The organism is Alloprevotella rava, from assembly GCF_014195585.1.
In the GTDB taxonomy this organism is placed as follows: domain Bacteria; phylum Bacteroidota; class Bacteroidia; order Bacteroidales; family Bacteroidaceae; genus Alloprevotella; species Alloprevotella rava.
Genome location: NZ_JACICA010000002.1, coordinates 57672 through 115342 on the forward strand (window position 1 = coordinate 57672; position 57671 = coordinate 115342).

Annotated in this window: 38 protein-coding genes, 2 tRNA genes and 2 pseudogenes (2 of these 42 cut by a window edge); 12 read left to right on the forward strand and 30 right to left on the reverse strand. The window is 45.8% G+C overall.

The window, feature by feature from the left end; translation table 11 throughout:
* The 7 genes and pseudogenes from FHS60_RS02250 to FHS60_RS02280 form a co-directional block, all read right to left on the reverse strand.
* A protein-coding gene (locus FHS60_RS02250) for a DUF5686 and carboxypeptidase-like regulatory domain-containing protein (protein WP_221189626.1) crosses the window boundary here: on the reverse strand, positions 1–1563 show its 5' portion. 1032 nt of this gene lie to the left of the window's left edge; the window shows 1563 of its 2595 coding nt (coding positions 1–1563); the start codon lies at positions 1561–1563; its stop codon lies off the left edge, out of view.
* Positions 1564–1746: 183 nt separating this feature from the next.
* Positions 1747–3039, reverse strand: a complete 1293-nt coding sequence (locus FHS60_RS02255; RefSeq protein ID WP_183694448.1) for an inositol-3-phosphate synthase — start codon at positions 3037–3039, stop codon at positions 1747–1749.
* A 206-nt stretch (positions 3040–3245) separates the two neighbouring features.
* Positions 3246–3668 (reverse strand): rRNA maturation RNase YbeY, encoded by a 423-nt coding sequence (gene ybeY / locus FHS60_RS02260; protein WP_183694451.1) that lies wholly within the window; start codon positions 3666–3668, stop codon positions 3246–3248.
* 20 nt (positions 3669–3688) lie between these two features.
* Complete coding sequence (gene ruvB / locus FHS60_RS02265) at positions 3689–4729, reverse strand: Holliday junction branch migration DNA helicase RuvB (protein ID WP_183694455.1); 1041 nt, start codon at positions 4727–4729, stop codon at positions 3689–3691.
* A gap of 491 nt (positions 4730–5220) precedes the next feature.
* A pseudogene (locus FHS60_RS02270) lies at positions 5221–6099 on the reverse strand (sulfatase-like hydrolase/transferase); the annotation flags it as partial.
* Positions 6100–6409: 310 nt separating this feature from the next.
* Complete coding sequence (locus FHS60_RS02275) at positions 6410–6607, reverse strand: hypothetical protein (RefSeq protein ID WP_183694458.1); 198 nt, start codon at positions 6605–6607, stop codon at positions 6410–6412.
* Positions 6608–6621: 14 nt separating this feature from the next.
* Positions 6622–10050, reverse strand: coding sequence for a leucine-rich repeat domain-containing protein (locus FHS60_RS02280; RefSeq protein ID WP_183694461.1), 3429 nt, complete (start codon positions 10048–10050; stop codon positions 6622–6624).
* Positions 10051–10674: 624 nt separating this feature from the next.
* Here FHS60_RS02280 and FHS60_RS02285 point away from each other — a divergent pair.
* Positions 10675–11597, forward strand: a pseudogene (locus FHS60_RS02285) (IS982 family transposase).
* Positions 11598–11725: 128 nt separating this feature from the next.
* Here the strand turns inward: FHS60_RS02285 and FHS60_RS02290 are convergent.
* From FHS60_RS02290 to sufC, 5 genes are all read right to left on the reverse strand, one after another.
* Positions 11726–12325, reverse strand: coding sequence for a ribonuclease HII (locus FHS60_RS02290; RefSeq protein WP_183694464.1), 600 nt, complete (start codon positions 12323–12325; stop codon positions 11726–11728).
* A gap of 93 nt (positions 12326–12418) precedes the next feature.
* Positions 12419–12739: a YbjQ family protein gene (locus tag FHS60_RS02295; RefSeq protein WP_009347734.1), complete on the reverse strand. Its 321-nt coding sequence runs from the start codon at positions 12737–12739 to the stop codon at positions 12419–12421.
* A 33-nt stretch (positions 12740–12772) separates the two neighbouring features.
* The gene (locus tag FHS60_RS02300) at positions 12773–13993 is read right to left on the reverse strand and encodes a cysteine desulfurase (RefSeq protein WP_009347735.1); all 1221 of its coding nucleotides are present in this window, start codon (positions 13991–13993) and stop codon (positions 12773–12775) included.
* 113 nt (positions 13994–14106) lie between these two features.
* On the reverse strand, positions 14107–15411 hold the full coding sequence (gene sufD, locus FHS60_RS02305) for a Fe-S cluster assembly protein SufD (RefSeq protein ID WP_009347736.1): 1305 nt from the start codon (positions 15409–15411) through the stop codon (positions 14107–14109).
* Positions 15408–16163 carry a Fe-S cluster assembly ATPase SufC gene (sufC, locus tag FHS60_RS02310; protein ID WP_009347737.1) on the reverse strand — a complete coding sequence of 252 codons (756 nt, stop codon included), beginning with the start codon at positions 16161–16163 and terminating at the stop codon, positions 15408–15410. The genes sufD and sufC overlap by 4 nt, the downstream gene beginning before the upstream one ends.
* 246 nt (positions 16164–16409) lie before the next feature.
* Between sufC and FHS60_RS02315 the strand changes: the two genes are divergently transcribed.
* Positions 16410–19772, forward strand: coding sequence for a discoidin domain-containing protein (locus tag FHS60_RS02315; RefSeq protein ID WP_183694467.1), 3363 nt, complete (start codon positions 16410–16412; stop codon positions 19770–19772).
* A gap of 160 nt (positions 19773–19932) precedes the next feature.
* Here the strand turns inward: FHS60_RS02315 and FHS60_RS02320 are convergent, their stop codons facing one another.
* The 6 genes from FHS60_RS02320 to FHS60_RS02345 all read right to left on the reverse strand — a co-directional run bounded on the left by FHS60_RS02320 (position 19933) and on the right by FHS60_RS02345 (position 30412).
* The gene (locus tag FHS60_RS02320; protein ID WP_183694470.1) at positions 19933–21441 is read right to left on the reverse strand and encodes an arylsulfatase; all 1509 of its coding nucleotides are present in this window, start codon (positions 21439–21441) and stop codon (positions 19933–19935) included.
* A gap of 34 nt (positions 21442–21475) precedes the next feature.
* A complete protein-coding gene (locus tag FHS60_RS02325) occupies positions 21476–23272 on the reverse strand; it encodes a T9SS type A sorting domain-containing protein (RefSeq protein WP_183694473.1) in 1797 nt (598 codons plus the stop codon).
* 245 nt (positions 23273–23517) lie between these two features.
* Positions 23518–23715, reverse strand: a complete 198-nt coding sequence (locus FHS60_RS02330) for a hypothetical protein (protein ID WP_183694476.1) — start codon at positions 23713–23715, stop codon at positions 23518–23520.
* A gap of 14 nt (positions 23716–23729) precedes the next feature.
* Complete coding sequence (locus FHS60_RS02335; protein WP_244957404.1) at positions 23730–27158, reverse strand: leucine-rich repeat domain-containing protein; 3429 nt, start codon at positions 27156–27158, stop codon at positions 23730–23732.
* 484 nt (positions 27159–27642) lie between these two features.
* Entirely contained in the window at positions 27643–29304 is a 1662-nt protein-coding gene (locus tag FHS60_RS02340) for a S41 family peptidase (RefSeq protein WP_183694478.1), read from the reverse strand.
* Positions 29305–29443: 139 nt separating this feature from the next.
* The gene (locus FHS60_RS02345; RefSeq protein ID WP_009347679.1) at positions 29444–30412 is read right to left on the reverse strand and encodes an adenosine kinase; all 969 of its coding nucleotides are present in this window, start codon (positions 30410–30412) and stop codon (positions 29444–29446) included.
* Between the two features lie 97 nt (positions 30413–30509).
* Here FHS60_RS02345 and FHS60_RS02350 point away from each other — a divergent pair.
* The 3 genes from FHS60_RS02350 to FHS60_RS02360 all read left to right on the forward strand — a co-directional run bounded on the left by FHS60_RS02350 (position 30510) and on the right by FHS60_RS02360 (position 31498).
* Positions 30510–30583 (forward strand) — tRNA-Asn (locus FHS60_RS02350).
* A 21-nt stretch (positions 30584–30604) separates the two neighbouring features.
* Positions 30605–30681, forward strand: a tRNA-Asn gene (locus FHS60_RS02355).
* Between the two features lie 52 nt (positions 30682–30733).
* Positions 30734–31498, forward strand: coding sequence for a M15 family metallopeptidase (locus FHS60_RS02360; RefSeq protein ID WP_244957416.1), 765 nt, complete (start codon positions 30734–30736; stop codon positions 31496–31498).
* Between the two features lie 427 nt (positions 31499–31925).
* On the opposite strand, the gene FHS60_RS02365 is transcribed toward FHS60_RS02360, so the two are convergent.
* On the reverse strand, positions 31926–32444 hold the full coding sequence (locus FHS60_RS02365; protein WP_183694481.1) for a GNAT family N-acetyltransferase: 519 nt from the start codon (positions 32442–32444) through the stop codon (positions 31926–31928).
* Positions 32445–32830: 386 nt separating this feature from the next.
* Here FHS60_RS02365 and FHS60_RS02370 point away from each other — a divergent pair, with 386 nt between their 5' ends.
* From FHS60_RS02370 to FHS60_RS02380, 3 genes are all read left to right on the forward strand, one after another.
* Positions 32831–34033, forward strand: a complete 1203-nt coding sequence (locus FHS60_RS02370; protein ID WP_009347676.1) for a hypothetical protein — start codon at positions 32831–32833, stop codon at positions 34031–34033.
* Between the two features lie 401 nt (positions 34034–34434).
* Positions 34435–37632, forward strand: coding sequence for a SusC/RagA family TonB-linked outer membrane protein (locus FHS60_RS02375; protein WP_244957405.1), 3198 nt, complete (start codon positions 34435–34437; stop codon positions 37630–37632).
* An 80-nt stretch (positions 37633–37712) separates the two neighbouring features.
* Complete coding sequence (locus FHS60_RS02380; RefSeq protein ID WP_183694484.1) at positions 37713–39716, forward strand: RagB/SusD family nutrient uptake outer membrane protein; 2004 nt, start codon at positions 37713–37715, stop codon at positions 39714–39716.
* A gap of 845 nt (positions 39717–40561) precedes the next feature.
* Here FHS60_RS02380 and FHS60_RS02385 read toward each other — a convergent pair.
* From FHS60_RS02385 to FHS60_RS02400, 4 genes are all read right to left on the reverse strand, one after another.
* Entirely contained in the window at positions 40562–42136 is a 1575-nt protein-coding gene (locus tag FHS60_RS02385; protein WP_183694487.1) for a S41 family peptidase, read from the reverse strand.
* A complete protein-coding gene (coaD, locus tag FHS60_RS02390) occupies positions 42133–42597 on the reverse strand; it encodes a pantetheine-phosphate adenylyltransferase (protein ID WP_183694490.1) in 465 nt (154 codons plus the stop codon). Before coaD ends, FHS60_RS02385 begins: the two co-directional genes overlap by 4 nt.
* Before the next feature lie 159 nt (positions 42598–42756).
* On the reverse strand, positions 42757–44844 hold the full coding sequence (locus FHS60_RS02395; protein ID WP_183694493.1) for a toprim domain-containing protein: 2088 nt from the start codon (positions 44842–44844) through the stop codon (positions 42757–42759).
* 32 nt (positions 44845–44876) lie between these two features.
* On the reverse strand, positions 44877–46010 hold the full coding sequence (locus FHS60_RS02400; RefSeq protein WP_183694497.1) for an N-acetyltransferase: 1134 nt from the start codon (positions 46008–46010) through the stop codon (positions 44877–44879).
* Positions 46011–46305: 295 nt separating this feature from the next.
* Here FHS60_RS02400 and FHS60_RS02405 point away from each other — a divergent pair, with 295 nt between their 5' ends.
* Both FHS60_RS02405 and FHS60_RS02410 read left to right on the forward strand, forming a co-directional pair.
* Positions 46306–46521 (forward strand): hypothetical protein, encoded by a 216-nt coding sequence (locus FHS60_RS02405; RefSeq protein ID WP_157575302.1) that lies wholly within the window; start codon positions 46306–46308, stop codon positions 46519–46521.
* A 210-nt stretch (positions 46522–46731) separates the two neighbouring features.
* Complete coding sequence (locus tag FHS60_RS02410; RefSeq protein WP_183694500.1) at positions 46732–46959, forward strand: hypothetical protein; 228 nt, start codon at positions 46732–46734, stop codon at positions 46957–46959.
* A 134-nt stretch (positions 46960–47093) separates the two neighbouring features.
* On the opposite strand, the gene FHS60_RS02415 is transcribed toward FHS60_RS02410, so the two are convergent.
* From FHS60_RS02415 to tpx, 4 genes are all read right to left on the reverse strand, one after another.
* Complete coding sequence (locus tag FHS60_RS02415; RefSeq protein ID WP_183695112.1) at positions 47094–48239, reverse strand: cytochrome d ubiquinol oxidase subunit II; 1146 nt, start codon at positions 48237–48239, stop codon at positions 47094–47096.
* The gene (locus FHS60_RS02420; RefSeq protein WP_183694503.1) at positions 48239–49726 is read right to left on the reverse strand and encodes a cytochrome ubiquinol oxidase subunit I; all 1488 of its coding nucleotides are present in this window, start codon (positions 49724–49726) and stop codon (positions 48239–48241) included. The genes FHS60_RS02415 and FHS60_RS02420 overlap by 1 nt, the downstream gene beginning before the upstream one ends.
* Before the next feature lie 26 nt (positions 49727–49752).
* Positions 49753–49965 carry a DUF4492 domain-containing protein gene (locus FHS60_RS02425; protein WP_009347666.1) on the reverse strand — a complete coding sequence of 71 codons (213 nt, stop codon included), beginning with the start codon at positions 49963–49965 and terminating at the stop codon, positions 49753–49755.
* Positions 49966–50257: 292 nt separating this feature from the next.
* Positions 50258–50758 (reverse strand): thiol peroxidase, encoded by a 501-nt coding sequence (tpx, locus tag FHS60_RS02430; protein WP_183694506.1) that lies wholly within the window; start codon positions 50756–50758, stop codon positions 50258–50260.
* A 59-nt stretch (positions 50759–50817) separates the two neighbouring features.
* Here tpx and FHS60_RS02435 point away from each other — a divergent pair, with 59 nt between their 5' ends.
* Positions 50818–51357, forward strand: coding sequence for an NUDIX hydrolase (locus FHS60_RS02435; protein ID WP_183694509.1), 540 nt, complete (start codon positions 50818–50820; stop codon positions 51355–51357).
* Here the strand turns inward: FHS60_RS02435 and FHS60_RS02440 are convergent.
* The 3 genes from FHS60_RS02440 to FHS60_RS02450 all read right to left on the reverse strand — a co-directional run bounded on the left by FHS60_RS02440 (position 51338) and on the right by FHS60_RS02450 (position 55455).
* Complete coding sequence (locus tag FHS60_RS02440; RefSeq protein WP_183695114.1) at positions 51338–52618, reverse strand: M16 family metallopeptidase; 1281 nt, start codon at positions 52616–52618, stop codon at positions 51338–51340. The genes FHS60_RS02435 and FHS60_RS02440 overlap by 20 nt on opposite strands.
* Before the next feature lie 13 nt (positions 52619–52631).
* Entirely contained in the window at positions 52632–54110 is a 1479-nt protein-coding gene (locus tag FHS60_RS02445; RefSeq protein ID WP_183694512.1) for an oligosaccharide flippase family protein, read from the reverse strand.
* A gap of 112 nt (positions 54111–54222) precedes the next feature.
* Positions 54223–55455 (reverse strand): nucleoside recognition domain-containing protein, encoded by a 1233-nt coding sequence (locus tag FHS60_RS02450; RefSeq protein ID WP_183694515.1) that lies wholly within the window; start codon positions 55453–55455, stop codon positions 54223–54225.
* 750 nt (positions 55456–56205) lie between these two features.
* Here FHS60_RS02450 and pnp point away from each other — a divergent pair.
* Positions 56206–57671 carry the 5' portion of a polyribonucleotide nucleotidyltransferase gene (pnp, locus tag FHS60_RS02455; RefSeq protein WP_183694518.1) on the forward strand. 823 nt of this gene lie beyond the right edge of the window, so 1466 of the gene's 2289 nt are visible here — the first part of the coding sequence; its start codon is at positions 56206–56208; the stop codon falls past the right edge of the window.

Below are 57671 nucleotides of genomic sequence, written 5' to 3' on the forward strand. Positions count from 1 at the left end.
CAGGTAGGCCTTTGGTAGGAAGCTATAAGTGATCTCTCCAGATCCCATAATGCGACGGTCCTTAAAGCCGTAAGCTGCATAGCCTTTCAGAAAGAGGTGCTTATTGAGGAAAGCTGTGGTTTGGGCTGAGCCGCGGAGGCGGAAACCATTGACAAAATTCTGGCTAAAAATGGTGTTGATAGGGCCAATATCTACTTTTGAACCTTTCTTTGGGTCGGTGGTGGTTTCCACAAAGTTTTCGATAAATGCCTTTGCCACCCACAACACGGGCTTAAAGCCTTTCACCTGACTCAACTGCGTGACGAGTTGCTCCATCTTCCCCTCCGATTCCGTGAGCGGGTCACTGCGGTATTTGTCCCAAAAGGCATCATCCTTCATCAAGGCATCGGCGGCCAACTGCGTGTCGCCGCGAAACTTAAAAGTCTTTTCGGGAATTGGCTCAAAGGAGAAATTGCTGTACTCTGTCAGACGCTTCACCATAAACTTCTGGAAGAAGTTTACAACTTTTAGTTCAACGAGCATATCATCTCGAACGAGGACTTGTTCCCCTGTGGGCAACTGTTGGAACTGCTGAATGATGCGCATGTTCTCTACATAGTTGACGTCGCTGCGACCAGGAATACCCAGGTCGCACTTGACGACACGGTAAGAGGAGTCAGCGGCAATGAAGAGGGAGCCGCTGAAGCCGAAGTCCTGCGGATTGTTCGGCGTGAAGTTGACATGGATGGTTTTGATAGAGTCTACCATCACTGTATCTACTAAAAAATAGCGGTAGAAAGAGATGGCCGTCTTTGAAGATATAGGACTGGTGAACGGATACTGGAGCAAACGCACGTCGTCTTCATAGATATTCACATCGGTGAAGCAGTCCTGAACGACAGTAGTAAAAATGTCGCCAGTATAAAAGAGATCGTTCAAACCCGTTGAGCGTTTACCTTTGATTATCGTCTTGCCGGAGCGCGGCGATTGCCGGAAGATTTCTTGCGACACCGTTTCGTCGACATTGATAGGCAAGATGAGTTTGCCGGTTTCATTATTGGTTTCTACATGGTCTTTGAGAAAAGGAAACTTCTTGAACTTCCCTTCTTGGAGAACCTTATCCGTGACGTCATTGAAAGCAAAGATGGTTTTGGAATACTTATCGATGCTGTAGAACGGATGCCGCTTGAGGTCGCTCTGCTTCTTGGCAGCGATGACTTTCCGCATGAGGTCGACCGCTGGATTCTTTTTGCGGCTGTAGCGCTGCTTTGTTCCCGTCACCGTAGCCTCTCCAAGCACTCCGTCCTCCCGCGCTTCGAGCTTCACATCGAGGACCTCGCCCGCTTTCACCTTCAGAACGCGCGTTTTGTAGCCCACCAGGGAGAACGTGAGCTTGCTACCGTTGCGCGCCACAGAGTAATGGCCGTTGAAGTTTGTTTGCGTTCCGTGGTTTTTATCGAAGTAGACATTGACAAACGGGAGCTTGTCGCCCGTCTGTGCGTCCGTAACCGTGCCGCTGATAGTCTGCGCCACTGCGGTAAGTACTAAAAACACCAGGAGAAGGAAGATAGAGAATCTTTTCAACTTGCTATTCGTTTATAAAAGAAAGATAGCATTTGACGAACCACGGCTATGCATCAACATCTTTAATGCTATTGGCCCTTGGTGCGTCAAATGCTAAGGTCACATTAGGGAAATTATCGTGTCGTTACTCCCGCGGACGAACACCTCGAAACTGTCTTTGCCTATGAGGGAGAAAAGGCAGGACTAATCTATTTCTTCGTCAGCTTCATACCCACCCATTTCGCGAATGGCGTTCTTTAGCATGACATACTGCTGGAAGAGATGATTGATAGGTACTTCATTCTGCGTGTAATCGTGCATGGGGCTCTTGAGGAAGAAGCTCAAGAAACGTTGCGTGCCAAAGCGGCCAGCGCGCGCAGCTGCATCGGAGAGCAACACGAGGTCGAGAACCAGCGGCGCAGCCAGAATGGAGTCGCGGCAGAGGAAGTTGATTTTGATTTGCATGGGATAGCCCATCCAACCGAAGAGGTCTATATTGTCCCAACCTTCCTTGTTGTCGTTGCGCGGCGGGTAGTAGTTGATGCGCACCTTATGGTAGTAGTCGGTATAAAGGTCGGGCTGCTCTTCAGGTACGAGGATGCTCTCCAGCGTAGAGAGTTTGCTGACCTCCTTGGTATGAAAGTTGGCAGGCTCATCAAGGACGAGACCGTCGCGATTGCCCAAAATGTTGGTAGAGAACCAGCCACTCAAACCCAAGCAGCGTGTGCCAATGATCGGAGCAAAACCTGATTTCACGAGGGTCTGACCTGTCTTGAAGTCTTTACCCGCAATCGGCATCTTTGTTTGTTCGGCCAATTCCCACATGGCAGGAATATCTACCGTAGTATTGGGCGCGCCCATGATAAAGGGGCACTGTTCGGCCAGAGCTGCATAAGCGTAGCACATTGAAGGGGCTATGCGCTGGCGGTCGTCGGCTTTCATGGCAGTTTCGAGGGCTGCCAGCGTGCCGTGAACCGCTGTATCAACGGGCACATATATTTCAGTGGAGGCCGCCCACATCACAACGACACGGCTGCAACCTGTGCGCGCCTTAAAGTCGCGGATGTCTTGACGCAAAGCCTCAACCATTTCCCAGCGCGTGCTGCAATCTTTCACATTTGTTCCATCCAAACGGCTGGCAAAGTTGCGATCGAACGCAGCTTTAAGGGGAACAATGGCCTTGAGCTCTTCTGCAACGGGCTCTATATCGCGTTCGTTCAACACTTGTGCTTGAAGTGCTGATTCGTAGGCGTTTTCGGGATATACGTCCCAACTGCCAAAAACGAGATCGTCAAGACTTGCCAACGAAATGATATCGGAATAGTGGAGGTATTTCTTATTCTCTCCTCGACCCACACGAATCTTGTCGTATTGCGTCATTGAGCCAACGGGCTTTGCCAGGCCTTTGCGCGCCATCAGGACGCCCGTCATAAAAGTTGTGGTTACGGCACCGAGACCGACAACCATTACGCCTAATTTTCCTTCTGCTGGTTTCATACTATAAGACTTATTTTAGAAATGTCTATTATTGGTAACGTGTCACAATAGATATATAACACGGCGTGTAACGATATTGCAAAAGTAGCAAATGTTTTCACATACGTTCAAATACCTCCGTTTTTTAGCACATTTCTGGAAAGAAAGAACAGGATTCTACCCAAAAAGAACAATTTTCATAGGAGATAGCGAAGAAAAGGCGGCTTTTACGCATTGTTTTCCCGCATGGCCAACGCCTTATTTTCGGCAACTTCCATGATTTCGCGCTCACCCGGACCTTTATCGTTGATGCCGCAAAGATGAAGAATACCGTGAATGATGACACGATTGAGTTCCTGCTCATAAGAAACGCCCAATTGCTCAGCATTCGTACGAACCGTGTCGAGAGATATGAAAAGGTCGCCGCTGATCACGTCGTCTTCGTCGTAATCAAAGGTAATAATATCCGTATAATAGTCGTGTTGGAGATATTGACGATTGATCCTCAGGATTTCTTCATCGTCGCAGAAGATATAGGCCACATCGCCCACCTTACGCCCATAAGAAGCAGCCACACGCTTGACCCATGCAGAATTGTCACGGCGTCGGATCTTCGGCATCGCAACGTTGATTGTATTATATGTTATCATCGTTCAAGATATATACATTCTCAAAACAGACTCTGCTCCTGCGGCCCACCGGTGTACATGGAACGGCCCAGATGCAGATAGGCTTGCTCGGTCACTTCGCGCCCACGAGGGGTGCGGCGGATAAAGCCTTCTTTGATGAGGAAAGGCTCGTAAACTTCCTCCACTGTTCCGGCATCCTCGCCAATGGCTGTGGCGATGGTGCTGATACCCACAGGGCCACCCTTGAACTTATCAATGATGGTGAGGAGTATCTTATTGTCGATTTCGTCCAAGCCGTATTTGTCGATGTTAAGAGCTTCGAGGGAGAACTTTGCGATGTCCAAATCTATGCGCCCATTGCCTTTCACTTGCGCAAAGTCGCGTACGCGGCGCAAGAGTGCGTTGGCAATTCGTGGCGTTCCACGACTGCGCCCAGCAATTTCTTCGGCCGCTTCGGCAGTGATAGGAACATTGAGGATAGAGGCGGAACGCTCTATGATACGCTGCAATGTTTCGCTGTCGTAGTATTCAAAATGGAGGTTGATACCGAAGCGAGCGCGCAAGGGAGCTGTCAAAAGACCGCTACGCGTGGTGGCACCAATGAGAGTGAAAGGATTGAGGTCTATCTGAATGCTGCGAGCTGCCGGACCTCGATCTATCATAATATCTATGCGATAGTCCTCCATGGCGGAATAGAGATATTCCTCCACAACAGGTTGCAGGCGATGGATTTCATCTATAAAAAGCACGTCGTTAGGCTCTAAACTGGTGAGCAAACCTGCCAAATCGCCGGGTTTGTCAAGAACGGGGCCGCTGGTGAGCTTGAACCCCACGCCCAACTCATTGGCAATGATATTGGCAAGCGTTGTTTTACCCAATCCGGGAGGACCGTGCAACAGAGAATGGTCGAGAGGTTCGCCGCGGTACTTTGCCGCCTCAACGAACACCTGCAGATTCTCCACCACCTTTTGCTGACCGCTGAAATCATCAAACTGCAGAGGGCGCAGGGCTTTCTCAAACTCTCGCTCCGAGGATGTCGGGGTCATCTGCTCCGACCTGATGTCAAATGTATCTTGTCCCATTATGCCGCAAAGGTACGAAATTCTTGTGATAATCAGTTTTGTTCAATCAGTACAAAAGAATGGGCAGAAACAGGAGAAGTAGAACTAATACCATGGCGTTTATGCTCCACTTTTCATCTGAACTAAAAATCAGAAAACGGCAGCTATTCATCACCACATCAAGGAAAAACACGCCTCATAACACTTTGATTTTAAACACAATAAAGGAGGTCGTAAATATCCTTATTGCGTTTGAAAATACAATAAGGCTGTCAGCTGACATCCTTATTGCGTCAGCTGACACAATAAGGATATTTACGAACGGCTCTATATGTAGTTTTTCGCCCAACTTTTAGGAGAAAAAAGAGGAAGCGGATGGGCAAAATTCCGATAAGGAGCGCAAAAGTTTTGCAGCTTTGCTTTCGCCCTTGTCAGCTCCTTTTTCGGTTTACAAAAAAGGGAGCGACAAAACAAAACTGTCGCTCCCTTGAGGGATTATACTTGGAATGATTTTACTGCGGAAGTGTCACGCGGAAGAGTGGACTATCGGTGTGATCTTGCTTAATAAAAGCTTTCATTTTCTTCACCACTTCGGGATGAGCAGCAGCCACGTCGTGGTCTTCATGCAAATCGTTGGCAAGGTCATAAAGGTGTACCTCGCCGCGATTGACAACCATCTTCCAGTTGCCCATGCGCACACCGAGCATATTGGTTTCGTGGAATTCCCAATAAAGATGGTCGTGTTCTTTCTGCGTTCCCTTGCCCGTCAGCGTGGGATAGATGGAGAGACCATCGAACCAGTCGTTTTTCAGACGTGGGTTGCGATAGCGCTGCTCATAGTTTTCGATGCCTGCCAAGTCGCAGAATGTAGCCATCAAGTCGTAGAAGGCAAACTGGTGGTCGCTGGTGACGCCTTCTCTCACTTGTCCCGGCCAGCTAACGATAAAGGGGATGCGGATACCGCCTTCGTAGGTGCTGCGCTTCAAGCCGCGCAGTTTTGCATCACGATTGAAGAACGTGGGATCTGCCCCGCCCTCTTCGTGAGGACCATTATCGGAGGTGAAAATCACAACGGTGTTTTCCGCCAGGCCTTTTTCTTCGAGTTTCTTCATGATTTCGCCCACCTGCATATCCAGGCGACTGATCATGGCAGCAAACTGCGCGTGAGCAATGTTCGTCGGATTGTAGCGCGAACCTTTATCGCCACCATACTGACGCTCTGCGCAGAAATGTCCCTTATAGGCTTCGAGGATGGAGTCCTCGGGCTGAATCAGTTCAGCGTGCGGAAGCGTGTAGGTAAAGATGCTCAAGAAGGGTTTGTCTTTGCTCTGCTTGTCGAGCCAGTTGAGAGCGTGCTGATGAATAAGGTCGGAAGAATACTGCCGGCATTTGCTGCAGCGCACAATATCAAAGGCAGCCACAACAAAAGAAGTAATAAAGAGGTAATTTTTCTCATGATGGTGTGTTAAGTCGAAACTTGCCTCGCAAAACTACTACTTTTCTACAGATTTTTCATCTTTTTCTCTCTTTTTCGTTCTTATTGTCGCTTTTTTGTGCTCTAAAAAATGAGCAGAAAAAAGAAACTTTTCTTATATCTGATAATAAAAATTGGAGAATGCTACAAAGCATCCTCCAATTTCAGTCATATTTTGTATGTATATAAGTATCCGAAAGGACTTTATAACAGACAATTCTTATTTTTTATTCTTCCCAAAGAGATTTCTTGTCGCCCCAAATGTGCAAACCTCCATCTTCTTCAGTAGGATCTTGCTTTCTGGTATCAATCTCTTCTCCGGGATTATAACCCCCACCTACACCAGGACTGGCAACAAGCATCAAACTTTCAGCAGACCAGGTAATAGAAGTTGTTTTAGGTGCTATATATTGTTTCTTATTCATAGTTTTCTGTGACTTTATTTGATTATTACTTTTGCACCATTGAGGATATAGAGACCTGCCTGCTGCGGCTTGCTGATACGCTGATCTTGCAGATTGTAGTAAACATCAGCAGCGCGATTGGAACTGCCTGTATCAATGCTTTCGATACTCTCAATTCCTGTTGTGGTATCGTCAAAATCGAACACAACTCGTGTGCCTGCGGGCAGAGCGCTGAACTTCATATACGCCTTGTGAATAGGGAAGTTATTGATATTGCTCTCAGCCTTGTGGAAGGTACCGCCCTGCATCACATAAATGGGGTCGGTAGTTGTAGCTGTGAGAGAGGTAATGGGGTTTACAGTTACACCTGTCATAACGTTGTTTGTGACATGGTAGACTTGCTGATCTTGTTCACCAATCGTGTAGTAGAAGTCAGCATCTGTAGCTTCTTTATCGAGTACCTTGAGAAGTACGCCCGTATAAGCAGGAACGTAAGAATAAGAACCTGTGTAACCATCGTTTTTGTCAACACTCGTCATTTGAACGTGCTTAGTGGCTGTACCGTAGTCGCCCTTTCCATCCAAAATCTTAGTGCTGGCTACGAAAGCTGCAACCGCTGAATGGTGCTTCTCATTATAGTAGTCACTGAAGTCTACATCGAACTCACGAGCGAATGTTCCGTACTTGTTCTTGATGGATACCCCCGGAATCTTATAGTCAAGCTGGTCAATGAAGTTGAACTCACTTGTCTTGTAAGCATGTGCGGTAAGATCATATACCTGCTTGTTCCATACCTTCTTGTAAGTTTTAAGGGCAGACTTCTTTACGTAAATCTTAGTTGTCTTGGCAAACTCGTTATAGTTCGTTCCTGTCTCATCCAGCTCAAAGCGGGTTGTACTCAACATCTCATCGGTAGGTGCGCTTTCAATGAAGAATATACTCTGGACAGGATTTGCTGCATCTGAAGTGATGAAAGCATTGGCACCGATATAAGATACATCTTTCTTCACAACAACTTCCTTCACTTTGGCTGTTACGTGCTGGAAAGCATAGTCGCCGATGAGGTTTACGCCGTATTTCTTACCGTTATGTTCAATGCTTGTTGGCAGAACGAAAGTATGGTCTTCACGCTTTGTGCTAAGCATGTTCACACTCTCCTCTGACATCGCAATATATTCCTCTGTGCCGATGGTGAATGATTCCTTGATACCACCTTTGAACTTCTTATAGAAGTCTTCATCTTTATATTTGTTAACCAACTCCTTACGGACATTGATTGTGATATTCTTAAACATGTCACCAGCCTGTGTGCCGTCATCGAATGACATCTCGTTTTGTGCCGTATTGATATTTGCTGCCGGAATCATGTCATCGCAAAGGAAGGTGATAACCTTGAGCTTCTTGCACAGACCGAAAGCACGCTTACCGATGGATTTAACCTTGTTAGGGATGGTCACATTGGTCAGCTTCTCACAGTTGAAGAAAGAGTTTTCGCCAATCGTTTCAATGGATGGAGGAAGCAGTGTGAATTTGCTGTTAGCCTTTCCTGGAGGGAAGAGAATCAGCTCCTTCTTGTCATGTGAAAGCAGATAACCGTCAACGCTTGAATACTTTGTATTTTCCTTTTCAACATTGATGTCGGTCAGGTTCTCACAATACTGGAAAGCCAGCGGGTCAATGTCGGTCGTCGCCTTGGTTACTTCAATCTTTTTCAGATCCTTACACTTACGGAACGCTTCTTTTGCAATCTTCGTCACGTTCTTAGGGATGCTTATGCCATGCAGACCGCAATCGGCGAAAGCTCCTTCTCCAATCTCTGCAATAACGGCTTCCGGGTCAAAGGTTACCGTAGCCAACTTCTTACATCCGCTGAAAGCATTACGCTTGATATTTGTTACAGATTTGGGCATGTTGAATGACTCGAGGCTCTCTGCATTGGCAAAGGCATTTTCTTCAATGGTTTCCAAATCGCAGTTACCTTCAAATTTAAAGGTCTTCAACTTCTTGTTCGTTGTGAATACATTGGGTTTGATTGTCTTCAACTTAGAGTCAGCAGGCATGGTGACTGTCTCTAATTCCTTACACCCATTAAACACGTCGTTAAGCTCAGTGATTGTCGCGGGCAGCGTCACCGTCTTCAGTTTTTCGCAACCCCTGAAAGCTGCTTGCTCCAGTGTTGTCGTAGAAGAAGGCTTTTCAAATGTAACAGTCTCAAGATTTGGCATGTTACGGAATGCAGCTGTACCAACTTTCTCTACAGCTTTAGGGATAGTGATGGATGTTAAGTTGTTGGCTGCCTGAAAGGACTGTGCTGCAATTTCCTTGACTGTTTCAGGAATAGCATAGGTAACTCCGGCCTTGCTGGGTGGATACAAAAAGAGCTTGTCTTTCTCTTTGTTGAAGACAACTCCATCAACAGCAACAAAGTCAGGGTTGTCATCAGCAACCTTGTATTCATTTATCTTATCACATGCTACGATAGCACCTTCTTTCAAACCATCCTTTTTCAATCCTGTGGGTATTGTGATTGTTTGAAGTTTTTTTGCCCCATAGACGGAGTTACTGGTCGTTTTCACAACTTTATTCAAGTCAAGAGAGGTTATGTTGTCAGTATTCATGATACCATACTGACCAATACTTGTAAATTCATCGGGAACTTTATAATCGGTATCTGCTTTTGCTCTTGGGTAGCAGACCAATTCTTTTTTTGTTTTGTCAAAAAGTACACCACCGTCAACCTTGAATGTTGGGTTACTTTCTGCAATTTCAAATTCCAACAAGGTGTTGGTTGTAGCGATAGGAGGATAAACCTGATCAACCTTTTGCAGTCCAGCCGGCAATACGATTTTCTTGAGTTCTGCATGGGCAGGGAATGCACCGCGGTTGATCTCCGTCACATTCGGATCTACGTTGTAAGTGTCACTGCCAATCTTTGTCGCAATAGCTGTCGGAACATTCCACAGTTTTGTCTTGTCGTTTGAATAAAGCACTCCATTAGCATCTGACGAAAAGTGGCTGTTCGCAGGGTCAACAGTGAAGACAGGAACTGTGCGTAAGTCGCCGAAAGCAATGGGGTTTATTTTCTCTACACTTGCCGGAATGTTTATACTGTCCAGCTTTGTTGCCCCACTGAAGCAGTTAATACCTAATTCTTTAATGGTGTTCGGAAGTGTTACGGATGTTACCTTTTTGCTGGTATAGCCACCTTTGGAACCCACTTCTACAACGGTGAAAGTTACGCCCTTATTGTCACCTATTGTTTCAGGGATAACCAACGGACCAGCATTCTTGGTTGACAAGAATCTCAATGTAGGCTGTACGCCAGATGTTCCGTCGGGCTGAATCACCTGATAGTGCGTTTGTTCGTTGTCAAACGAAACTATCTGATCCTTTGTGTATGCCCAAAGGAAATTAGGTATTGCTGTCAAGAGCAATGTCAGCAATAGCAGTTTTAATTTTCTCATACTCATATTTATGTTATTAATATTAATATTAATTCCCATTTGAAATGCGCAGCTTACTCGGTCTGATACTTCTTCTTTAAAAGACCATAATGGGCAACTCTTTGCCTGCATCCCAGCCGTTCTGTCCGAATGCATGGTTTCCTGAAGTCTGTAAGTCGTCAACACTGTGAGCGCAACAGTAGAAAGTGATCAGCTTTTTATAAAGGTGTGTGCAAAGGTGGTAATTATTTCTATAATTGCAAAAAATATCAGCAGAAAGTTTAAATCGTGCGGGAATTTACATCTTTTTTGATAACAATGACTATCATTGAAAGCGTGAATTCAACAAGCAAGTGCAAATTTCAGACCGTTGCAAAAGGACAAATATGTTCAGGCAGCAGAAATACTGCGCCCTATTATCAAGTCAGGCAAGCACCAACTTGCTTCCAATGGCGTCCGCGAAGACCAATCCGCTTTCAATATGCTCCGCACAACTCTTACTAATGATGAATATCTATATACCCCAATTCGGGATAAGCAGTTCTTCTTTTTCCTCAAAAAAAGTTTCAATAAAAGCCTAAAAAGAGGATTGTTTTTTGTATATTTACTGTTGAAAATCAATCATATAACAAAATAACAATCCTCATGAAACTTGTCAGCAAAGTTACGGAAATCTATTGTATTGCAGATGATTTCTGCAAAGAATATAATTTAGAATTGAACAAAACCTCTCTTTCGCTCTCAAATCCCTCTGCCAATAGTCCAAAACATCGCAAGAGAAAAGGACGAATGAGTGATGCTGAAATGATCACAATTCTTATATTGTTTCACAGCAATACATTTCGGAATTTCAAACATTTCTATCTCTTTTATGTTTGCCGAGAACTAAAAAAAGAGTTTCCCAATCTACTCTCCTATACACGCTTCGTTGAACGTATGCCTCGTGTTGCAATCCCCCTCTTGCTTTTTCTCAAACTGGGATTAATGGGAGAATGCACAGGGATAACCTTTATCGATTCCACACGTATTCCAGTGTGCGAAAACAAGAGACAATCCCGTAATCGCGTATTCAAAGGTTATGCCCAGAAGGGGAAAAGTACTATGGCTTCAAACTTCATCTTTTGTGTAATGAACGAGGCGAACTACTCAATTTTGCACTAACCCGAGCCAATGTAGACGACCGTAACCCAAAAGTATTCAACGATTTAACGAAAGATTTATTTGGGAAATTATATGCCGATAAAGGGTATATTCCTCAATCACTGTTTGCTTCATTCTTTGATAGAGGTGTGCACATCGTAACAGGAATACGAACTAATATGAAGAACAGATTAATGGATGTGCATGATAAAATCATGCTTCGCAAGAGAAGTATCATAGAGACTATCAATGATATGTTGAAGAACGTTGCACAGATAGTTCACACACGCCATAGAAGTATCTCTAATTTTATCGTTAATCTTTTAGCTGGTATTGCTGCGTATGCTTTCTACGACACCAAACCTTCCATCAATATGGAGTTTGAGAGGGAAGAAAAGCAGGGTGTAAAACAGCTCACTTTATTCTAATCTATAATTTGCGTGAAACAATTACACTTCGGTTTTAGGTCAAGGCCGAAAGGATGCGTGTGCGGTTTAAGAAACTCATGAAAGAGCGTTTCTTAAACCGAATTGGGGTGGCGTAGTGTATGCGGAGGTTAGAAGAGCGTGGGTTCGTCCTCGGGAAGGAGCTTGTAGCTTCGGCGGTGGTAGGGAGAGCAACCATGGCGGCGAATACCCTCGCGATGTAGGGCTGTGGGGTAGCCGGCATTGTGGTCCCAACCATAGAAGGGATACTCTTTGTGAAGTTTCTGCATATAGTCGTCGCGGTAAGTTTTGGCCAAGATAGAGGCGGCTGCAATCGACTCATATTTCCCATCGCCTTTGACGATAGTTTGATGCGGCGTAGTGCCGTAGGGGAAAAATTTGTTGCCGTCGACAATGATAAATTCAGGACGTACCTGTAGTTGATCCAAGGCGCGGTGCATAGCCAGAATAGAAGCCTGGAGGATGTTGATACGGTCGATTTCCTGCGGAGTGACAATGCCGATTGCCCAGGCTATAGCGTCGCGCTCTATTTCTTCACGCAAGCGGTAGCGCTTGTGGGCGGAGAGCTGCTTAGAGTCGTTGAGTCCTTCGTTGTGGTAGTCCTCGGGGAGAATGACTGCCGCGGCATAAACGCTACCCGCCAGACAGCCACGACCAGCTTCATCGCAACCGGCCTCGAGAGGATATGTGCTGAAATGAGAAGCAAGCATGGATTTTGTTTTTCAAAAGAAACCGCGAGCCAAGAGGGCGCGAACGCATCGTGCCTGGTTGGTCGCGGGTGATCTGTGGATAAGAAAAGGAAATTATTCTACGCGTACGGCAGTGCCAGAGCATACCACCATCAGCATAGAACCCTGAGCACCTACGGTTTCGTAGTCGAGGTCGATGCCTACAACAGCGTTAGCTCCCATTGCGGCAGCGCGTTCGCGGATTTCTTGTAGTGCTGTTTCTTTGCCTTCCTTGAGCACCTCTTCGTAGGAGCCTGCGCGACCACCGAAGAAATCGCGTAAGCCGGCGAAGAAATCGCGCACGACATTTGCGCCGATAATGGTTTCTGAGGTTACGATACCTAAATACTGCTGGATAGTGTGTCCTTCAATCGTTGGAGTTGTAGTGAGTAACATAATAGTATGCTGTGTTGTGCAGCAGGGCTGCGGTTAAAACATTTTTCTTACTCTTTCGATGCCCGCTATGAGTGTATCTACTTCGGACTGTGTGCTATAGAGGGCGAAACTGGCGCGGCACATTCCTTCCACGCCATAGTGTTCCATGACGGGTTGTGCGCAGTGGTGTCCCGTTCGGATAGCGATACCGAGGCGGTCGAGTAGGGTGCCGAGGTCGAGCGGGTGGATGTCGCCTACGTTGAAAGCTACAACGGCATCTTTTCTCTCGCTGGTGCCGTAGAGATGCATACCTTCAATCTGGCTCATTTGCTGCATAGCATAGCGAGTGAGGGCTTGTTCGTGAGTATGAATCTTGTCCATGCCGATAGAGTCGACATAGTCGAGCGCAACGGCCAAGGCGTGCGAGCCTACATAGTCGGGCGTACCCGCTTCAAATTTGTAAGGGAGTTTCTCGTAAGTGGTGTGTTCGAACGTTACGCGACTAATCATTTCTCCACCGCCTTGATAGGGCGGCATTTGCTCCAATAGCGATTCGCGACCGTAGAGAACGCCAATGCCGGTAGGGCCGTAGACTTTGTGACCACTAAAGGCGAGGAAATCGCAATTGAGATCTTGAACATCCACCTTGAAATGGGGAACACTCTGTGCGCCATCTACGAGGATATGTGCCCCATGGGCGTGCGCGATGCAGCCCATCTCTTTGATAGGATTGACCGTGCCGAGCACGTTGCTAACATGAGCCACGCAAACAAGGCGCGTGCGTTCGGTGAAGAGCTTTTCATAGTTCTCTATCTCAATCTCGCCTTTCTCGTTGAAAGGGATAACTTTGATTCGACAGCCTTTTCGCTCACACAGCATTTGCCATGGCACGATATTGGAGTGGTGTTCCATTTCGCTAATGAGGATTTCGTCGCCTTCTTTCAGGAATGCCTCGCCGTAGGAACTGGCCATGAGATTGAGACTTTCGGTTGTGCCGCGCGTAAAGAGGATTTCTGATGTGGAACAGGCGTTGATGAACTGACGAACGCGCTCACGGGCGTTTTCGTGGAGCTCGGTTGCTTTCTGGGAAAGGTAGTGTACGCCGCGGTGAACATTGGCGTTCACGCTCTGATACTCCTCTGAAATTGCATCAATGACACACTGAGGCTTTTGCGTAGTGGCCGCATTGTCCAGATAAATAAGTGGGCGATTGTAAACCTTTCGGGAGAGAATAGGAAAGTCGACCCGAACTTTTGAATCAAGATATGTATTCATTTCTTTAATGTGCTAATGTGGAACTGTGTTAATGTGTTAATGTGCTAATGCGCTAATGTTGTAGCCCGTTGGTCCATTAGTACATTGTTGTATTAGCACATTAGCACATAGGTTTAATTACAAAAGTTCTGCATCTTGCAACCGTCGCAATGACGCAATTCTCCGCGGAAACGAAGTTCAACCAAATGAGAGAGGCGTTCCTGTAAAGGTTCGAGCGTGACGTGTTGAAGAACATCGTTGATGAAAGCATGTTGGAGAAGTAGGCGAGCTTCCGGTTCGGGAATACCACGCTGGCGCATATAGAAAAGTGCGTTTTCATCGAGCTTTCCAACCGTAGAACCGTGATTACATTTTACATCATCTGCGTAGATTTCCAGCATGGGTTGTGCATAAGCACGGGCGTCCGGACTGACACAAAGGTTGGAGTTGGTCTCCTGAGAAGCCGTTTTTTGTGCACCTGCCTGAACAAGAACTTTTCCTGCAAAAGCACCAACGCTTTTGTCGTCAAGTACGTATTTGTAGAGTAAGTCGCTAGTACACTCTTCGGCGTTGTGGTCGATGAGGATATTATTGTCGACGTGCTCTTGTGCGTTCGCTATGACTGCGCCATAAGCATTGATAGCGGCGTGACGCCCAACGAGGTGAACGTCCATCATGTTGCGCGTGATGCCGTTATGGAGAGTCATGCCGTTGAAGGTTACTTCGCTCCGCTCCTGCTGCTCTATGTACATATTGCTCAGATGCGTATGCGTGTCGGCCGTTTCTTCTAAAGCATAGAGATGCAGCTTTGAATTTTTTCCTGCAAAGATTTCAACGACTTGCGTTGTGAGACTGCGTTGTTCTGTAGGGCTTTCGTCGCAGAAGAGAATCGTACCTTCTGCTCCCTCTTCTACTACAATGAGTACACGGCGGTTTGACATGAAGTCGATAGTGGCCGCACTGATATTGACAATTTGCAGTGGGCGTTCCAACTTCTTACCAGCAGGGATATGAATCAAAATCCCATCTTGTGCCAGCATTGTGTTGAGTTCTGATACTGCATCGCGTTGCTGAGTGGCTAAGCGATTGTAGTAGGGCTTGATGAACTCAGCATTCTCATGGAAAGAAAGTGTTGCGGGAACCACGGTGTCGTTGACCACATAAGCCACGTCGGCATTCATCTTAGGAAGGCTGCAACGATAAGCCTTGTATGGATCAACACTTAGCGGAATTCGCTTGAGATTCAGACCATAATTAGGCGTTAAAGCCTTTTCTAAGTCGGTGTATTTGTAGCGCTCCACTTTCTGTGTAGGTAGTCCGTGTTGCTGCAAGTTGTCGAACGCTGCTTGTCTTTCGGCATTCATGGTGGAGCAGGAACCATCCTCGATCACAGTACGCTGCGAAGCGAATAAGTCCAGATATTGTTGAATGGCACTCATTGTTTTTCTGCTTCTTCAATAATCCATTCGAACCCTTTCTCCTCGATGTCGTAACCCAGTTGGGCACTGCCGCTACGCACCACTCGCCCGTTGACGAGAACGTGAACGAAATCAGGTTTGAGATAGTCGAGCATACGCTGGTAGTGGGTGATGACCATGGCGCTCGTCTTTTCCGTGCGGAGTTGATTAAAGCCCTCCGCCACGATGCGTAATGCGTCAACGTCGAGTCCTGAGTCAGTCTCATCGAGAATACTGAAAGTGGGTTCGAGCACTGCCATTTGGAAAATCTCGTTGCGTTTGCGTTCACCACCGCTAAAGCCCTCGTTGACCCCACGCCCCATGAAGTGAGCGTCTAATCCAACGAGCTTGCGTTTCTCACGCAATAGTTTCAGAAAATCACTTGCGCTCATAGGTTCTTGACCGAAGTATGTGCGCTTTGCATTAACAGCGGCACGCATGAAGTTGGTCATAGAAACCCCAGGAATTTCTGTGGGAGCTTGGAAAGACATAAATATACCCTCATGGGCGCGGTCTTCTGGCTTCATAGCTAAAAGGTCCTTACCATTGAAGCTGATGCTGCCCTCTGTGACCTCGTATTTAGGGTTGCCCACCAATACGTTCGACAAGGTTGACTTACCTGAACCGTTCGGGCCCATAAGAACGTGGACTTCACCATCATTGATAGTCAAATCAACCCCCTTTAGAATTGCTTTTCCCTCCACTTTAGCGTGGAGATTTTTTATTTCGAGCATGAATTATTTTATATAGATGTATATTATATGCAAAAATAGAGATAAAAAACTGTACGACAAAATACGAGCCAAAGGCCTCTGTTACAATCAGAAAGTAAAATGGGCAGGAAAATAAAGTAAAAAACGCGAAGAATGTGAATAATAGTTGCATAATGAAAAAACTATCTTTATATTTGCCACGGGACTTATTGAAAAATAGAGAGTCTCTAAACAGAATACTACTAACAATATCTAACACTTATCCCTATGAAACATTTCTATTCTAGGACTGCAATGTTGCTAGCAATGTTTTTTGCCTGCATTGTGGTTAGTGCTCAGACCGTTTATTCGGCTGTAGGGTTTGGCGAGGGCAATTATCTCAAGACGATAACGCCCGGCCAGAAGATCTGCTTACAAGCAGCCCGTTCTTCTTCTCTTTGCGTGCTGGATACGGCGCTTACGGAGAACTTGAAAACCTCTATCACCGATGGTGGTGTTTGGGAGTTTCAAGTTGCCAACGAGTCTACAAACCAGTACTATCTATTCAATCCTGCCAGTGGTAAGTATTTATCCGTTGGCTCGAATGCTGAAGGTTACGCCATTTTAGTTATGAAAGCTTCGCAGCGTAATGCGGAAGCATTTTATGTGAGAACTTCTGAAAACTACGCCAATGCTGCCGCAGTTCCAGCTGATGCAGATTGGGGCACAGTTACTTTTGATTCTTATCCAGGTGCTCTTGTTTTTACCTTCTCTGATTGGGGTGCTCCCACTAAAGACACTCATTATCAGTTGAATGGTTATGCGGGGAAAACTCCGGGCTTCACTAATCAATGTCAGGGAAACTGTTGGTATGCTTATGCTGTAGAAGAGGTTCAAGGGCTTGAAAAACTCGCCTCTATCTTCAATCAGTATTTCCCTACAGGTAGTAATGAAGAGTTTATCGCAGGTACTGAGCCGGGCAATATCCCGCAGGATAAGTTTGATGCTTTACAAGAAATTTTTGAGCGTGCACAGCAACTCATCAATGAAACAAGCACAGATGTAGAAGCCTGCAACAACGCTTGTGTTGAGATTGAAAAAGCTTATAAAGAAGCAAAAGAAAGCATCATTCCTTTTACGGAAGGCTACTATTTCTTTGTTAATCATGCAGGTGAAGCTACAGGCATGTTTGAAGACAATGATCAGGTTCGTTTCAATAAAGCCTCTTGGACTCGTCCCGAGCATCCGACGGCTGATGATATGGCGTATATTTGGAAACTTGTTCCTGCCAGTGAAACGCCAAATCAGTTCTACATTCAGAACTATCTGACCAACAACTATGTAGGATTCCTCAATGCGTATGGAAGAGTTATTCCTACGACGGCTGAAAAGCAGCAAGTTTATACCATTTCCAACTTCCCTGGAGTGAAGGACTACTTTGCACTTCAGGCAAACGATGTGGATATGCTGCTTCATGCAAATACGAGTGGTGCAAATACGGTTGTTTATTGGGACAATACTCATCAGAATTCGGCTTGGCATCTCTATCCGATTTCCCAAGAAGATGTTAATGCACTTCAGTCAGCTCTGGATCAACAGAAAGCCAAGAAACGCTTGGCGGAACTCTTTGATGAAGCTAATGACTACTACCAGAAAGGTTTAACTTATACATCGGCCGCAACACCAGGCGATTATCCCGCAACAGTTGACGGTTTGGTGACAAAAGCTTCTCAGCTTTCTACCAATGCTCAAGAGCCTTCTGAAGGTCCTATCGCAAATCTTGTTGATGGCGACTTGAAGACTTTTTTCCATACTTCATGGAGTGTTTCTTTGCCCGATGTTCCGTATCATTGCTTGAATGCCGATCTTGAAAAGGCAGTAGGAGCCATCACTTTGAAGTATGCTAAGCGCTACAATACAACTACAAATGGTCTGCCCTATAAAGTTCGCATCTTTGCCTCCAACGACTCTGTTAATTGGGTAAGTCAGAACATAACAACGTTCGCCTTTACCGATTCTGTTACGATCGATGGTTCAAAGGTTGAAAAGTATGTAGGCCGTACTTCTCTTGCTTTCAATAATGGTGAAAACTTCCGTTATGTTCGTTTGCAAGTGGAGCAAAATAGAGGAAATTCCCATGCTAGCGGTAATCTCTACTTCTATCTTGGCGAACTTCGTATTTATGAGGCGACTTACGATAAGGATCATTCATTGGCTGAAAGCGTAGATCCAACGATACGTAAGAACTTTGTGGATCAGCTCGCTGCTGCTTCTGCTATTATTGCCGCAGGCAATGCGACACAAGCCGATGTTGATGCGTTCCAAGCTGCTTATGACGCTTACAAGGCCGTTTATCCAGATCCAGCAACTTTGAAGGCAGAGATTGCAAAGCAGCAGGCTATTATTGATGCAGCAGTTGAAGGCGAGAATTTTGGTGATTACGCTGGAGGTGCTAAGGCAGCTTTCCAGACAGCTTTGGATGCTGTATCGTCACATGTTGCTGATTTCACAACGATTGAGCAGTTGAACAATGCTAAGGCTCAAGTGGCTAACGCTGCAAAGGCTTTTGATGCAGCTCTTCATAAACCAGCTACGGGCGACATTGTTTTCCTTCGCGCTAACTCCGATAATGCTTCTGTCAACAAACAGTATGTTTACTCTGCGGGTAATAATTCTCATGCAACGCTGCGTTGGGGTGGCTATTCCTCTGAAACTGGCGACGATGCTAATCTGAACAACCGCCTTAGCTATATGTGGTTGGTAACAGTCAATGAGGATGGTTCGTTCACGTTCAAGAACATCGGTACTGGTCTCAATATGGCAGGTCGTACTAAGAAAGCTACCAATAACGACAATAGCCTTTATCTGGCAGCCCCAGGTTCAGACACTCCCGTCAATCTCTTGTTAGAGGGTGCGCCAAAGGCTTCCAGTTTCCAGATGAACTTAGGTGCTGGCACGTATTTGCGCTTCTACACACGTGGCGATTTGGTTTATACGGATAACGGTACGAATGTAGACTCTTATTTCACTATCGAAAAGGCCACTGCTTGGGGTGAAAGTTCTTATGTAGACTTTACAGCTCAGAGACCGACACCTTGCACACTGCCCTATGAGATAGAGGCTTCCGTCGGTGATGAAGGTACGCTCTATAAAGTAGCAGGTCTTTATACGGAAGGTGAGACAACGACGCTCGAACTCACGGCTTACGCTAGCACCGAAAAAATTCCAGCAGGTACGCCGTTTATTGTAGTGGTCAATGAAGGTCTGGATGGTCTCAGCTTCTTCCCGACGGCAACATCTCTTTCTGAAATGACCTATGGTTTTGAGTGTCATCCTGTCAATGGTCTTTGCGGTACGCTCGAAAAAACCACATTGAAGGCTGGTCAGGGCTTGTTTAATAAGGGCAAGGTGGTTGTTGCAACCGATGAGGATGTTCTGGGTGGCAACTCTGGTTATCTTGACTTCACAGTTCCTGTCTTGACTGCCAAGGCTGAATATTCTGTTCCTGTTGAAGGCTTCAACGTTACGGGCATTACGCAAACTGTTGTTCCTCAGCAGAACGCTGCCATCTATGATCTCCAAGGCCGTCGCGTGCTAAAGGCACAGAAGGGTCTCTACATCATCAATGGTAAGAAAGTGGTGGTGAAGTAATTTAAGATAGAATTATTCCACTTATAAATATATCCCCGGAAGTTGGCAGTTGCTCAACTTCCGGGGATATTTCGCCCTTGTCAGCTCCTTTTTCGGTTTACAAAAAAGGGAGCGACAAACAAAACTGTCGCTCCCTTGAGGGATTATACTTGGAATGAATTTACTGCGGAAGTGTCACGCGGAAGAGCTGACTGTCGGTGTGATCTTGCTTAATAAAAGCTTTCATTTTCTTCACCACTTCGGGATGAGCAGCAGCCACGTCATGGTCTTCATGCAAATCGTTGGCAAGGTCATAGAGGTGTACCTCGCCGCGATTGACAACCATTTTCCAATTGCCCATGCGCACACCGAGCATATTGGTTTCGTGGAATTCCCAATAGAGATGGTCGTGCTCTTTCTGCGTTCCCTTGCCCGTCAGCGTGGGATAGATGGAAATACCATCGAACCAGTCGTTTTTCAGACGTGGGTTGCGATAGCGCTGCTCATAGTTTTCGATGCCTGCCAAGTCGCAGAATGTAGCCATCAAGTCGTAGAATGCAAACTGGTGGTCACTGGTGACGCCTTCTCTCACTTGTCCCGGCCAGCTAACGATGAAGGGGATACGGATACCGCCTTCGTAAGTGCTGCGTTTCAAGCCGCGCAGTTTTGCATCACGATTGAAGAACGTGGGATCTGCCCCGCCCTCTTCGTGAGGACCATTATCGGAGGTGAAAATCACAACGGTGTTTTCCGCCAGGCCTTTTTCTTCGAGTTTCTTCATGATTTCGCCCACCTGCATATCCAGACGACTGATCATGGCAGCAAACTGCGCGTGAGCAATGTTCGTCGGATTGTAGCGCGAACCTTTGTCGCCGCCATACTGACGCTCTGCACAGAAATGTCCCTTATAGGCTTCGAGTATGGAGTCCTCGGGCTGAATCAGTTCGGCGTGCGGAAGCGTGTAGGTAAAGATGCCCAAGAAGGGTTTGTCCTTGCTCTGCTTGTCGAGCCAGTTGAGGGCATGCTGATGAATAAGGTCGGAAGAATACTGCTGGCGGTTGACATAGTCGTCGCCAAACATGGCGTGCTGGATGTTCTGATCCAAAACAACGCGTTTCACGGCCTTATCGCCCGCCGAACGGCTATAGGCGTTAAGGAAGTTGGGATAGTAGAGATGCGCTTGAAACTGGCAGATGTAGCCATAGAACTCATCAATGCCGCGCTTATCGGGGGTGGAAACAGAACCTTCATAGCCACCAGCCCACTTACCGAACATACCCGTGGTATAGCCATTATCTTTAAAAATTTCGGGAATGATAACGTGGGCGGTGTCGTAAGGCTCTTGTCCAACAAGGGCGTAGTCGGTATTGTTACCATACTTCATGGTGTTGTTGTTAGACCAATATTCCTTGTTGCCTCTCACGTGGGTGTGTCCCGTATGCTGACCCGTCATGAAACTGGCGCGGGAGGGAGCTGAAACGGGGCTACCAGCGTAGGCCTGCGTGAAGCGCATTCCCTGCTGAGCAAGGCGATCGATATTGGGAGTAGAAATGAGCTGCTGACCGTAGCAACTCAAGTCGCCATAACCCATGTCGTCGCACATGATATAAATGATGTTGGGGCGCTGCTGTGCTCCTGCGGCCAAAGCGGCCAATGTGGATGCGCCAAAGAGGAGATATCGTGGTTGCATTGTATGTTGGTTTTACGATTTATAGTATCAGAATTTATTTCACTACAATTTTTGAGGACGCTTTGTCTTGTGTGGCATCAACAAGAACAATGTAGCTACCAGCGGGGAGGTGGCTGATATTCAGCGTGTGTCCTTTGCCCTGTGCGGCGAGTTGTCCCGTTGTGGAGTAGATGCTGATGGTCTTCACGCCTTGAGCAGGTTCTACTGTGACACATTGGTTTTGCGCCGTGATAGTGATGAGCGATTTCTGTGTCGTTGCGGTATTGATGCCCGTTGAGATGCTGGTGTTCGGCGAGAAGTAAGCCGTGAGCAAAACGTTGTGGTCGAGCGCGAACGTATATGTGGCGTCGAGCGAAACAACATTATTGTTCTCTTTCCAGCAAAGAAAGCGCGCATTGCCCAACGGAGTGGCTTTGGCGGTGAGTCCATCAAGAGTGGCCGTGCCGCGCTGGCTGTCGTTGGTAGTCACGCTGGCAGTAAAGGTTTGTCCCTCTTCTGGAACTATGTTGAGAATAAAGTCGAGCGTTTGTCCCGTTACTTCCTCGTCGGCTTCCGTCAGTCCGTTGCTGGTGAAACGTATGCGCATACGACTTTTGCCTGTAGCAGCATTAGCAGGAATAAGGATGTTTGCTTCCATCTCTTGAGCAGCAGTGAGCTTTTGTGCTGTTTCAAAAACACCGTCGCGGTTCCAATCGAAATAAACATAAACGGAGTCGCCAGCTTGTGGGGCATCTTTCAGCGCCAGTGCAAGCGTGGCAGTGCGTCCCTTTACGAGGGTTGCTTTAGAAGCGGTATAAATCGTGTACCAGGTATTGGGCTTCGTGTTGGGCGCAATGATTTGTCGGCCGCTCGCCACTTGCGCCGGATAAGTGAGCGGGGTAAGCACGCCCGCACCTTTGAGAGAGGCAGAGAGGACATAGTTGGCCGTTAGCGCACCGCAGGGGAAATCATAGATCTGTGTCCGACGAGCAAATTCGCTGCGTGCTCCAACAAACGTGACAAGCGAGTCGCCATCGATAGTAAGCGTTGTTTGCGGCGTTGCAACGGAGGTAAAGTAGTAGCCCGCAGGTTTACCAGCACACACCTTATAATGGGAGTTTGTTCCCAACACTTTATCGGCAGCTACATTCACAAGCTGATATCCGCCCGTGCTGTTGCCCGTTCCAACAAAATACCACTGTGCGGAATTTTCCATATTCTTACCCCAACTTAGCGAACCATCGGCAGCCATAGTAAGGTAGAGTCCGTGAGTGTTTTTCAACAGATATTTACGAGCTGGTTTCCCCACAACAGCAGAGGGCACAAAGGGGCGCAACTCATAGAGATTCTCGGTTTCAGTAGTCCTCCACCAGGAATTACCATTGGAAGCGCCAGCTTTCCAAACGATGACATTGGAACTTGCTCCGTCCTTGTTCAGCCCGTTAGGCGAAGCACTCGTATTGGCATAGTCGGCGCAGTCCGTACTGGTGAGGCGGCAGAAATTTCCGTTTGTGCCGATATAGTACTCCACAGGAGTGCTGCTCGTTTTCATTATCGATGCTCTCGATTGCGCAACATTGCAACTGGCGATGTAGTTGCCCGAAGCTGAGTTGCGAATGTAATAGCAGTTGGCCTTACTGGTTGGGATAAACTGCCAGAAGATGCGCTTCGTCACGTCGTAAGAAGTCACAACAAGCGTACCGTCCGATTCTTCGCTAATATAACTCGAACTATTGTTCTTCATAGCAATGGTGTAGAACTTGTCGGTACTGAAACTGCCGGCATTTGCTGCAGCGCACAATATCAAAGGCAGCCACAACAAAAGAAGTAATAAAGAGGTAATTTTTCTCATGATGGTGTGTTAAGTCGAAACTTGCCTCGCAAAACTACTACTTTTCTACAGATTTTTCATCTTTTTCTCTCTTTTTCGTTCTTATTGTCGCTTTTTTGTGCTCTAAAAAAATGAGCAGAAAAAAGAAACTTTTCTTATAGATAATAAAAATTGGAGAATGCTACAAAGCATCCTCCAATTTCAGTCATATTTTGTATGTATATATAAGTATCCGAAAGGACTTTATAACAGACAATTCTTATTTTTTATTCTTCCCAGAGAGAATTCTGTTTGTCCCAGATGTGTAAACCTCTATCCTCTTCACGAGGGTCTTGTTTTCTGGTGTCGATATCTTCACCAGGATTGTAGCCTCCACCCACACCAGGGCTGGCAACAAGCATCAAACTTTCAGCAGACCAGGTAATAGAAGTTGTTTTAGGTGCTATATATTGTTTTTTATTCATAGTTTTCTGTGACTTTATTTGATTATTACTTTCGCACCATTGAGGATGTAGAGACCTGCCTGCTGCGGTTTGCTGATACGCTGGCCTTGCAGATTGTAGTAAACATCAGCAGCGCGATTTGAGTTTCCTGTCTCAATGCTTTCGATACTCTCAATTCCTGTTGTGGTATCGTCAAAATCGAAGACAACTCGTGTGCCTGCGGGCAGAGCGCTGAACTTCATATACGCCTTGTGGATGGGGAAGTTATTGATATTGCTCTCAGCCTTGTGGAAGGTACCGCCCTGCATCACATAAATGGGGTCGGTAGTTGTAGCTGTGAGAGAGGTAATGGGGTTTACAGTTACACCTGTCATAACGTTGTTTGTGACATGGTAGACTTGCTGATCTTGTTCACCAATCGTGTAGTAGAAGTCAGCATCTGTAGCTTCCTTATCAAGAACCTTGAGAAGTACGCCCGTATAAGCAGGAACGTAAGAATAAGAAGCTGTGTAACCACCCTTTTTGTCAACACTCGTCATTTGAACGTGCTTAGTGGCTGTACCGTAGTCGCCCTTTCCATCCAAAATCTTAGTGCTGGCTACGAAAGCTGCAACCGCTGAATGGTGATTCTCATTGTAGTAGTCGCTGAAGTCTACATCGAACTCACGAGCGAATGTACCGTACTTCTTGCTAATTTTGACATCCTTGATTTTGAACTCAAGCTGTGAGGTGAAATCGTAAGGACTCTTTTCTTCGCTATCAGTAGCAATTTTATAGACTTTCTTCGCCCACTTTTCTTGGTAGACAGGGAGAGCCGTTTTCTTAACATAGATAGTTGTAGTTTTTGCAAACTCATTGTAGTTCTTACCCGTATCATCGAGATCGAAGCGAGTCGTACTCAACATTTGATTAGTGGGATTGCTCTCAATGAAGAAAACACTCTTTATGATACTTGTTGTGTCTGTGCGGTTGGTGATGAAAGCTTGAGCACCAATGTATTCCACATCTTTCTTTACTACCACTTCCTTTATGCCAGAGGTGACGTGCTGGAAAGCATAGTCGCCAATCATGCTCACTTTGTAGTTTTTGCCTCCATGAGGTATTTCCGTAGGTAGGACAAAGGTTTCGTCAGTGCGCGTTGTCTTGAGCATGTCCACAGCACAATCAGAGACTGCAATATATTCCTCTGTATCCTTTACAAATGAAGGACTGATAGACTTAAACTTACCATTATAGAAAGGATCGCTATTGTAGTCGGAGAGTTTTTCCTGACGCACATGAATGTCGATCTTATCCATCAAATTCGGTGCCTCATTACCATCATCAAAAGATCTTTCGCTAGGATTTTGGTTGATATTGGCTGGATCAATTTTATTATCACAGAGGAATGTGATAGTATTCAGATTAGAGCAACCACCAAAAGCACGCTTACCGATAGAAGTTACCAAGTTAGGGATAGTCACGTTCTTCAGTTCTTGACAGTTATAGAAAGCATAGTCACCAATTGCTGTAATAGAAGGAGGCAGCAATGTAAAATGCTCGTTAGCCTTGCCAGGAGGGAAGATTTTCAATGTCTCTTTATCCTTAGATAAAAGATAACCATCAACGCTGGAATATTCAGTATTCTTCTTGCTCACATTGATAGCTGTGAGGTTTGAGCAGGATTTGAAAGCCTCAGGACTGATTGATGTAGTCTTCTCTGAGACATTCACAACAGTTAGAGCCTGACAGTTGTTAAAAGCCTCGCGCTCGATCGTCTGCACATTGCTAGGTACAGTAAAATTCTGCAAACCACAGTTGGAAAAAGCACCTGCACCGATAGTTTGAATATCTGCATTAGGATCAAACTCTACTGTAGCTAATTTTCCACATCCGTTAAACGCATTCAGTTCGATGCTTGTTACCGTCTTGGGAACGATGAATGACTCGAAATTCGGTAGGTTTGCAAAAGCATTCTTTTTGATAGTTTTCAATTCGCAAGAGCCCAAGAAGTTTACATGCTTCAAATTATCTAATTTTTTGGAGAAAGCATCTTCTTCAATAGTTTGCAGTTTAGAACCATTAGGTACGTTGATTGTTTCTAACATTTTGCAATTTACAAAAGCTTTGCCAATCGCGGTGATAGAAGAGGGCAAAGTAACCTCCCTCAATTTATGGCACTCCCAGAATACATAATTATCTATTTTCTTCATATTAGACTGTTCGAGAAACGTAACTGTTTCAAGATTCGTTTGACGAAAAGCCTGTTCATTTATGTACTCAACACTAGCAGGAATCACCAAAGAGACGATTTTTCTTGCCCCCATAAAAGACTTTACAGAAATAGTCTTAACAGTAGCTGGAATTGTGTAAGAAGTTTCGGGTTTTGCAAGTGGATAAAAATAAAGAATCTGTTTATCTGCAGAGAAAAGCACACCTTCCTCAGCATAAAAATCAGTATTACCATCTGCAACCTCGTAAGCTTCAAGGCTTTGACAATTCTCAAAAGCACCTTCTACTAAGCCTTCTCTTTTGAGATCTTTTGGAAGCTTTATTGTTGTTAGTTTATTAAGGCTGACAAGAGCAGAGATATTGATTTTTGTTACTTGATTCAAATCTATCGTGGTCATATTCTGGTTGCTAACAATGCCGTAAGAAGCGATTTCTTTTACACCATCAGGAACCTTATAGTCTGCCACGTTCTTCGCATACGGATAAAAAACCAACTTATTGAGCCCTTTAGTGAAGAGAACATCGTCTTTTACCTCATAGTTAGGATTACCCCCTGGAGCTATTTCAAAAGCTTCCAAAAGGGGCTGTCTTGCAGCAATAGAAGGACTTCCTTCGTCTACCTTGGCGAGATTTTTAGGAAGAACTATTCTCTGCAATCCCTCAAGCTTATTGAATGCCAAAAAAGTAATATGCTTTACATTCTCATCAACCACATAGGTTGTTTGCCCTGTTTCCGTTAAAAGAGTTGAAGGAATGGCACGAAGTTCTTCCTTACCTCTTGTGTACAATATACCCTCTGTTGTAGACTCAAAGGCAGGATTATCTCCATCCACTATACACTGAGGATTATACGCCAAAGTTGCCCAGACTCTTGTATCAATCTCTGTTACACTCTTAGGAATGGAAACTTTCGTAATCTTTGATCCGTCAAAACTAGATGCGCCGATTTTTGTCACAGTCTCTGGAATTATTACAGATGTAACATTAGGACTAGTTGTCACACCTGTATGAGCTCCTACCTCTGTAACAATAAAAGAAGTACCTTGTCCATTGTTGAATGTACCTGGAATAGTCAGCTCACCTGACACAGAAGCCTCAGTACCCACAAATTTTAACTGGTGTACACCTGTTACCGTTAGAACCTCGTATTTCAGATTATTGATCGTAATAATCTCAGACACGGTATAGGCCCAAAGACTTTTAGGTATCACCATGAGAAGTAATACCAAAAAGAAGGTTTTCAATTTTACCATATTAATCGTTTTTTGTTTAAAATACTGTTTTTTCTTTTCTCTTAGAACTCACTCACAAATTATACTTTTTTAGGATAAAGAGTTTCTTGCTGCAAATGTATGCAGATATTTTTGAAAATCAAAATAATCTTTTCTTTTGATAGAGAAAAAGAATGAAAAGTTTTCTTTTTACTTAAAAAAATAAAGAAAAACACACCAAATTATAACTAGACATTTTTCTTTCAGTACAATAAATAATAGGCAGTTTATTGACTTTACTAAAACAAATCAGCTTAGAATAAAAAGTAAAAAAACAGGAATACCAAAACCAATAGAATTCACAGAAGCAACAGAGAGAAATACAGGAAAAGAGTCCTACAAGAGGCAAACAAATACATATCCCACATACCTTACTTTTTTTATCTTCAGTCAAATAAAAAAGAAGAGCCAGATAGTGCAGAGAAAATATGTCTGAATATGAACAAAAAAGTTGAAATTAGGAAAATTAGTATTTCTTCGGAGCGAGCAACTGATGATAGTGCGCATCATCGCAGAGGACTTTAAGGGCAAGTTTGAAATCCTTATCATTGCGCAGGTTGTATTCGGCCACACCTTTTTGGTAGTAGTAGCGCGTCACGAGTTCGGACTCGACAAGCGACTTAATGTCTTTGCGCCAATAGTCGAAATCGTAGGCGAAATTATGGGAGAGCTTTTTCTCCAGCGCATTCAGCTCATCTTTAGCCATTCGTTCGTAGCCTTCTGCTGCTGCAATACTGCGCAGAATATTAAGCGCGGCTTTCGACTGTGTATCGTAAGTGAAATTCTCCTTTTTCAAGAATTGTTGAAAGTCGTTGTATTCCTGATCAGAAAGGGAAAAAGTACTGGGACGCGCAATGGAGCGATGATGATTCTGGTAGTTGGAGCAATAGTTGCGCAGAGCATCGCTCGAAGAGAGATAGGTGAAGAGCGAGGGCAAGGAGTCGGGCACGGTTACAATATCGGGCGTAATGCCTCCCCCATCGCGAACGGGGCGTCCGTTGGCGGTATGAAACACTTTAGAAAGCGAGTCGGGCAGGTGTTGCGGTTGGCCGTTTTTATAATTGTATGCCTGAATGCAACGCCCCGAAGGGATGTAATATTTGCTCGTGGTGAGTTTGAGAATTGTCTTATAGGGTAATTGTCGCGGCTGCTGCACTAAGCCTTTCCCATATGTGCGCTGACCGATGATGACGGCACGGTCGTAATCCTGCAAAGCCCCGCTGGTAATTTCGGCCGAAGAAGCTGTACCGTTGTCTGTCAGAACAACCATGGGCATCGTTAAATCGGCTGGTTCGTTCTTTGTTTTGAAAATAGAGTTTACCTCCTTCAACTTTCCTTTCATACGTACCACTTCTTTTCCGCGAGGCACAAAGAGCCCCACTACATTTACGGCCTGATCTAACAGTCCGCCGCCATTTCCGCGCAGGTCGAGGATGAAACGCCGCATACCTTTTTGCTTCAGCGCCGCAAAGGCCATCTGAAGTTCGTGGGTTGTTTGCTCGGTGAAGCCTGTGAGCAAGGCATACCCAACAGAATCGTTTACCATCGTATAGAACTGAACGCTGAGCATCGTTATGGTGCGCCGCGTTAGTCGGAATGTGAGCGGTTTTTCCACGCCATAGCGTTTCACTTTCAATTCGAAGTGGGTACCTGCATCACCGCGCAACGATTCGCTAACACGGTTAGAGTATTCGCTTTCTTTGCCTTTTTCGGCCTCGCCATAATCCTTTCCGTTGATGGAAAGAAGGATGTCGCCAGAGCGTAGACCAGCCAGAGCGGCAGGCATACCCTCGTAGGGTTCTTCAATGATGCAGCGACGCGCTTTTTTGAGAAAAGAAATGACAGATCCGATACCTGCATACTTCCCCGTAGTGAGTTGTTTGAGCTCTTGCGTCTTGTTCTCAGCATAGTACTGCGTATAAGGGTCAAGCTGATTGAGCATATAGAGCAGCGCGTTGTTGATATTTTTCTCCGCACTCAGTGTGTCCACATAATAAGTGTCCAATTCCTTATAAAGGGAATTGAAGATGTCGAGATTCTTAGAAATCTCAAAATTATGGTCGGAATTGCTTTGCGCCGCGCCTTCAATCGTGAAGACAAGTGCAAAAAGAAAAAGCAGCTTTTTCATGTTGAAAATGTTGATAAGAAGAAGGAACAGAAAAGAAAGAGAAGAAAAGGAGGGAAAGAATGCAAAGACAGTCTTCCGCAAGAGAGCAGGAAGCAATAATAGAGAAATCAGCGCTTGCTTTGTACTCTTTTTCGTTATCTCATTTCATTGTCTCACTGATTTCGGCCCACACATCGCTGGGAAGGGTTGTGCCAACCACCTGGATAACCTTGCTCGCCAAGAAAGCTCCTCTCTGAAGACAGGCTTCCAAAGATTCATCACGACTCAAACCATAGAGGAAACCAGCGGCAAAATAATCGCCAGCACCCGTGGTATCTACTACTTTGCTCACTCTCTCTGCGATCGCGCGAGCTACTTCCTCTCCGCGTTTCACCAAAGCTCCCTCTGCGCCTACCTTGACAATGGCTATTTCGCATTTTTCGGCCAACACATTGAGGGCCTCAACGGGATCGGACTTACCGGTAAAGGATTTAGCTTCATCTTCGTTGGCAAAAATAATGTCGACTTTCTGAAGCAGTTGTTCGAAGAAGGGACGATCATCCGCCACTATATTATAGCTACCAAAGTCGAGACCAATCTTTAAGCCTTTCGACTTGGCAATATCTGCTGCGCGCATCACCATTTCGTGGTTCTGTACAAGATAGCCTTCAATATAGAAAATGTCAGCATTGTCGAACCATTCCTCCAACAAGTCATCAGCCGTCAGCGTGGCAGCTGCGCCCAAATAGTCGTTGAAGGTGCGCTGCCCGTCGGGGGTAATAAAAGCAGAACAAACGCCCGTGGGGAGATCGCCAATAAGGAAATGAGGAATACCGCCATTCTGCAAGAAATTGTCCTTATAGAATTCGCCATAGAGGTCATCGCCCACTTTCCCGATAAATTCGGGTTTTGCGCCGAGATTAGCCAGTGCCAACATCGTATTTCCCACAGACCCTCCAGTGGCAAAGCTCGTTGGAAGTTTTTCCAACTTCTCATTGAGCTTTTTATACCCCTCGAAGTCAACAAACTGCGTAGAGCCTTTTGGAAGCCCCAGTTCTTTGAGTTCGGAGTCGTCAATCTGTGTCAAAACGTCGCAAAGAGCGTTGCCAATGCCTAAAATCTTCTTCATTTCAACTTTTTTTTCAAAATTCTATGCAAAGGTATTGCTTATTTCGGAAATAGACATTACTTTTGCACCGCAATTCTGAGAGAAACCTCATTATTCTGCTTCAGTAGCTCAGTTGGTTAGAGCACCTGACTGTTAATCAGGGGGTCGTTGGTTCAAGCCCATCCTGAAGCGCAAATATCTCAGAAGAGCACTGCTTCAGTAGCTCAGTTGGTTAGAGCACCTGACTGTTAATCAGGGGGTCGTTGGTTCAAGCCCATCCTGAAGCGCCATGGAGGAATCACTAAGAAGTGGTTCCTCTTTTTTTGTTTATTACGAAACGTGATGAAGAGAAGAATGCTGTGCGTAGTCACGGGAATGTTCGCACTTACGCTGTGCGCCCAGACGCAAAAGAAAACCAAGAAGACGACCGTAGTTGCCCACGCAGCGGTAGCGGAAACGGACGATGCATTGCTGCAACGCTGGGCAGCCGGTCGGAAGGTGTCGACCGAAGCAGTAGAGAAATTCGGACGGAAGCATTGCTTCGTTGCTCAGCGCATCCCCGACAAGGTGTTTCAGAGAATGTTGGGAAAATCATTTCCTAAAACAAATGCTATCGAGCGCGAAGAACTGCGCTATCTGCGCCTACTCCATTACAACAAAGAGGGCGAAATCCAGCTGGGAGAAATGGTGTGTAACAAGCACATTGCAAACGCATTGGTTACTATCTTCAGCAAACTTTTCGATGCGCACTACCCCATTGAACGAATGGTGCTCATCGACAATTACCAAGCCAACGACGAAAGCTCTATGCGAGCTAACAACACCAGCTGCTTCTGCTTTCGCTCCGTGAAAGGTACGAAAAAACTATCAGCCCACTCCCGCGGAATGGCTGTCGACATTAACCCGCTCTACAATCCCCATTGCAAAAGGCAAAAAGGAAAACTCTCCGTTGCACCCACAACGGCTCTACCCTACGCTGATCGCTCCAAAAAATTTGCTTACAAGATTGAGCATGGCGACATCTGCCACCGCCTCTTCCTTGAACACGGCTTCAGATGGGGCGGCGCGTGGCGTCACTCGAAGGATTATCAACACTTCGAAAAATAGAATATCTAAAAATGGTGTCTTCACCACGAAAAACTTCACTTCTGAAGCTTTTCTGCAACTTTTCCTGGAGGAGATACTCTGCTTTTATATTTATGCGTGTGAATATCCTTATTGTGTCAGCTCATAGAATAAGGCTGTCAGCTGACGCGCTTATTGTATTTATAAACGCAATAAGGAAAAGCGAGAACGAAAAAGAAAGGCTCTTCCCTGTAAGTTATTTTTCGTTGTCACGTCGTCACGTTGTCACACTTTGAGTATAACTATTTGATAACGTACACGTTGTGCGTGTGACGACAAGTGACAACAGTGTGACAACAAAAATTTTCATTGTCACACCAACAAGTGCCTGTCAATCAATACATTCCTCTCCTGCGTGACAACGTGACAACAAAAAACGAGTTTTTTCTGGGGAGGAGAGATGGGGAATTTACAATCTTTTTTCAAAAGCTAAACGTTCTGTTTTTTCAGTAGTGCCTCGTTGATAATATACTTTTCCGCAATAAATGAAACCAAGATGGCGCACGAGCGAAAGCATCTCGACATTGTCACAATTGGTATCTATGCGGATGCTCCCCACTTCGCGCTCCCGACAAAGACGTTCCACTTCAGAAAAAATACGTCGCGCGTGACCTCGCCCCAGCGCAGCATGAAGTACGGCCATACGATGAACAACAGCATAAAGCATATCTGAGAGCCAATGTCCCTCTATCGCATCGTAAGCCGGTTCGCCACGAAAAGAAATAGCTGCATAAGCCACAACTTCTGCATTTTCTTCTATAACATAGCCTATGCCTAAATCGAAGTCGGCTTGCAAGTCAGCTTTAGCAGGATAATGCTCATCCCACTGCTGCCGTCCTTTCGCCACCATGGTTTGTGCAGCTCCTCGAAGGATGTGAAAAACAGCATCAAAGTCAGTCGGTCGGGCAGGACGAAAAAGAGTTTGCATAGAATCCATATTTAGATTGCAAAGAAAGCAAATCTTACACGTTTATACAATCTGTAGAGCATTATTTAGCCTCTTTCACTACTAAGAATTGATTTTTCAGAGAAAAAATTTTGTCGTATTATTGGTAAGTACTATCTTTGCACCGCTTCTTTAACGAGGAGCAAGGATTGTCCTATGGTGTAATGGCAGCACTAGAGTTTTTGGTTCTCTCAGTCTTCGTTCGAGTCGGAGTAGGACAACGCAATCAGAGTCCTGTGCTTTTGCGCAGGACTTTTTTGTACACCTATCATACGACAGATACTTTAACAAATATTTTGCAAAAGCACAAAAGATTCATTACCTTTGTGGCATCATTACTTACATTATCAATTTAATATCTTTATTTTATGAAGAAATCTCTACTTCTTTTAGTTACATTGTTCACTGCTCTATTTGCAGGAGCTGAAACGATTGACAACACTACAGCTACATGGACTGCAGCTGCTGATGGTATCACTTTTACTTCTGGTACCTACACTCTCACTGCATCAAAAGCAGCAGGCAAAACAGCTCCACAGCAGCACGCACAATACAAAGATGTTCGTGTTTACGCTAAGAGTACACTGACTATTGCCACTACGGGCAGTAACATGAAATCCATTGTGTTTAAGATTGCAAAGAGCGGTATCTACCGTCAAGCAGATATGTCTGCTTCAACAGGAACTGTACAGGTTGACACAACAGCAATGACTGTGACTTGGACTGGCGATGCCAACAACGTGGTTCTCACCGTTGGAGAGAAAGCTACGTATGGCCGTGAAAAAAATAAAAATGGTCAGTTCCGTTTCATCAAGACTGAAATCAACGAAACCGCTGGTGGTGGCGGCGAGACAGGCGAAACACCGACCGTTACAGAAATGAACATTGTGGATCTCAATGCTCTGACAGCAGATAAAGCAAATGTTCGTTTGAAGTTTACAAATGCTAAGGTGCTCGGTTCTCACACATCAAAGCAGAATGCAAAGTCTATCTATGTTCGCGAAGGAGGCAAGGCTGTTATCCTCTACAATACTGGTCTTGAATTGAGCGATAACGCTATTCTCAACGGCTATGTTGACATTGACTTCAAGCTGTTCAATGGCATACCCGAAGTAGTAAAGAACAATCAGACCAACGCAACAAATCTAACAGTTACGGAAAGCAGCGAAGAAGCAGTGCCTGTTGAAACAACAATCGCAGAACTCAACGCTAAGAAACACCTTGCCGACCTCGTTGTTTTAAGAGGGGTTACTATCAAGTCAGAGAAGAGCGGTCAGTACACTAACTACTACGCGGTGTCTGGTAGCGATCGTATTCAACTCTTCGGTGGTATCAAAGTAAAAGACTATGTTAACGGCAAAAGCTACGATGTAGTTGCTATCTTTAACCAAATCTACAAAGGTATAACTCCTGAAATCGCTCCCACAAAGGTAACAGAAGCTAATTCTACTGGTATCAGCACTATCCAGGAAGCTCAGAAAGTTGTTGTTTACGACATCCAAGGTCGCCGCGTGCAGAAGGCAGAAAAGGGTCTCTTCATTATCAACGGCAAGAAAGTCCTTGTGAAGTAATTCACAATATATTACAAGTTTTCATAAGGTCGCCTAATGTTAGGCGACCTTATCTTTTGTTTTTTTATTAGAAAAATCTCCTTCAAATAAATGCTCTAAAACACATCCTTTCAGAGAAGAAAACACGAAACAATTTCACGAACAAAAGGGATTTATGCAAAATAAAATAAAAATTTCTGCAAAAAGATGCAAGAGATACAGATAAAGGTATATATTTGCAAAGTCAAGTTAACAATATTATTCTGCATGGCAGATTCAAAAAAGCAAAAACTCAACAAAAGCTTACCCTACAACACAGTAGCGGCAGCGTTAGCAGAACAAAGGAGATTGGCACAAAATAGATAAAACTAATCATACATAATAGAACCCTAAAATAACAAACCTTTTAATCATATTAACTTATGTCTCATCTCTCAAATTCATTCGGAGCATTCCTGCTTCTGACTGTCATGGGTGGCGGACTGGCTCCAGAGGTTCTGGCATCCAGCGTTCGGCCAACAATGACCGTTACACAGCAGCAAGACGCAGTGCAAGGCGTAGTAACAGACGCTAACGGTGAGCCTGTTATGGGCGCAGCCGTTCGAGTTAAGAATTCGGGCCGTGTCTCTGTCACTAAGGACGATGGTTCTTTTTCCATTCCAGGAGTAAAAAAAGGCTCGGTCGTTGTCATCTCTTTCTTAGGCTATGAAACGCAAGAAATAACGTGGAACGGCGGTACAATAAAAGTAACTCTTCAAGAAAAAGACAACACACTGGGCGAAGCAGTCGTAGTGGGTTTCGGTACACAGAAACGCGTCAACATGACGGGTTCTATCTCTACCGTTAGCGCAAAAGAGATTCAAGCACGCCCTGTTAATAGCACTGTTGAAGCTCTGCAGGGTGTCGTACCAGGTATGAACTTCGCCGTAGGTTCTGGCGGTGGTGCGCTCGACTCTGATTTAACTTTCAACATCCGTGGTAAAGGAACTATCGGTGAAGGCTCTGCCGTTACCCCACTTGTTCTTATCGACGGTATGGAGGGCGACATTTCTACCCTCAACCCACAGGATATCCAGAATATCTCCATCTTGAAAGATGCCAGTACTTCTTCCATCTATGGTTCACGTGCTGCCGGTGGCGTTATCCTCATCACAACGAAGAAAGGCCATGAAGGAAGAATCTCTATCAACTACAACAACTCATTCCGTTTCAATTCTCCACTCAATATGCCGGAGATGATGAACTCCTATGAGTATGCCAACTTCTTCAATGCGGCAGGTCATAGCACCATGTTTACAGATGCTAAGCTGAAGCAAATCAAAGACAACCTCGAAGGCAAAGGCGGCCCAACAATGTACGCCAACCCAAAAAGCAAGCATTGGGAAGTTTGGGACGAACTCGACCTGCTTCCAACAGGAAATACCGATTGGCTGAAATACCACTTCGGCAATAGTTTCTCACAAGAGCACACGCTGAGTATTTCAGGCGGTAGTCAAAAGATGCAATACTACTTCTCTGCTAACTACTTGCAGCGCAATGGTATGCTTAAGCAAGCTAAGGACGACCGCAACCGCTATGCCTTCACAGGGCGCATCAATAGTGAGCTAGCTCCGTGGGCGCACTTCGGTTATACAACTCGCTTCAACCGTGAGGATTTTGAACGTCCGTCGTTTGTTACTCCTCTCTTCTATCACAATGCTTGCCGTTACTGGCCGATTGTTCCGACTATCGATCCGAATGGACACCCCGTACGCGAATCTTACTACGAAATGCTTAATCGTGGTGGTCTTTACAATATTCAGCAGGATAATCTGGATCAGCAGTTCTCACTCATTCTTGAACCTATCAAGAACTGGACGATCAATACTGAATTGAACTATCGCGCAAGCACCACTTTCCGTCACGAAGATTATCAGACGGTTTACGCTTGGGATGTTAATAACAATCCATACGCAACAGACAATCAGACTTCTTCCGTAACGGAATACGCTTACAAGTCTAACTATTTCAATCCGAATATCTATTCAACTTACCTTCGCAGCTTTGGTGATCACAATTTCAAGGTGATGGCTGGTTTCCAGAGCGAATGGTTCCACTATCGCAATGTGACAGGTTCTCGTGATGGTATTCTTTCTAGAGTGCCTACACTGAACACTACTTCCACCAATCCGCGCGTAGCAGGTGGTTTAGCAAGTTGGTCAACAGCAGGTTTCTTTGGTCGTTTGAACTACAACTATGCTGAACGCTACTTGGTAGAAGCAAGTCTTCGCTACGACGGTTCTTCTCGCTTCATCAGATCAAAGCGTTGGAATCTCTTCCCCAGCTTCTCTTTAGGTTGGAATGTTTCTAAGGAAAACTTCTGGAAACCTATCGAAGATAAGATCAACAACTTGAAGCTCCGTTTCACTTGGGGTAAGCTCGGTAACCAAAACACGGACAACTGGTATCCCTTCTATTCTACTATTGGTTATAGCGCTAATGCCGGTAACTGGTTGCTCAACGGAGAGAAGCAGAATCTGGCTTCCGAACCAGCTCTCGTCAGTGCATTGCTCACATGGGAAAAGACCCGCACATGGGATCTCGGTGTTGACTTCGGTGCTTTCAACAATCGCTTGACGACCAGCTTCACTTACTTCCAACGCAAAACTTTGGACATGGTAGGTCCTGCTCCTGAACTTCCTGATGTACTCGGTACGGCTGTTCCTAAGGTGAACAATCTCGATATGACCTCAAAGGGTTGGGAACTCACGCTCGGATGGCGCGATCATATCAACGATTTCTTCTATGGTGCCGACCTCATGCTGAGCGACAATCAAGTGGTTATCGATCGTTATCCCAATGCAGCGAAAGATCTCTCTCAGACATACTATAAGGGCGCTCACTTAGGCGATATTTGGGGCTATGTTACAGAAGGTATGGCTAAAACTCAGGAAGAGATGGATGCTCACCTGAAGAATGCTAACCAAGATGCGCTCGGTTCTAATTGGCGCGCTGGTGACATTATGTACAAAGACCTTAATGGTGATAAGAAAATCAATACTGGTCAGAATACGGCGAACGATTCTGGTGACCGCAAGATTATTGGTAACTCCACTCCGCGCTACAACTTCGGTCTGAACCTCACAGCCAGCTATAAAGGCTTCGACTTGAAAGTATTCTTCCAAGGCGTTCTGAAGCGCGATTATTGGCCTGGTGCAGGTGGCGGCGGTGTTATGTTCTGGGGTGCCAGCGGTGGCAAGTGGCAGAGTGTTGCTTTCAAGGAGCATCTCGACTACTTCCGTGCCGATGCAAACGATCCGCTCGGACAGAATCTCAACGCTTACTATCCCGAACCTGATTGGAGCACACAGAAGAACCAGCAAGCACAAACTCGCTACTTGCAGAATGCAGCTTACTGCCGTCTGAAGAACGTTACGTTGGGCTACACTCTCCCAGAAGCACTAACACAGCGTTTCTATGTTCAGAAAGTTCGCTTCTTTGTTTCGGCTGAGAATCTTCTCACTTTCACTAAGTTCACCAAGATGGGCGATCCCGAACTCATCGACGCCGGTGGTTGGGGCTTCAGCAAGACTTATCCGCTCTCTAAGACATGGTCTGTTGGTGTAAGTGTCACTTTCTAACTCTCATAATTCGCTGAGAAAAGAGCGGAAAAGTTCTATTCCGCATCAATCTAAATGTACTCTTTAATAAAAAAGACATTATGAAACTAAAATATTTTTCACTGCTGCTGTGTGGTGCGTTAACACTGACAAGCTGTAATGACTTTCTGGATCGTGAACCAGAAGATAGCCTTACTCCTGGTAAGTACTTTACAGCCGAAGCAGACCTTGCTGCATATAGCATCAATCTCTATAATTTCAATTCCATCCAACCTGGTTCTTACGGCATTGGTACTTTCGCCGATGATAACGGTACAGACAACCAGGTGAATGCTGGAGGTTCTAACCTATGGATTCCAGGGCAATACAAGGTGGGTAGTAGCAATCCGTGGAACTTCACTCAAGTGCGCCATTGCAACTACTTCTTCGAGAAGGTTCTTCCTAAGTACGAAGCTGGTAAGATTCAAGGAAATGCAGATAATATCAAGCACTACATTGGCGAAATGTATCTTCTCCGTGCATACGCCTACTTCAATCTCCTGAAGAATATCGGCGACTGCCCCATCATCACTACAGCACTTCCCGATGAAGAAAGCGTTCTCCTCAAAGCCTCTCATCGTGATCCGCGTAACAAAGTGGCTCGCTTCATCCTTGAAGACCTCGACAAAGCTATCAGTCTACTCAAAGAGGTTTCTCCAGACGAAAAGAAAGAGCGCATCTCCCGCGATGTAGCTTACCTGCTTCGCAGCCGCGTAGCTCTCTACGAAGGAACTTTTGAGAAATATCATGCCGGAACAGCCTTCGTTCCGGGCGGCAAGGATTGGCCTGGTGATGCAAAAGATGCTGCCGACTATGACAACGCTACTGAAGTGAAATACTTCCTCGGCGAAGCCATGAAGAGTGCAAAAATGCTGGGTGATAAGATGGTCAATCAACTGGCAGAAAACAAGAATACGCCAGAAGGAATGGACGCTAAGTATGAGTCTATCAACCCCTACTACACAATGTTCTGCGATGTGGATATGTCCACTTACCCCGAAGTACTGATGTGGCGCGAATACAGCGTAGCAAAAGGAACAGGACATAACACGCAGCAATACTTCCAGAAGAACGGTTGCAACACGGGTTGGACACGTGGTCTCATCAACTCCTTCGTAATGGAAAACGGCTATCCCATCTATGCTGCCGCTTCAGGATATAACACTGCACAGGAACAGAATGGTATCTCTGCTACACTGGCCAATCGCGACTCACGTATCCGCATCTTCACAAAGGGTGACAACAGTGTTGAGAGCTACTTTGATGATGGCACTACGGCTCGCGTGCAGTTGGGAAATAGCATTTTCGAAGAAATCGAAAAGCGTGCTGTAACGGGCTATATGATCAAGAAGGGTAAACACTACAATCCCAAAATGTACCTCACCCACTTCCACAGTGTGAATGGTAGCCTCTTGTTCCGTGGTGTTGAAGCATTGCTCAACTACATCGAAGCTTCTTACGAACTGAACGGAACAATCGATGCTACTGCTGACAGCTATTGGAAGGCCATCCGCCGCCGTGCTAAAATAAATGACAACTACAGCATAACGATCGCTGCAACCGACATGTCGGAGGAAGCTAAGGGCGACTTTGCCGCTTACTCTCATGGTAAGCTCATCGAGCCAACTCTTTACAATATCCGCCGTGAACGCCGCAATGAGCTGATTGGCGAAGGCTTCCGCTGGGCCGACCTACAACGCTGGCGCGCTTGCGACCAAGTGAAGAACTACCAGATTGAAGGTTTCCGCTATTGGGGTACTGTCTACCAAGGTGCATTCCTTGACAAAGATGGTAACGACAAGGCCGTCGTTGACTTGAGCGGTGAAAAGGGCAACATGTCTGCTCAGACGCTGAGCGACTATATCCGCCCCTACCAAATCAAGCCCGAATCTCACAACCTGCTCTACAATGGTTTGAACTTCACTCCGGCTCACTACCTCATGCCACTGCCACAGTCTGTTTTCCGCAAAACGGCAACCGACAAGAAAGACCTGAAGACCTCTGTTGTTTATCAGAATCCAGGTTGGCCAATGATTGATGGTAACGGAGCTGGAACCATCGAATAATTTCTAATATCTCTTAACGAAAGAGGGAAGTTCGCTTCCCTCTTTTTTTGTTAGTTGCTGTGGAGAAACTACTTCTCAGAGCACTACGTTTCTCACGCCTCCCATGGAGGCGCACTATACTTAACCATGGGTAATGACCAAGCGATAGTGAGGGAGAACCCGTGGAGAAAAGGACAAACGACTGCACTTACTTCCAACACCGGCAGCGTCACACAAAAAGCGTGGAAGGAGTATTCCCCATCTCTCCTCCCCAGAAAAAAACTCGTTTTTTGTCGTCACGTTGTCACACAGGGGAGGAATGTATTGATAGACAGTCGCTTGTTGGTGTGACAACAAAAATTTTTGTTGTCACACTGTTGTCACTCGTCGTCACGCGCGTAATATACAGGTTCTCAGGTTGTTATACTCAAAGTGTGACAACGTGACGACATGACAGCAAAAAACAACATACAGGAAAGAGCCTTCCTGCTTCGTTCTCACTTTCCCTTATTGCGTTTAGAAATACAATAAGCGCGTCAGCTGATAGCCTTATTCTATCAGCTGACACAATAAGGGTATTCACACGCATATATATATAACTACCCGTGGGTTCACCCTCACTACCGTTCGGGCATCACCCACGGTTAAGCATGAGGTGTCCCCGCAGAGGACAGTGGAAATGAAACACGAACAACATTTGCTTTGAGAAGAAGATGTGAATACGGAAAACACTTTCTCTGAGAGCAGCGAAGAATACAAGTAATATCTCCAGTTGAGGAAAATAGATGCAAGATCTTAGTGGAAATAAAAAACCATTCCCGAATCTTTGTGGTTCGGGAATGGTTGATATATGAAAGTAGAGGTACTTACTTCTTGATGATTTCAAGACCTTTCTTGACAATGTCGCTGCGGCGATTGACGAATTGGAAGTATTCGTTGCGGTCCCACACATCGTAGATAATGAGGCTCTTTAGCGTGAAGTGCAAGTCGGGGAGTGTTTTTTGCATTTCCTTATCGTCCTTGGCTTCTATCTTTTTCTGCTTACCAGCATCGATGATTTCATCGATGAGCGTTTGCGGCACTTCGTAAGTGTCCATAAACTTCTTGAGGTCGGGATACTGGCGTTTGATTTCCTTGCGGTGGTTATCGATGAATTTCAAGCTTTTCTCATTGATAATATTGGCACGGCGCAGGGCAAGATAGTATTTAGAGTAGGTCGTAGTGTCGAGCGGTACGAACACATCGGGCATGATGCCACCGCCACCATAAACAATGCGATTTTTCTCCAAAGTGCGATATACCTTAGTGGAATCGAGATGGATGCTGTCTTTACATACGAGTTCGCCGTGCTTATAGCGCTGCTCGAGGTCTTGGTTGTACTCGTCCTTCTGTCCTTTGACATATGGTTTCTGAATGCAGCGTCCTGAGGGCGTATAGTAGTGGGCCGTAGTCAGGCGAATCATAGAGCCATCGGGGAGAGGTATGGGGCGTTGTACAAGGCCTTTGCCAAAGGTGCGACGCCCAACAATCGTGCCACGGTCGTGGTCTTGAATAGCTCCCGAAACGATTTCGGCCGCCGAAGCTGTGTATTCGTCAACGAGCACCACAACTTTTCCGCTCTGCATGAGTCCGCCGCCTGCCGCCGTGAGCACCTGCTTGGGCTGTGTGCGCCCTTCCGTGTAGACCACGAGTGCACCTGCTTTCAAAAACTCATTTGCCACCTCAACGGCAGAACCTAAATATCCGCCACCATTCACCTGAAGATCGAGAATAAGATGCTGCATACCTTGTTTTTGTAGGGCTTTGATGGCATCGTTCATCTCTTTGCCAGTGGTTGCACCAAACTGCTCAAGATGGATATAACCAATACCGGGCTCTATCATGTAGTAGGCGTCGAGCGTGTTAAGGGGAATTTTGTCGCGCGTAACGATGAAGTAGATCATCTCCTTCACGCCACGGCGCACAATGCCGAGTTTCACTTTTGTGCCCTTCGGACCGCGCAGTTTTGTCATGATGCTATCGCGGCTCATTTTGACGCCGGCAATAGGGAGGTCATCAACGCTCACGATGCGGTCGCCAGAGAGGATTCCGACTTTCTCGCTCGGGCCTTTACGCACGGTTTGGATAACCACAAGCGTATCTTCCAGCATATTAAACTGTACGCCGATGCCTTCAAAGTTGCCATCAAGCGGCTCCGTGAGCTTTTTGGTGTCCTTCGCGTTAGAATAAGAGGAATGGGGGTCAAGTTTGTCGAGTATGCCTCGAATGGCATCTTCGGTCATCTTCTTTTGATCGACACTATCTACATAGAGACTGGTGATAGCCATTTGCGCCATCTGCAATTTGCGAAGCTGCTCGACATCGATGTCGCCGAAATCATGCTGCGCATGAAGACCGTTCGCGCAGAGCAGGGCGAACAGCAGGAATATGTACTTTTTCATTGTTCGTTTTTATCTTCTATTTTTTTAGGAAGAAAGTCGGAGACGTCTTTTCCAAAGGCAATGAGTTCGCGCACAACGCTCGAACTGATATAGGCGTGGCGTTCTTCGCAGAAAAGCATCACGGTTTCAACTCCTCCAAGGCGTTGGTTCATAGATGCCACATCGCGCTCGTATTCGAAGTCCTTCACACTACGCAGTCCGCGCACAATGAACTGTGCGTTGTGGCGGCGCGCCAAATCAATGGTCAAATCATTGTAGCTGACAACACTGATGCGTGGCTCATCTTTATAGAGTTTGCTGATTTCTTGTACGCGTTGTTCTGGCGTGTAGAGCGGACGTTTGCTTCCATTCACACCCACACCGATGATGATTTTATCAAACATGGGTAGCGCGCGCTCCACGATGCTGGCGTGGCCAACGGTGAAGGGATCAAACGACCCAGGGAAGATGGCTATCTTCATAATGTCTGTTCTTTGTGTTAGAGCGCGAAGTTACGACTTTCCTAACTTTTTGCCCTTGTTTTTACATCTTTTTGATATAACCGACTGGGCAATAACAAACCGCAACAAAGGCAGTGAGCTGTCTGATTGTTGCGGTTCGTTATTGAATAGGATAAAAAATTATTCGTCCAATATGTCGTTATCAACATCTCCTTCTGCGAGATCTTCTTCTACCACGAGGTTGTCGATGATGAAGTTTTGTCGCTCAATGGTGTTCTTACCCATATAATAGCTCAGGAGATCGCTCACCTTATCGCTTTTGTGGAGATGAACTTGTTCGAGACGGATTTCGGGCCCTATGAAGTGGCGGAACTCATCGGGGGAAATCTCACCAAGACCTTTGAAGCGGGTAATCTCAGGGTCGGGGCTTAGTTTCTCAATCGCTGCCAAGCGTTCAGCTTCTGTATAACAGTAAATCGTTTCATATTCGGAACGATCGCTGTTCTGAGCCTTTTTCAGAATGGCTGCTCCCGCACTTTTGTCCGTAACGGTTTTGACTTTTGCTGCCTTCACCTTTTTCTTCTTGTTGCGAACGCGGAAGAGCGGCGTCTGAAGGATGTAGACGTGGCCCGTCTTGACAAGTTCGGGGAAGAACTGGAGGAAGAAAGTCAGCATAAGCAAGCGGATGTGCATTCCGTCGACGTCGGCATCCGTGGCTATGATCACCTTGTTGTAGCGCAAGCCGTCGAGCCCGTCCTCTATATTGAGTGCCGACTGCAAGAGATAGAACTCACGATTGGTATAGACCACCTCTTTGGTTTTCCCGAAGCAGTTGAGCGGTTTCCCGATAAGGCTGAACACTGCTTGCGTGTTGGCATCGCGGCTCTTGGTGATGCTACCGCTGGCAGAGTCGCCCTCGGTTATGAAGAGGCTAGTGTCCTCGCGCAGGTCGTGGTCGTCCTCTTCGCGGTTCTTGCTGCCAGCTCGCTTACCTTTGATAGTATCGTTAAGGTGCAGGCGGCAGTCGCGGAGCTTCTCGTTGTGGAGATTGGCTTTCTTAGCGCGCTCACGAGCCACCTTGGTTACTCCCGCAATGGCTTTGCGCTCTTTTTCGCTGTCTTGTATCTTTTGCTGAATGATTTCAGCAATGTCGAGATGCTTGTGTAGATAGTTGTCAACGTGCTCCTTGATGAAATCTCCAACAAATTTATTCACGCTAATGCCTGAAAGGGGAAAAGGACGACCATTCTTATCTTTATCGGGAGCCATTGAAAGAGAACCAAGTTTTATTTTAGTTTGACTCTCAAACATAGGCTCTATCACGCGAATCGCAATGGCTGCAACGAGTCCGTTGCGCACATCTTGCACGTCGAAGTTCTTACCAAAAAATTCTTTGAACGTTCGTGCTATATGCTCTTTGAAGGCACTCTGATGCGTACCGCCTTGTGTGGTGTGCTGGCCGTTGACGAAGGAGTAGTATTCCTCGCCATACTGATTGGTATGTGTGAACGCAATGTCGATTCCTTCGCCTTGCAGGTGGACGATGGGATAGAGACTTTGCTCCGTCATATTGTCGTTGAGCAAATCCTCAAGACCATTGCGAGAGATGATGCGGTGGCCGTTGTGGAAGATGGCTAGACCCGTGTTCAGATAGGTGTAGTTGCGCAGCATATTGCTGACAAATTCATCGTGGAACTTGAAATGGAGGAACAGCGTAGGGTCGGGTTCAAAATAAATATATGTACCGTTCTCCTCCTCTGTGTCGCCCTCGTTTTCGCTAACGAGTTTGCCACGTTCGAAGGAGGCTTCGTGGAATCGGCCATCGCGATGACTACGCGCTACAAACTTCTGGCTGAGTGCGTTGACGGCTTTCAAACCCACACCATTCAGACCCACACTGGCAGTGAAGACAGCCGTGTCGTACTTAGCACCGGTGTTCAACTGCGACACAGCAGCCACCAGCGAGCCTAAGGGAATGCCGCGACCGTAGTCGCGAATGGAGGCTCCCTTTTCGTTCTCCACTTCCACTTCTATACGCTTACCGAAACCTTCGTTGAATTCGTCGACGGAATTGTCTATCGCTTCCTTCAACAGCACATAGATACCGTCTTCGGCATGGCTACCATCGCCCAATCGGCCGATATACATACCGGGACGCGTACGGATATGGTCCGTATCGTCCAAGTGGCGAATTTTACTTTCATCGTATTCTTCGCGCTGATGATAGTCAACTGCGGGCGTCAGTTCTGCTTCCTTTTCTTCTGCCATTATATGGTTGGGGCTTTGTCGTTATGTTGTGTTTAGATCTCTGCTTTGTAGCAGCGGCGGCGCTTGTGTTGCTCTGTTTTGAAATACTGCCACTGGCTTTGCACCTTCTCATTGATTTCCAACTCGGGGTTGCTCTCGGCATATTCAAAGCCCATTTGCTGATAAATGGGGATGAGATCCGTGAAGAGCAGTGCGTTCACACCCTTACCCTGATAGTCCGGACGGACAGCCACGAGCAGCAAATCCAGCACCTTGTCGTGTTTCCATTTCAGCGCTTTGACGAGATGGAACCACCCGAAGGGGAAGAGCTTGCCCTTCGCCTTTTGCATGGCGCGCGAAAGAGAGCCCATGGATATGCCAACGCAGACAATCTCGTTGTTCTCATTTTCGATGAGTGTCACCATTCGCAAATCGAGCAAAGGGATGTACATATTAACATAATTGTCTATCTGGCGGTCGGTCATACGAGAGTAGCCAAACAGAGGGGCGTAGGCTTCGTTGATAAGCTCAAAGATGCGGTGACCCAAATTGTTCTCCTTCACTTCCTTACGGCTTTTCAGCTTACGGATATGAAGATTATAGCGCTCTTGAATGATTTTAGAAATGCGCGCGTGCTTTTCGGGAATAGCTTCGGGGATATAAATTTTCTTCTCTACCCAATCCACGGCTTTCTCCATACCCAGAGCTTCAAAATGTTCGGGATAGTAGGGATAGTTGTAGATGGTGGCGATGGTGGACAACTGGTCGAAGCCTTCAATCAAAGCCCCTTCGGCATCCATATCAGTGAAGCCCAGAGGGCCTTGCAATTCGTTCATTCCGCGCTCCTTGCCCCACGCTTTTACGGTGTCGATGAGCGCTCGACTCACTTCTCTGTCGTCAATAAAGTCGATCCAGCCGAAGCGAACCACTTTCTGATTCCAAGTGTTGTTAGCGCGGTTGTTGATGATGGCAGCTACGCGACCTACAATTTCTCCGTTTCGTAACGCTAAGAAATACTCGGCTTCACAGAACTCAAAAGCAGGGTTGTTTTTCGGAGAGAATGTATCAAGCATGTCCTCGTATAAGTCGGGCACGCTGTACGCGTTGTTCTTGTATAAATTGTAGTTGAAACGAATGAATTTTTTTAGGTCACTTTTTGTTTCAACCTTTTTAATTTCTACTGACATATAAATGTATTGAGAATTATTAGCTTGCAAAGATATGGAAAAACTAATGAAATCCAAACCCACAACAGGGAGAGGTCTTCTGCAATAGCAGTTCCCTACTCTTTTCTTACAAATGCTGCTACTCCGTAGGGAGGTGAACTAAACTAAATTCGAAAATTGAAGTGGCTAAACCTGTTAAAAGCAGCTGTTTCTTATCCGCTTCACTCACAAAAAGGAGAAATAATGCGATCTAATGAGAACAACATTTTTTCTTTCTGACTATCAGCACCATTCATCAAAGATATAACAGATTTAATTGAACAAAGAAAAGGCCGACTCCTACTTCTCTGAAAACATCCTTATTCCGCTGGCTGGCTTCCTTATTGCGTCAGCTGACACAATAAGGAAGTCAGCTGACAGCCTTATTGTATTTTCAAACGCAATAAGGATATTCTCCGCTACACTTGAGAGAAAAAAAGGAAAAGATAGAGAGACACATTTTTCCATATTCTCCTCGCAAGAGTATAACTAATTATAAAATAATACATTGTAGAGATTTTTTTTATTTGGAAAGATTTTATTCTTGCTAAAACCGATAGAATAAAGGCGTTGCGAGGAATGACTGTCAAACCGATTCTGACAATTAAAGGGAATAGGGAGAAAAAAAGATTTGGAGGCAATGAAAGTAATACATATCTTTGGAAAGAGAATTATTCTCAATCAATAAAATATAGTACTCAATATGGCTAACGCTAGGTCACTCGAAGCTAAGGTTGTGCGGCTTGCTCGCAAACTGGGCTATGCTTCTGCTAAGTACTTAAAAGTATGGCGAGGCTATGATGTCTACAGAGCTTTTGATGATGAGTCAATGGCCGATGTAGAGTCTCCCATGGATGGTCCTACTTTCATTCTTGCAAAAGATGGCTATCTGCGGTATGCGTCTCTTGATGAGACAGCAGTGCTCCAATGAAAACCAGCAGGCGTTTTGTACTGCTGGACTGATGTAAACTTATTTTTGTTCGTTGGAATAGAGATGAAGAAAACGAAAAAAAGGAAACCGTCGTTGAGGTGGTTTCCTTTTCTTATATTCAAGGGAATACGGAATTAGTATTTGTGATCTTCCTCTTCCATTTCCTTGCGCGTGATGGAGCGTAAGTCTATAGCGCGCCAGCAATAAATAATATAAGCAAGGACAAAGGGGATAAGCAGCGAAACAATGGACATTGTGCGAAGTGTGAATTCGCTTGAGCAACTGTTTTCGATAGTCAAAGAGCTTTGCAGATCGGCAGTAGAGGGATAGTAGCTCGTACCGTTGAGACCGGCAATGAGGAACAAAGCCATAACTGCCAGCACCGTACCTGTACCTGTCGCCCAAATACCGCGCTTGAACGCAGGGCTAAGAAGGGTCAAGATGATGCCCGCCAAAACTCCTACTACACCCAAGAGGAAGAGCAACAGAATATAGATATTGCCAAACAGATTGGCAGCATATTTTCCGCTCTCTATACTAACAACGCCGTTAGCGTCGACAGCGAAGCCTTCGCCCAGCAAAAGTTTGCCCACAAAAGCTAAGAAGAAAATCAAGAATGGAACAACATCAATGAGCACCTGACGGCGGAAGCGAGGGAGCAGTACTTCATCATCAATATTATTGATGAGGTAGAGCGACCCCAGCAGACGCGCCAAGAAGAACACAGCAAAACCTAAACACCAGTTCCAGGGATTGGCCAACGCCTCAAGTCCGTGCCAGTTGTTAGCCCAGCTACTGATGACTGGCATCAGATTAGCGCTACCAATGGCGTTCTTTTCTACAATAAATTCTGAACCTGTGAAGAATGTGGCTACTGCTGCACCCAAAAGGAAGGGGCCGAAAAAGCCATTGAAACCAAGGAAGCCGCGGAAAACATTACGCCCGTAAACATTTCCTGGTTTGTTCTGGTATTCATAAGCCACTGCTTGCAGAACAAAAGAGGCCAGAATGAGCATCCAAACCCAATAGGCACCGCCAAACGATGTGCTATAAAATAAAGGGAAGGAGGCAAAGAACGCTCCACCAAAGGTGACGAGCGTTGTGAAAGTAAACTCCCATTTACGGCCCGTGGAATTGACGATGAGCTCGCGCTCTTCTTCTGTGTGACCAATGCGGAAGATGAGGGTGTTAGCTCCTTGTACAAAAAGAAGGAATACGAGCAAACCGCCCAGCAGACTGATGAGGAACCACCAGTATTGTTGCAAAAATTGATAAGTTATCATAGAGCTTCGGAATTATGGTTCTTAATGGCCTTTGTAAGAATGCTAACTTCAGCAATGAGCAACACGGTGAAGATAGCAGCAAAGAGGAAGAATGTGATGATTACACTGGAGCTTTGCAAATTAGAAATACCAGCGTTGATAGGGAGCATATCTTGAATGATCCATGGCTGACGGCCAACTTCCGCTACCGTCCAACCTGCCTGACCGGCAATGTAAACGCACGGAATTGACCAAAGACCGGCCTTCAAGAGCCAGCGCGTATCGGCCAACTTACCCTTGCGATCATACCAAGCAATGAGCAGAACAATCAACAAGAGAAAACCACCTAAACCTACCATCAAACGGAACGACCAGAACACGATACCAACGGGGGGCACAAGATCTTCCGCATTCTGGATATGACCATATCCGAAATAAGGCATATTGGCTTTGAGGCGTTGCTCAGCAGCGGCAGCAGCCACACTGTCTTTTCCAACAGCGGCACGATAAGCTTGGAAATCGGCCAAAGCTTGCTTGCCCAGCACCATTTTCTCTTTACCACCCAACTGCTTAGTACCATCGGGCAGTGTATAACCATTGATGAGGTCGTTAATCCCTGGTACATAACCATCAATGTCATGTGTTGCCAAAACAGAGAGGACGCCTGGTACTTCAACACCTGGTACAATGGAGAAATGAGCGCGCTGACCGCCATTCTGCAAACCTTCTGCAGCAGCCAGTTTCATCGGTTGATTCTTAGCGATGTCAACACCGCTTTGATCGCCTGTAGTCATCACAACAACAGAGCTGATGATACCCACCCATGTTGCCACGCGGATACTGCGAAGCGCCATTTCCTTGTTGCGCTTTTTCAGCAAGAACCAACAGCTCACGCCCAGCACAAAGAACGCACCAGTCATCCAGCCACTTGACACAGTGTGGAAGAACTTAACGACAGCTGTCGGACTGAGAGCTACCTCTACGAAACTTACCATTTCGTTACGCACCGTCAGCGGGTTAAACTCCATTCCAACGGGGTGCTGCATCCAAGCATTAGCCACCAGAATCCACCACGCAGAGAGAGTTGCACCGATACCCGTCAGCCAAGTGGATGCCAGGTGAAAGCATTTGCTCACCTTGTTCCAACCGAAGAACATTACGGCAATAAACGTTGCCTCCATAAAGAAAGCCACGATACCTTCAATAGCAAGTGGTGCACCGAAGATGTCGCCCACAAACCAAGAATAGTTAGACCAGTTGGTACCAAATTCAAATTCCAGAATCAAACCAGTGGCAACGCCAATGGCGAAGTTGATACCGAAAAGCTTCATCCAGAATTGCGCCGTTCGCTTCCAGAATTCGTCTTTCTTCACATAGTAGAGGGTTTCCATAATGGCCATGATAAGGGCCAATCCCAGCGTGAGTGGTACGAACAGCCAGTGATAACAGGCTGTCAGCGCAAATTGCGCACGTGACCAATCAACAAGAATAGATAAAAGTTCCATTGATAAATTTTATTTTAATTGAGTTTTCATTTCATTAGTTTTCGTCCTACCATCTCTGCTTTTTCTTTATCGTTAAGACCTTTATAGTAGGGCTGGAAAAAGAAAATGCGCAGAACTACAAAGAAAACAAACAATTTCAAGAAGATGATAAGCCACAGGGTACGTCCCCATGTCATGTTTCGAAAGCCTTCTATGTAGAATCGGCCGATTCTCTTAAATATATTGGTGTTCTGTTCCATATTTCTTTAGCTAAAAAAAGAAAGGGGACAAAGATAAAACATTTTATAAATCCCGCAAAAAGCGTTAAATATTTTTTTACTCTGCACCAGAATTCTTTCATTAAAGACAAATGTTTTTTAGGACAAACAAAACAGCGTATTCCTCAATCCTGAAGAATACGCCGTAAATTGTACCGAATCTTTCGAGGTGCTGAAAGTTGAAAAACTCTTCTTGCACCAAGAATTTATTGAAAGATATTGTGCGTCAACCCTAAAGGATTTTTGAACGCCCAATATCTCGTCCTTGCCTTAATTACTTCTTCAGCACTTCCAATGCTGCTTCGTAATTGGGCTCATGAGTGATTTCGCTCACCACCTCTTCGTAAATAATCGTACCTTCTTCGTCAATCACGATAACGGCACGAGTTTCAAGCCCCTTCAATGGACCATCGGCAATCTCTAAACCATATTTCTCTGAAAAGCATCCGCAGCGGAACACGCTTACAGGAACTACATTTTCAAGACCTTCTGTTGAGCAGAAACGCTGCTGAGCAAATGGGAGGTCCTTGCTGACACAGAGCACCACTGTATTCTCCAACTCAGAAGCTTCTTTATTGAAACGGCGCACGGACATGGCGCAAACTTCTGTATCGAGGCTTGGGAAAATATTCAGCACTACACGTTTGCCGAGCAGTTCGGGCAGATGAAGAACACTAAGATCACCGCGAACACCACCAAACTTGGGGGCTTTTTCACCTACTTTGAGAGGCTCACCCACTAATGTAACGGGGTTGCCAAGAAATGTTACTTGCATAAAAGTCTGTTCTTTTTAATTATTGATTATCTTCGCAGACAAAGATACTTCTTTTTTATATGATACACCCTCTTGCTAAGTTTCTTTTTTGTCCTTGTTGCGGCTCTGCACGCTTCGAAGTGAACGATTTCAAGTCGAAGCGGTGCACAGACTGTGGCTTCACTTTCTACCACAATGCAGCAGCGGCCACTGTTGCTGTTATCCTCAATTCGCGCAACGAACTTCTTGTCACTCGTCGCGCCTTCAATCCAGCAGCAGGAACTCTCGATCTTCCAGGAGGTTTTGTGGATGCGGGAGAAACTGCGGAGGAGGGAATTGTGCGTGAAGTGGAAGAAGAAACGGGCGGAAAGGCCGTGGTGGAAAAGTTCTTATTTTCTTTACCTAACGAATACGTTTATTCCGATTTCATTGTACACACCACAGATCTTTTCTTTTTATGCCGATTACTCGATGAAACGGCACTTCTTGCGTGCGATGATGCCGCCGCTCTTTTTTGGCTTCCATTGGTCGACATACGCCCCAGCGACTTTGGCTTAGCGTCTATTGCGGCAGGCGTTCAAAAACTATTGGAAAGCAAAATCAGTTATACACCAACGTAGTAAGACGGTTCACATCATATACCTCTGCCGCAATCTCTTGAAGCTGCTGCGGTGTAAGTTCGCGAAGATGTTCAACCACTTGCCGACTATCTTTATGTCGACCATAATGAGCAAAGGTTTTTCCGAGTCCGATGGCATGTTGTTCTAAGTGGTCATCCGAGATACCTATCTGCCCAATCACTTGCTTGAGAGCGGCGTTGAGCTGATTCTGTGTTAAAGGCTTCTCCACCATTCTGCGAAGTTCTTTATTGACAAGTCGGCGACAGCGCTCTATGTCCGCCACATCACAACCAAAATAAACCTCCCACAAACCATCGTCGGGATAGGTTGCCAAGTAGGAATCAACGGAATAAACCAGCCCTGCGTGTTCGCGCAAACTCAAATTAAAGCGCGAGTTCATACCAGGGCCACCTAAGATATTGTTCAAAAGAAAAAGTCCGTAACGGCGCGGATCACGCCCACCAAAAGTTCTGCTACCTATCAGGACGTGTGCTTGATGAGTGTCGTGGTGACGAAATATGGTAACGGCTTCTCGAGGCTTTTCAATCGTCGCCGTAGTCTGCTGCAAACGCGGAACACTTTCTGCTTCGGCAGAACCAATACCTTCCGTGAGTTTTTCGAGCGTGCGCACAATGCGATTGAAATCCACATTACCATAAACAAAGAACACACAGTTATTAGGTCGATAATAGTGATGCGTAAAAAGTAGAGCGTCCGCAGTACGATATTCGTGAAGTCGTTCTTTCACCCCCAAAATATCACGCCCTAAAGGATGATTGGGAAAAATGAGACTCTCAAACTCATCAAAGATAAGTTCAGAAGGGCTATCCTGATAACTATCGATTTCATCGCAGATAACCTCTACTTCTTTATCTATTTCATGCTGCGGAAAAGTACTATTAAAAACTATATCTGTGAGCAAATCAGCAGCGCGCCGAAAGTCTTGGCGCAGAATCGTGGCATAATAAACCGTTTCTTGTTTGGTCGTGTATGCGTTCAAGTCGCCACCCACACGCTCTAGTCCGTTGGTGATTTGCCACGCCTTGCGATGAGTCGTACCTTTAAAGGTCAAATGTTCGATAAAATGGGCCATTCCTGAATCATTCTCCTCTTCGTGGCGCGTGCCTGCACAGACAACGTAGCCACAATAGAGCACTTCTGAACGAGAAGGCTCATGAATGATTCGTAGACCGTTGGAGAGAGTATGTGTTTGATGCATTATTTTTAGTTTCTTATTGACTGGAGCAAAAGCTGCCTCCATCTTCCGCACTGCATTATGCATTGTGGCTTTTCTTGGGTAAATCCCAATAGATGAAATGCCCGATGAAAGCGAGAATAAGTGCGGTGTTGATACCCATACGTACCCAGACATTCCACGTTTCTGGCTCCTGCTGCATTATAAAGAAGAAAAGAGCCGTGATAGCAACGTAGACAAAGATGCTCTTCAAGGGATAGTTGATGGGATAGTATTTCTGCCCTACAAAATAGCTCAGGAGCATCGCTGTTCCGTAACCGGCAAAACCTGCCCAGGCACAAGCCATGTAGTGATACTGCGGAATGAAAAGAACATTAACGGTGATGAGAACCAGACAACCTACACCCGAAAAGACTGCGCCCCAAATGGTACGATCGGTGAGTTTGTACCAAAAACTCAAGTTGAAGTAGATACCCATCATGATTTCTGCTGCCATAACAATAGGCACTACGCGAAGTCCTTCCCAATAGCCCCGACCGATGATATGGCGCAAGATGTCCATATAGCCCATCACGATGAGGAAGGCTAAAAGCGTGAAGATGATGAAATACTTCATCGCCTTGGCGTATGTCTCACGATTGTCTTTATCTCGACTTTTGCCAAACACAAAAGGCTCATAGGCATAGCGGAAAGCTTGGGTAATCATCGCCATAATCATAGCAATTTTCACGGCTGCACCATATATACCCAACTCAACGTGCCCCTGCTGTCCGCTGCGAATCATCGGATAGAGAATCTTATCGGCTGTTTGGTTCAAGATACCTGCAACGCCCAAAACAAGTATGGGCCAAGAATAACTCAACATACGTTTGAGCAAGGGGCGATCCAGTGTCCAGCGGAAGCCTGTCAATTCTTTCCAGAAACAGAACGTAATACTTCCCGTGCAAAGCAGGTTGATATAGAACACATAGCTCACATCCACCACGCCGCCTTCTGCCAGCAGCGGAGCCACTGCACAATCAGGCCCTGTATAAAGCGTGGGAATAACGAGGAAGTAAACTAAGTTGAGCGCGATATTCAAGAAGATAAAGAGCAACTTTAGTACAGCAAACTTAAGCGGGCGGCGCTTATAGCGCAGGTAAGCAAAGGGTATGCACTGAAAAGCATCAATCGCCACACAGACTGCCATTACCCAAACATACTGTGGCGTTGAAGCATACCCCAACGCAGATGAAATGGGAGTTAAAAAGCCAAACACAAGTGCCACAAACAGCAAACTCACCAACGCCACGGCGATGAGCGTAGTGGAATAGACACGCGTAGGATTTTCATCTTCCTTATTAACATAGCGAAAGAAGGTAGTTTCCATGCCAAAGGTCAAGATAACCAAGAGCAGGGCTGTGTAAGCATAGATGTTTGTAACGACACCATACCCACCCGATGCTACTGTTATTTTCACTGTGTAGAGCGGCACGAGCAGATAGTTGAGGAATCTTCCGAGAATACTGCTCATACCATAGATTACAGTATCTTTTGCTAAAGACTTTAAGTTAGCCATTTTATCTATTTTTTAGTGCCCTACAATCTTTAAGAATATCTTGTAAGGCTATGTATGTTTTTATCGATTTCATCGATGTTTTTATATGCTTAAAAGCCAAAGCTCATGTTTTTTATCCAAAGAAAAGATAGCAAACACCTATGGCAGCAACCACGCCTGCTAAGTCGGCCAACAATCCGCAGGCTACGGCATGGCGCGTCCGACTCACACCGATACTACCAAAGTAAACGGCCAAGATGTAGAACGTAGTGTCTGTTGAACCTTGGAAAATACAACTCAAGCGCCCGATAAAGGAATCGGCACCATAGGTATTCATCGCATCGACCATCATGCCGCGTGCGCCAGAACCAGAAAGAGGTTTCATGATGGCTGTGGGCAACGCGCCCACCCAGTCGGCATTCACGCCGGTCACTTCCACACACCAGCGAATGCCACCAATGAGCCAATCCATAGCGCCCGAAGCACGAAAAACTCCGATGGCTACAAGGATGGCAATAAGATAGGGAATGATGCGCACGGCGGTGGAGAATCCCTCCTTTGCCCCTTCAATGAAAGCATCGTAAACATTGATGCGTTTTCTCATTCCGGCCACTATGAAAGTAATGATAACGCTAAACAGCAACACATTGGCGGCAGTACCACTAATAGCGTTCATCTGCTCTGGCTCCATTTGCATAAACACGCCTATCAAAGCTGCAATCAAGGCGATAGCCCCGCCGAGCGTGAGCAGAATGGTGCGGTTTAGCAGATTGATGTGCTGGTAGAGGGCGGTGATGATGATACCCGCAATTGTAGCAATGAAAGTAGCAATCAGTATCGGCACAAAAATATCCGTTGGTTGAGCTGCCCCACATTGGAAACGATAAGTCATGATGCTAACAGGAATCAGCGTCAACCCACTCGTGTTCAGCACAAGGAACATAATCATCGGATTGGTTGCCGTGTCTTTCTTTGCGTTCAGCTCCTGCATTCCCTCCATAGCTTTCAGTCCGAGTGGCGTTGCCGCATTGTCGAGACCGAGCATATTGGCAGCAATGTTCATAAAGATATTGCCGTAAACAGGGTGATTCTTGGGAATATCGGGAAAAAGGCGTGTAAAGAGCGGACTCAGAAAGCGCGCCAACACATTGACAACTCCACCTTTCTCGCCAATCTTCATAACGCCCATCCAAAGGGAGAGCACCCCCGTTAATCCCAACGAAATCTCGAATCCCTGTTTCGCCGTTTCAAAAGTGGAGTTCATGATATTGGGAAACACTTCGACATCGCCGAAGAAAATAAGTCTCACAACGGCAATCACGAAGGCAATGAGGAAAAATGCAATCCAGATATAATTCAGTACCATCTAAAAAATGTGCTAATGGCTGCAAAGATACAAAAATACAAGCGACTTTCTGAAAACATCATGCCCCTCTTCTTTAGGTAAGCCTCATAAAAACAGAACTTACCCACAAAGCAAACCCTCTCCCAAAAGTTTTCTCAAAAAATCCTCAGAAGGTTCATTTCACCCTCAAGACATTGATAATTATCACATTAAATCTCACTGAAGCTTCAGAAAAGAAGATTTAAATATATAAGGAAGAGCGTAAATATCCTTATTGCATTTCCAAACACAATAAGGATGTCGGCTCATATCCTTATTGCGTCAGCCGACGCGCTTATTGTAGTTGAACACACCATTAAGAAAAAAAGGAAGAGGAAGTATATGCTCTTCTCTCCAGTGTTATTTTTTTGTTGTCACGTCGTCACGTTGTCACACACTGCCAGTAACTCTCTAAATAAGAACAGATTACAAGCGTGACAACAAGGTGACAACAAAATCAAGGTCAGAAAGCGTTGTCACACAGTTAAGCACTTCGTTATCAGCACGTTTTCCGCATCTGTGACAACGTGACAACAAAATACAACTTTTTATAGTAGGTGTTGAAAGAAGAGCATACAGTAGGATCTTTTATCGAGAAGCGCGTCCGTTTTTCCTTTTCAAAGAAAGGATTACGATTAAAAAGGCCTAAAAAACAATTAGTTCTGAAAGAAACTATTATCTTTGCACGATTTTAAGACGAAAATATATTTTTAATAGATCTATTTTATAACGATGAACGTAATTACAAAAACCGTCGAACTGCCTGATGGACGCACCATCAGCATTGAGACTGGTAAGCTTGCTAAGCAAGCCGATGGTGCTGTCATGCTCCGTATGAACAATACGATGCTGCTGGCCACCGTCACCGCCGCAAAAGACGCTGTTCCTGGTACTGACTTCATGCCCTTGCAGTGTGACTACAAAGAGAAGTATTCTGCTGCTGGCCGCTTCCCCGGAGGCTTCACAAAGCGCGAGGGTCGTGCTGGCGACTATGAGATTCTGACAAGTCGCCTTGTCGATCGCGCCCTCCGTCCTCTCTTCCCCAGCAACTACCACGCTGAGGTTTATGTTAACATCATCCTTTTCTCTGCTGACGGTGTAGATATGCCCGATGCATTGGCCGGTTTTGCTGCTTCAGCTGCTTTGGCTGCCAGCGATATTCCATTCGATGGCCCTATCTCTGAATGCCGCGTGGCTCGCATCAATGGCGAGTTCGTCATCAACCCCACTTTCGAACAACTCAAGCAGGCCGACATGGACTTGATGGTGGGTGCTACGGAAGACAACATCATGATGGTGGAAGGCGAAATGAAAGAAGTGCCCGAAAGCGCACTCCTCGCTGCCCTCAAGGCTGCCCACGAAGCCATCAAACCCATGTGCCGCCTCCAGAAAGAACTGATGAAGGAACTCGGCACTGACGTGAAGCGCGAATACTGCCACGAAGTGAATGATGAAGAGTTGCGTCAAGAAATTCGCAACGAACTTTATCAGCCCGCTTACGACATCATCGGTAAGGCTCTGCCTAAGCACGACCGCATGGATGCCTTTGATGCTCTCCGTGAGAACTTCAAAGAGAAATATGCTGAAGCACATGCTGAACTGACAGCTGACGAACTCGAAGAAAAGAATACGCTCATCGACAGATACTATAACGACGTAGAACGCGACGCAATGCGCCGTTGCATTCTCGACGAAGGCAAGCGCCTCGACGGACGTAAGACAACGGAGATTCGCCCCATCTGGTGCGAAGTAAATCCGCTCCCCGCTCCTCACGGCTCTGCCATCTTCACCCGCGGTGAAACGCAAGCTCTCGCCACTACTACTCTCGGCACGAAGCTCGACGAGAAAATGGTGGACGATGTGCTCGACAAGAGCTACCAGCGTTTCCTGCTCCACTACAACTTCCCTCCTTTCTCCACTGGCGAGGCTAAGGCTCAGCGCGGCGTAGGCCGTCGCGAAATCGGTCACGGCCACTTGGCATGGCGCGGTATTAAGGGACAAATCCCTGAGGACTTCCCCTACACTGTGCGCATTGTGAGCGATATCCTCGAATCAAACGGATCTAGCTCTATGGCAACTGTTTGCGCTGGTACATTGTCTTTGATGGACGCTGGTGTACCTCTCAACAGCCCCGTTAGCGGTATTGCCATGGGCCTTATCAAGAATCCGGGCGAAGAGAAATATGCAGTTCTCTCCGA

What these genes read in the sequence shown, in the direction of transcription:
- FHS60_RS02445 (WP_183694512.1), bottom strand. Translation starts at nt 54,110, where the DNA reads ATGGCTAACTTAAAGTCTTTAGCAAAAGATACTGTAATCTATGGTATG.
- FHS60_RS02385 (WP_183694487.1), bottom strand. Translation starts at nt 42,136, where the DNA reads ATGAAAAAGTACATATTCCTGCTGTTCGCCCTGCTCTGCGCGAACGGT.
- FHS60_RS02255 (WP_183694448.1), bottom strand. Translation starts at nt 3,039, where the DNA reads ATGAAACCAGCAGAAGGAAAATTAGGCGTAATGGTTGTCGGTCTCGGT.
- sufC (WP_009347737.1), bottom strand. Translation starts at nt 16,163, where the DNA reads ATGCTCGAAATAAAAAATCTCCACGCTAAAGTGGAGGGAAAAGCAATT.
- FHS60_RS02280 (WP_183694461.1), bottom strand. Translation starts at nt 10,050, where the DNA reads ATGAGAAAATTAAAACTGCTATTGCTGACATTGCTCTTGACAGCAATA.
- FHS60_RS02290 (WP_183694464.1), bottom strand. Translation starts at nt 12,325, where the DNA reads ATGCTTGCTTCTCATTTCAGCACATATCCTCTCGAGGCCGGTTGCGAT.
- FHS60_RS02335 (WP_244957404.1), bottom strand. Translation starts at nt 27,158, where the DNA reads ATGGTAAAATTGAAAACCTTCTTTTTGGTATTACTTCTCATGGTGATA.
- FHS60_RS02325 (WP_183694473.1), bottom strand. Translation starts at nt 23,272, where the DNA reads ATGAGAAAAATTACCTCTTTATTACTTCTTTTGTTGTGGCTGCCTTTG.
- ybeY (WP_183694451.1), bottom strand. Translation starts at nt 3,668, where the DNA reads ATGATAACATATAATACAATCAACGTTGCGATGCCGAAGATCCGACGC.
- FHS60_RS02370 (WP_009347676.1), top strand. Translation starts at nt 32,831, where the DNA reads ATGAAGAAATCTCTACTTCTTTTAGTTACATTGTTCACTGCTCTATTT.
- FHS60_RS02450 (WP_183694515.1), bottom strand. Translation starts at nt 55,455, where the DNA reads ATGGTACTGAATTATATCTGGATTGCATTTTTCCTCATTGCCTTCGTG.
- coaD (WP_183694490.1), bottom strand. Translation starts at nt 42,597, where the DNA reads ATGAAGATAGCCATCTTCCCTGGGTCGTTTGATCCCTTCACCGTTGGC.
- FHS60_RS02320 (WP_183694470.1), bottom strand. Translation starts at nt 21,441, where the DNA reads ATGCAACCACGATATCTCCTCTTTGGCGCATCCACATTGGCCGCTTTG.
- FHS60_RS02375 (WP_244957405.1), top strand. Translation starts at nt 34,435, where the DNA reads ATGTCTCATCTCTCAAATTCATTCGGAGCATTCCTGCTTCTGACTGTC.
- FHS60_RS02400 (WP_183694497.1), bottom strand. Translation starts at nt 46,010, where the DNA reads ATGTCAGTAGAAATTAAAAAGGTTGAAACAAAAAGTGACCTAAAAAAA.
- FHS60_RS02275 (WP_183694458.1), bottom strand. Translation starts at nt 6,607, where the DNA reads ATGAATAAGAAACAATATATAGCACCTAAAACAACTTCTATTACCTGG.
- FHS60_RS02340 (WP_183694478.1), bottom strand. Translation starts at nt 29,304, where the DNA reads ATGAAAAAGCTGCTTTTTCTTTTTGCACTTGTCTTCACGATTGAAGGC.
- sufD (WP_009347736.1), bottom strand. Translation starts at nt 15,411, where the DNA reads ATGAGTGCCATTCAACAATATCTGGACTTATTCGCTTCGCAGCGTACT.
- FHS60_RS02420 (WP_183694503.1), bottom strand. Translation starts at nt 49,726, where the DNA reads ATGGAACTTTTATCTATTCTTGTTGATTGGTCACGTGCGCAATTTGCG.
- FHS60_RS02440 (WP_183695114.1), bottom strand. Translation starts at nt 52,618, where the DNA reads ATGGAGGCAGCTTTTGCTCCAGTCAATAAGAAACTAAAAATAATGCAT.
- FHS60_RS02345 (WP_009347679.1), bottom strand. Translation starts at nt 30,412, where the DNA reads ATGAAGAAGATTTTAGGCATTGGCAACGCTCTTTGCGACGTTTTGACA.
- FHS60_RS02380 (WP_183694484.1), top strand. Translation starts at nt 37,713, where the DNA reads ATGAAACTAAAATATTTTTCACTGCTGCTGTGTGGTGCGTTAACACTG.
- FHS60_RS02395 (WP_183694493.1), bottom strand. Translation starts at nt 44,844, where the DNA reads ATGGCAGAAGAAAAGGAAGCAGAACTGACGCCCGCAGTTGACTATCAT.
- ruvB (WP_183694455.1), bottom strand. Translation starts at nt 4,729, where the DNA reads ATGGGACAAGATACATTTGACATCAGGTCGGAGCAGATGACCCCGACA.
- FHS60_RS02410 (WP_183694500.1), top strand. Translation starts at nt 46,732, where the DNA reads ATGGCTAACGCTAGGTCACTCGAAGCTAAGGTTGTGCGGCTTGCTCGC.
- FHS60_RS02360 (WP_244957416.1), top strand. Translation starts at nt 30,734, where the DNA reads ATGAAGAGAAGAATGCTGTGCGTAGTCACGGGAATGTTCGCACTTACG.
- tpx (WP_183694506.1), bottom strand. Translation starts at nt 50,758, where the DNA reads ATGCAAGTAACATTTCTTGGCAACCCCGTTACATTAGTGGGTGAGCCT.
- FHS60_RS02425 (WP_009347666.1), bottom strand. Translation starts at nt 49,965, where the DNA reads ATGGAACAGAACACCAATATATTTAAGAGAATCGGCCGATTCTACATA.
- FHS60_RS02330 (WP_183694476.1), bottom strand. Translation starts at nt 23,715, where the DNA reads ATGAATAAAAAACAATATATAGCACCTAAAACAACTTCTATTACCTGG.
- FHS60_RS02365 (WP_183694481.1), bottom strand. Translation starts at nt 32,444, where the DNA reads ATGCAAACTCTTTTTCGTCCTGCCCGACCGACTGACTTTGATGCTGTT.
- FHS60_RS02435 (WP_183694509.1), top strand. Translation starts at nt 50,818, where the DNA reads ATGATACACCCTCTTGCTAAGTTTCTTTTTTGTCCTTGTTGCGGCTCT.
- FHS60_RS02315 (WP_183694467.1), top strand. Translation starts at nt 16,410, where the DNA reads ATGAAACATTTCTATTCTAGGACTGCAATGTTGCTAGCAATGTTTTTT.
- FHS60_RS02300 (WP_009347735.1), bottom strand. Translation starts at nt 13,993, where the DNA reads ATGAATACATATCTTGATTCAAAAGTTCGGGTCGACTTTCCTATTCTC.
- FHS60_RS02295 (WP_009347734.1), bottom strand. Translation starts at nt 12,739, where the DNA reads ATGTTACTCACTACAACTCCAACGATTGAAGGACACACTATCCAGCAG.